This window comes from Azospirillum sp. HJ39 (assembly GCF_041507355.1).
Taxonomy (GTDB): Bacteria; Pseudomonadota; Alphaproteobacteria; order Azospirillales; family Azospirillaceae; genus Azospirillum; species Azospirillum thiophilum.
This window is the reverse complement of sequence record NZ_CP167913.1, coordinates 115,210-169,071: the sequence shown is the minus strand read 5'-3', so window position 1 is coordinate 169,071 and position 53,862 is coordinate 115,210. Positions and strand designations below refer to the sequence as shown.

The window sequence follows — 53,862 nt, the reverse complement described above, 5'->3', positions numbered from 1 at the left end:
CCCCCAGCACGGCGCAGGGCTGGGAGACGCCCATCCGCTCCGCCACGGCGGCCTCGACGCGGTCGAGGTTGGCGCCGTAGCGGGCCGACAGGACCAAGCTGACGGTGGCCTTGCCGTAGCCGATGACGGCGCCGGCGGCGGCCAGCCCGTCGCGGTCGGCCCGCTCGGCAAGCGCGATGACGAACGCGGGCGGGGCGCCATTCCAGGCGGCGCGGGCCTTGTCGAGGTGGCCGCTCATTCGGTCACCTCGTCGACCAGACGGCCGAGGTTCGGATCCCACAGACGGCCGCCGCGCAACGCCTGGGGAGCGTCGGGACCGGTGTTCTTTCCCTTCTTGAGCCTGTATCGGCCCTCGACCGGCTTGCTGCGACCGACTGGCGCAACCAGCGTTTCGAGATAGCCGTGACGCCGTAGCGCGGCGACATACTGCCAAGCTCCGCTCTCGCTACAGCGGGTCAGCGATGCCAACTCACGTACCGTGAACCCACCGCGCAACGGCTTGATGGCGGCCCATATCCGTTCGTTGGGCGCCGGGATCGGATCAAGGCGGCCGTCGGCAGTAAAGCGGGGGCAGCGGCGGCCGACATCGCGTTCCAATCGGTAGGTCGGGACAGAACCTTCTTTGTCGACAATCACCAACCCGGCCTTGATGCTCTTGAATAAGAAGGTCGCGACGATCTGCCGAGTGGTCCCAGGCACATGGAGGTCACGCGCCTTGAAGGATTTCAGCCGCCGCATCTCTGCCCAGACGATGCGCGATCCAGCCAATCGCTTGGTTTGGTTGACCCGCGGTTTGTCGGCCTCGACCAGGGTCATGCGAACCTCCGGACGGCGGGAGCGGCGCCCGTGTTGATCCGCTGCCCCGCATAGCCCGCGGCGTCGATCTCCTTCAGACCCTCGCCGGCGGCGAAGTCAGCGATGGCAACCAGATTGACCGCGACGCGACCGGTCGACCGGTAGGTCTGGTCGAGCAGCTGCTGCAACAGATCGTCGGCGACCGCGACGCGCGGGCAATACAGGGTCGCCAACTGGCGGGCGTCGTCCATGTCGCAGGGCTCGGCCTGCACGAAGTCGAGGATGCGGCGATGGAACCGCTCGTACCGCTGCAGCTTCTGCGGCAGCCCCTCCTCGCCGATCAGCACGATGGAGGCGGCGCCGGGCGAGGCCATGTCGTGCAGCGCCCGCACCTTGTCGATCATGTCCTTCTTCGCCAGATGGTCGGCTTCGTCGATGATCAGGGGGCGGCGGCTGGTTTCCAGCTCCTCGGCGATCTTGGCCGCCAGCTCGTTGTTCGTCGCATGGGGCGGCATGGCGATGCCCATGGCGTCGACGACGGCGCGGAGCATGGCGCGGGGCGTCCAGAAGTCGTTCGCCTCGACGTAATAGGCCATGTGGTCGCTGGCGCCGACCCATGCGGCGGCGCGGCTCTTGCCGTCGCCGGAGCGGCCATGGAAGACCCCAAGGCCGGGGACGTCGGGGCTGCGGCCCTTCAGCTTGATGACCAGCTCTTCCAGCAGCGTCAGGTTTCGCAACGGGGCGAACGATGCGGACTTGCGGGCTCGGTTCACTTTTGACATGGTACGGACTTCTCGTTCGTTGTGGTTTGAACGGCCCTGCGCGCCCCACGCGTGGGGCCGTTTCCTTTGGTGCCCGTCACTCGACGGCGCGGGCGAAGGCCGCCTTGCGGGCGGCGTCGTTCTTGCGGGCCAGGAACCACGGCGCGCTTTCGATCGATTGCAGCCATTCCAGTTCGTCCTCGCTGACCTCGGCATCGGCGGCGATCCGCGCCTCGATGTCCTGTGCCCGGCGCCACCAGCGGTCTTCGGGCTTCTCGGCCGCCTGCGCCGGGGCGGCGATGCGGCGGGCGATATCGGCCGTCCGTGCCTGCTCGCCGGCATTCCGTGGCCGTGGGGCGGCCGGCGTGGCGGCAGTGATCGCCCGCTGTGCCGCGATCAGACCGGCCGAAGGCTGCACCGCCGGGGCGGACGGTGCAGGCAGGGCCGGCGGCGGGGCGGCGGTCGGAAGGGCTGTGACGGTGGCGGCCGGCTTGCCGATCAGCGCGTCGGCCAGTTCGTGGGGCTTGAACTTCGTCTTGGCGGCGCGGATCGCCGCCTTGCCTGCCTGGATGAAGCGTTTCTGCAGCTCGGCCGCTTCGGCGGCCAGGGCGGCGCGGGACAGGCCGGCCCGCTCCGGGTTCTCGGCGATGCAGAGGAAGGCGAAGGGTTCGGAGTGGTAGACCCACACCCGGCCCATATCCTCCGGATCCAGACGGACGTCGAAGCGGTCCCCGGTCCCGATGTAGGGGATCAGGTCGACCGACCAGAAGTCGGCGTTCTCGACCCGGATGCCCTTCTTCGACACTGTGCGTGTGCCGCCATCGGCCGCCGGCATCAGCAACAGGTCGATCTGGCGTTCATCGGTCAGGCGGGCTTCCCGGCCGGCGCAGCTCTCCGCCAGAGCATGGGGCGTGCGGTCGCCCAACCCCTCATGCGGGTTGTGATGGTAGACGTTGTCGACCCACGCGTCGGCCAGCTGCTGCAGCTCGACGCCGGTCAGTGCCGCCTGGAAGATGTCGGCATCGCTTTCGCCCATGCGGGCCGCGAAGGTTTCGCGTGAGCGGATCGCCTGACGAGTGGCGACGTTGTGGCCGGTGTAACCCGGCAGCAGCGGCATGAAGCCATGCTGGACCGTGCCGATCGCGCGTTCGACGTGCGGCTTCTGTTCCGGTGAATAGGGGTCGCAGGTGGGATGCGCGGCATCGAGCAGGAAATAGGCGCGTTGGGCCTCGCGACTGACGAAGTCGCTGCCGTTGTCGGTCTTGATCGCTTCCGGCATTCCCCATGCCAGCACCGCCCGGCGGATCAGCAGCAGCACGGCCGACGTGCGCGGCACCTTGGTCACCAGGATCATCATCCGGCGGGTGTAGACGTCGACCACGACATAGATGCTGTGGCGGCCGTCGGTCAGCATGACGTCGGACGGCGACGCGTCGATCTCCCACAGCTGGTTCGGCCGCTCGATGCCCTCGCTGTAGGAGCCGACCGCCGCGCGGTGCTTGTTCTTCCAGTCGTCGGGGTTTGTCAGCGCAAGGTGCAGCTGCCGGTGCTTGTTCTTCCAGCACTGCCAAGCATCGAGCAGGCGGCGTTCCGACGGCATCGGACGGGTGGAGCCGTCGAACAGCTCGACGTCGGCGCCGAAGCGCTGCAGCAGCAGGGTGCGCACCTGGTGCATGGCGAGATGGGGGTTCTCGATCAGCACGGCGACCATGTAGCCCCTGACGTCCACGACCGCACTGTCGAGCACGCCCACGCCCTTGCGGTTGCCGTAGCGACCGGCAAGCGCTGCCGCATCACCAGTCGACCGCGCACGGGCCCAGCGCTCCAGCGACGACATGCTGATCGTGGGGGATGCCGACCGCACCCAATCGGGGACGTCGATCTGGCGGGCATTATAAAAGCCGATGAACTTGTGCCGAGCGGGCGTCAGGCTGTCGCCGCTGGCGGCGTGGAAGCTGTCGAAGGCGGTCAGGATCGCCAGCTTGTAGTCCTGGCGCAGCCGTGCCTGGACCGTTACCGGCAGTGCCGGGGTGGCGCCCTTTGGGGGCGCCGGCAAGGCCGGGGTCGATGGAACCACGGCGTCGGCAGCGGCGCGTCGCGCCAATTCAATGCGAGCGTCCTCCGGCAGCGAGGAAATGTGGTACTCCCGTCCGCCACCGCGGCCAGACCGCTCGCGATAAGACCAGCACTCATCAGTCGCGCGGAGATTTATCCCGCGCTTTGACGTCGGCAGCTTTGGCAAGGCTAGAGCTGCAATTTCCACTGCGGACAACCAGTCTCCCGCCATGACCGTCAGCCCCGCGTCAGGTCGGTCAACACCGGTCGCAGATGCATGTACTCGCGCAGCATGGCGTCACCTGCTGACAGCATTTTCCCGGCTTCACCCGCGTCAATGGCGCCATCGGAGTAAGCGGCGGCGAACTCCGCAAACAGCTTGCTCGCGTGTTGAGCGATCTCGGCCACGTTCTTGGGAATTGCCTCTGCGGCCGGCTCGACCGTCACAGCCAACAAGGTGCAACCGGCCTCAACGGCCAACCACTCAGTAACTGCCGGTTGACCGCAGTAGCGCTCCAAAGCCGCTGCGATATCGGCAGGCATATGACAGTTGGCGTCTTCTTCGCTGTCGTTGCTGTACCTGAACAACTGGGATCTGGACACCCGCGCTACTTCAGCAGCGCGCTGCAGACCGCCACAGTGTTCGATCAGGTCCGCGACAGCGGCTTTCAGGCTGCCGGGCCGGCGATGCTTGTAAGGAGATTTGGCCATATCTGTTCCCGTTGTGGATGCGCCTATTGCTCTGCGAGCGTCATCCGAGTTGAGAAATTGGGGCGAAAATGAAACTCTCTGAGGAACTCTTTAAGGACGCCGCTCTCCGTCATGTGACGGTGGCGTCTGCCGCCTTGGCTGTGGCCTTGGTCGACGTAAGCCGGCCGTTGTCTGCAGCCTTGATCGATGTCGCCGACGCCCACTTGGGCTGGGCCTCGTCCTCGCTGGCAGTCGGGCGGCTGTATCGCCGCCGCTATTAGGCCGCTTTGCGATCTGGCGGCCGGGTGCGACACAGCCGTGTTCCATCTGCCCGGTACCGCTCGGGAAAGAGATCCTGCACCGCGAGGTCGAGCTTTTGAGCCAGCGCGGCTTCGATACGGGCAGATGGCAGGTGCAAAGCCTGCGCGACAGCTTGAGGGCAGACGCCAATCTGAAAGGCGATCTGGCGCATGCTGCTGCCCCTACGACGTAACGCAGATACCACCCAGTCACGGCGATCAGCAGGGTCCAAGGGAACTACGGGTTTTGCCATTATCTCGCCTACGACTATCGATATTTCTACCGTAGTACCACGAGTTTTCGACGGACGACAACGAGAAAAATCAGAGTGGGAAGAGTTCCCAGTTCGCTTCACGCTAGAGGTCGTCCGCAATGGAGATTATTCGTGTGAATTCAATGGCTTCCAAGACACGAACCGGAGAGCGTGAAGTGGGAAGCCAGGATCCCACTTTGATCGATGAACTGGGATCTCGCATTTCTCTCGTGGTTGGCCTCTACAAAACGAAGACCCAGGCCGCCCGAAGCGCTGGTACCACACTCGAGATGCTGAACCGTTACATCCGCGGCGAGCACAAACTGCCACTAGAAAAAGCGACAGGGTTATGTGAGCCAGTGGGCGTCAGCATGAACTGGTTGGCTTGGGGCATAGGCCCAATGCTGCTCAACGATTGCACGCCAGCGGCTCCATCCGCCCTGGACAGGATGGATGAGGCATTGCTAGCCAATCTGGTGGAAGGCGTTGACGTCTTCTTGGCAGCAGAAGACCTGCAGTTGCCTCCGCGACACAAAGCGCGGGTTACCGTTTTGTTCTACCGATTGTTGGAACGGCGCCGTGCACGGCTGCAAACGGAAGGAAGCGATGTTCCTCCCGAACTCCGCATTGCAGGTCATCCGGTTGACATTTCAGCAGACCCGGACCTGTCAGACATTGTTCGCCTTGCTGAGTGAAGAGTCACATGCGATTGCAAGCGCGAAACATTGAATCAAATAGCCGCGCAAATCTTGCGCATAGCTATCCTCTGGTGGCACACTGCCTGTAACGCTGCAACCTCAGCGGCATACAATGGTATGCTGCCGAGCAGCGGGGGCCAGGGCTGGGAAACCCTGGTCACGGGATTGACACAACCCGTTTGAGGAGCACCATCGACCCGGTCTCAATGAGACCCCTCCCCCCACCGGCCACGCGGCTTGAGTGGGATAGCACGGAGTGTGCCAATGTGTCGTTACCCCGCGGTAGAGGATTTCCCTGAGGCCGCAGAACTTCGTCAGATTTTTGCAATGGCTTTGGCCAATCGTGAACGGCGGCAGAAACTGAAGATCATCACCAATGCGGGCAATACGCCCGATCATTTCTCTTCAAAAAGGCTATTTTTTTATGATACTCAAGCGATAGCTGCAATGAACGACAACGCCAGTCGATAATCACGGCGTTTCGTCAATCCCATTTTGGGACAGCATGTCGATATTGAGAGGCATAATGAAAGACCTGCGAGAAGACGCTCTACGCTACCCGTCAGCTTCTGCTACTTTTCTTCGGTTTGTTGGCACTGTAATCAGTGTTATTGGAATAATTCAGCTAGTCGCTTTTCCAGACGATTTTATCATTGGTACAATTACGGTTACCGGTGGAATGATCGTATTCGCTCTTGGAAGCCTTCGGAAGGCATTGGCCGATATCATCTACGAACTGCGCACTGCTGCCGACGTGCGCACGTCAAACCATCCAGCGAATACCGATGAGTAAGCAGGCGACGCATGGTTTGACGTTCGCGGCCTCTGGATCGTTTAGAACCCATGGAAATCCAAGATCTACGTCCCACGCGGTCCCGGAAAATCCCAGCAGATCCCAGGTTCCCACTACGTCAAACCATATGTCTCTTCACACTCGGTCGACCGCGCCCTGGTCGACCTGAAGGCCGGAGAAGTGTCCGTCGATGGAACCGCCGACGAATCCGCCATCCGCCAAACCATCGAAGAGGCCGGCTACAAGGTGCAGGGGCAGGCGTAAGAAACCTCAGGAAAGATGCGGCATTCAAAAACGGAATGGGCGCCGAGCCTTTACGGCCGGCGCCCATTCTCGATGGCGTTTTTCCCGGAAGGTTCTTTGAAGGTCTTTTATTTGGTCAAGATCAGCTTGTTGGCGCGGGTCACGCGCAGGCGGTAGCTCTGCCCGGCGTGCTGGATCACGATCTCGCGGCTGCCTGACATCAGGCGAGCGGATTCGACCACCGGCAGGGATGCGGCGACGAAGGAAGCGTGAGCGGAGACGGCGCTGTCGTGCATGGCGTGTCTTTCTTGCTGGACGGACGGTGCGGTCGGCGATGCCCGGGCGTGAACCCTGAAAAGGACGATAGCCGCAGCCGGTACCAATTGCAAGTCATTCTCATTCGCTTTCGATGCGAACTTCGAATCCGCCTGGTGGCGACAGATCCAGCACCCGGTCGGCCAGCGCCAGGGTAGCCGGGCGGTGGCTCGCCACCAGCACGGCGGCGCCGCGGGCGCGCAGGTCGGCGAACAGGGCGGCCTGGACCTCCTCGTCCAGCGCGGCGGTGGCCTCGTCCAACACAAGGATGTCGGGCACCGGGCCGTCGGAGCCGCGGGCCAGTGCGCGGGCGATCAGCAGCCGCTGCACCATCCCCGCCGGAAAGGCCCCCTCGGCCACCAGGGTCTGGATTCCCATCGGCAGTGCCGCGATGTCGGCATCGAGCCGGGCGAGCCGCGCCGCCTCCCACGCGCGTTCGGCCGGCAGCGGCGACATGCCCAGGATGACGGAACGGATCGTCTCCACCCCAATCTCCTCATCCTGCAGGACGGCGCCGATCCGGGCCCGGTAGGCGGCGGCATCCAGCGTGGCAAGGTCACGGCCGTTGACCCGCACCACGCCCGTTTCCGGCCGTAGCAAGCCGAGCGCCAGGGAAATCAGCGTCGATTTCCCGCTGCCCGACGGCCCGGCGACCGCAACCACCTCCCCCCGTGCAAGGCTGAGCGAGACAGCGCGCAGACAGGGCGAGGAAGCGCCGGGATGGGTGAAGCTGACACCGCACAGTTCCAGCCGCTCGACCGGACCGGGGTCGGGCGCGCCGGGCGGGCTGTCGGGCGGGCACTCCAGCAACGGGCGCAACGGCTCCAGGCGCTCCCCATCCGGCAAATGCCCGAAGGCTGTCGCCAGCCGCAGCACCGCCCACACCGCCGGCAATGCCGCCAGGGCCGCGCCGGCAGCATTGGGCATCCCCAGCCCCTCCCCCAGCGCCAGGTCGGCGACGAGCAGCGGCGCGCCCAACGCCAGCGCACGGCCCAGTGCATCGGCGTCGGCCTCGCGCTCCGCCGCCCGGCGTGCCTGCGCGGCGGTGCCGCACAGAGCCGAAACCGCGCGATCCGCCACCCAGGACGCCGCTCCCAGCAGCCGCAACTGCGGCAACCCGAACGCCGCCAGTTCCAGCCGGTGCCAGGATGCCGCCATCGCCATGGCCCCCGCCCGTCGTGCCCCGTCGGACCGGCGCAGCAGCCAGCCGCGCGCCAGCCCCCCCGCAGCCATCAGCCCGCCGCCAGCCAGCGCCGGCCCGGGCGCCGCCCACCCCATCACCGCAAGCGCCGGCCCCAGCGCCACCAGGGCCTGGACAGCCGACCGGCGCCGGGCAACGGCGCGCTGCATCGCGGTCACGCCGTCCCGCAGCCTCTCCGCCTGGACGGCAGCCGGCACCGACTGCACGAGTCCCAGCGGAACCGCGAGCAGCCGTTCCCACAGCACGGCATGCAGGCGGAGGTCGGCCGGCGCCGCCTCCCGTGCCAATGCCACCCGCCGCACCCGCTCGCACAAGCCGGCAGCCAGGGTTGCCAGCGGCAGGACCGCCGCCAGTACGCCGAGCGCCATCCCGTCGCCGGCCAGCGCCCGCTCCCCCACGATCAGCAGCGCAGCCCCCGGCATTGCCGTCGCGATCCCGCCGCCTAGCGCCGCCGGCAGCGCCAGCCCCTGGCTGGTCCCCCCTGCCCTGGCGCGACTGCGCCAGCCTGCCGGCGTCAGCGCCCCGGCTCCGCCGCCGACCACCGGTGCACAGGCGTCCGCGGACAGCGTAGCGGCCAGAGCGGCGTCCACCGGGTGGACCTCATCGCCGGCCCCCTCCAGGCGATAGCCGCCGCTGCCGTCGGGCAGCAGAAGCACCGGGCTGCCGTCGGCGCGCCGGAAGCCCAGCAACGGGCCATGGTCGCACCGCCACCATGGCTCGGTCCCCTGACGGCCAGGGCGCAAGCGGACACGGCGCAGGCGCAGCCCCAGGGCGGGAGCCACCGCACGCAACGCCGCTTCGCCGTCAGCCGCCTCGCGAATCAGGCGGCGCAGCGCAACGGCGAGATCGCCGCCCGTCACGATGCCGCCTCAGCCATGCCGAGCCACAGATGGCGCTCGCAACCCTCCAGCGTCGCCGCACGGCGCCCGGCCACCAGCAGGATGCGGTCCGGCCGTCTTAACCGGTCGAGAATCCTGCATGCCAGCGCCGGTTCCAGCGCATCGAGCGCTTCGTCGATCACCAGCAGCACCGGGTCGCGCAGCAGCGCCCGCGCCAGCGCCAGCCGGCGCCGCTGGCCGCCGCTCAGCTCAGCGCCACCGCGGCTCAGCGCAAGGGACAGGCCGCCACGCGGCTCCAGGTCCGCCCACAGCTCCACCAGTTCCAGTACCGCCACCAGCGCCGCATCCGACAAATCCTCGTCGCCTGCCCGCAAATTCCCGGCCACCGTGCCGCCGGTGACCGGGCTGGCACGGTCGACCAACGCCACCGCGCCGGGACAACGCTGCGCCACCGCCGCCACCGGTTCGCCGGCCAGCGATATGGAACCAGCCGAACACTCCAGCAGGCCGCAGGCGAGCTTGGCCAACACCGACTTGCCGGAACCGGAAGGGCCGAGGATCGCCAGCCGCTCGCCCGGTTCCAGCCGCAGCGTGATGCCGGACAACAGCGGCGGCGCCTGCGGTGAGGGTTGGAAACCGGCATCCTCGAAGGACAGGCCGGCGGCCGGCGGCCTCGCGGACTTCAAGACGACAGGCGATGGATCGGGCCCGGCCGTGGCCGACTCGGCGTCGTCCAGCCGGTACAGGGCGTCCTTTATCGATTGAAGTGCCGGCCCTGCCCGGTCCAGCCGGCCGAGCGGCCGGTGAACGGCCAGCGCCAAGGCGGCCAGCGTCAGCACCTCGCCCGGAAGAAGCCGTCCGGCAGCCAGACCGGCCAGCCCCAGCACCAACGCCAATCCAAATCCAAGACCGGCGAAACCGGCGCGCAGTCCGGTCAGGCCGGCATGGCCGGCGGCGGCCTTCTGCGCCACCACGGTGAGCCCGGCGTGGCGGCCGGCGAGCCGGGCGATCAACTCCCCTTCCCGCCCGCCGGCCTTGTGGCAGCCGAGCGCCGCGACCGTCCCCTCGTCCGGCACCAGCGGTACCGCAGCCGCGGCGCCCAGCCGTGCCACCACGCCGCCGCGCCGGCCATGCACCAGGCCGAGCGCCGCCAGCGCCGCCAGCAGCGTCAGGCCCACTGCCGCCCCGGCCTGGACGTCGATCCACAGCACCGCCGTCAATGGCAGGACCAGGAGGGGAAGTTCGGCCAAACCCGCGACCGCGCCGATCCGGCGCTGGAGCGTACCGCCAGCCAGGGGGGCCGCCAGCACCTGAGCGCCCGACCGGCGGGCGAACCAGCCGGGAGGCAGCCGTCGCAGACGGTCGAAAGCGGCGGCGGCGGTCGCATCCGCCAGCCGGCCGCCGAGCAGCGCCGTCGCCCGGTCGCGCGCCCAGCCGGCAAGGGCAGTGGCGGCGAGCGCCGAACCCAAGGGAAGGAAACCGGACCGGCCATCCACCCAGGCCCCCGCAGCAAATGCCGCCGCGACCGCCGCGACCCGCATCGTGATGGCAAGCCCGGCAATGGCGGCAACCAGCCGCCGCTGCGGCGCCAGCCTTTGCCCCAGCATCCGCACCGGCGTCGGCGGGCGCCGGCCGGAGGGTGCGGCCTGGACGTCGAAGGCCGGTGGCTGGACGGTGATGGCGATGCCGGTGAAGGAGTCCGCCACCTCGTCCCAGCCCATGACCAGCGGGCCGCAGGCCGGGTCGTTGACCAGAAGTCCTTCGGCGGTCGCCGCCTCGACGACCACGAAATGGATGAACCGGCAATGGATGATCAGCGGGAAACCGAGCGCCGCCAGCCCCTCCGGCTCCTTGCGGAAGGCGCGGGCCACCATGCCGTGCCGGCGGGCGATCTGGATGAGCGTGCGGGCGGTGACGCCCAGCCGGGTCGATCCGGCCTCGGCCCGCAACCGCTCCAGCGGGACCGGCCGGCCATGATGGGCCAGCACGATGGCGAGCGCGGCCAGCCCGCATTCGGTGGTCTCGCCCTGGCGCAGTTCGGGAGTCGCCGCCCGGCGGCACAGCACATCCCGCAGGTCGGAGACGCTGCGCCGGCGCCAGCGTTTCAGGATGGCCGGAATGGCTGTGGACTTTCCAGGGAAGGATACGCCGCTCCGGCCCTCGCTCGAAGGCTGCAAGGCTGCGGGCGGCGGCATCTGCCCGGATGCCGCCGCCTCGACGGTCGTTCGATGGCCGCACTCACTCGAAAGCGACGTGCCCACCGCTCTTCTTTGATTGCGGCATCATGGGAATGCCGCCGGCGACCAAATCCAGCTCCTCGTCGCTCAACTCGGCATGGGCGTCCTCGGCCGGGACCGCGGTGAATTCGCCATCCACCGCGGCCAGGCGAAGCGGGACCGGCAGATCCACATCGTAGTGACGCTTGATCGCGGCGTTCAGGTCGGTTTCAGCCTCGGCGCGGAAGGCGTCGTCGGTCTTCAGCCGCTCGGCCACCGCGGCGATGGCGTCAAGGCCGAACAGGCTCTTCAGGTCGGTGGTGCTCATCTCGGAAAGGCTCCCATGGTTGAAAAAGAGCTGCGGGTCATCTCGAAGGTTTCGTCCACCCGCAGCGAGATCGGGGCGAAGCGCCGCCGGACCAGCGCCATCATCCGGGGGAAAACGGTGGCGAACATGGCGATGGAGGCCGGCCCGAAGGCCTCGGCCTGCCGGGCATAGGCGTGCCAATAGGCGCCGACCAGCATGCCGGTGTGCCAGAGCCGCCGCGCCAGATAGGCGCTGCGGTAATGGATCGCCGGGCGGTCGCCGCAGCCGTCGAGCGGAACCCGCTCGGCCCGTTCGCCCAGCACCCAGCCGACCAGCGCGCCATGCCGCCGCACCGCGATGGAGCAGGCGGGCACGACATGGTCGGCGCGGATGTCGGGATGCATGTGGGGCAGATGCTCCGGCTCGGCGGCCAGCGCTGCGATGGCGGCGCAGTCGGCCGCGTCCGGCGTCCGCCACGGCTCGAAGGTGAAGCCGTCCGGATCGCGCAGCCGCCCGGCGACCGACGGCCAGCGCCCGACCGCCTCCACCATCGGCGCCGTCTCCCCGATAGCCCAGACCTGGGCCAGCCGCGGCGGCGTCCAGCCGGCGGCCGACAGGGTCGCGGCCAGCGCGGCGCGGCCCGGCAGACGTTCGGAGAATCCGGCGCGCAGGCGGACGGCGCCGGCGGCGACCGCAGCCTCCTCCCACCCCGCCGCCAGCGCCCGGCCGATGCCGCGGCGGCGCAGGCTGCGCACGACCGTCAGCGACAGCAGGGTCGCCTCGCCGTCGCGGACCTGTCCCAGCGCCAGCCCGGCCGGCACTCCGCCAACCCGGGCTCCGACCGCCAGCCAGGGCGGCGACAGCCGGTCCAGCACCGGGGCCAGCCGCGGGAATCCCAGCGGCGCGAAGGCGGCGGCGTTCCCGGCCAGCGCGGCGATTTCGAGACGAGCGACGGCCGATGGGGCGATGGCCAGCCCAACACGATCGATCCCGTCCATAAACTCTCCCGAAACAGGCGGTCGATCAGCTGCGGATGCTGGCAACGCGCTCCATACGGCAACTATTATGCGTATGCTCGAAAAGGTGGCAAGAAAGAACGCGTGTCGAAATGGACATAAACTTGTTTCAGGATGACAATTTAATTTCTTCCTCGTCAACGCCTGCCGGCGGAAGCAACAGGAAAAGCCGATGACATCGACTGCACCGGGGCCGAAGGGGAGCGACCGCCTGTTCCGGCGCGAGGCGCTGGACAGTCTCGGCACAACCGAGGATTTGGACCAGCCACCGACGCTGGCCAGCCCGCGCGGGCTGCGCCTGCAATTGGCGCTCGCGGCCCTGTGCCTCGCGGCCGCCGTCGCGATCCTCGTGGCCGCTGCGGGCGGCTGACGCTCCCGGTCAGCCCTCCACCGCGCGGTGAACCAGCCAGCGCAGGCTGGCCACCAGCAGCTTGTTGTACTCGTTGACCAGCAGGTTGGCGGTCCCCGGCCACAGCCACCAGTCGTCCAGATGGACGGTGGGGGCAACGACCGGATGGGGAACCAGTTCCATGTCCGGCATCGCCATCGACAGTTCCAGCAGGCTGCGGCGCATGTGGTAGTTGGCCGTCACCACCCGCAGCGACCGGAACCCCTGGTCTCGCATCCAGTCCGCCGTCTCATAGGCGTTGCCGATGGTGCTGTCGGCGGAATAGCCCAGCGTGATGCAGCATTCCATCTCGGTCGGGGAATGGCGCGACAGCTTCAGCAACTCCTGCACCTCCACCCCGTCATAGACGCCGGAGACGAACAGCTTGCGCGCCCGCCCGGCGGCCAGCAGTTCCAGACCGGTGCCCAGCCGGTTGCTGCCGCCGGTCAGCACGACGATGGCGTCGGTCGTCCGTCCCGCATCGGGGCCGGTTGCAGGGGAGATGCGCGGCACGTCGGCGGCATACCAGATCAGGCCGGCCAGCCACAGCACCGCCAGCACCACCGCTCCGGCCAGCAGATTCCCGACCGCCCGGGCCATCGTTCCGCCGTCGCGCCGCCGATGCACCGGTCTCATCGCGGCCTCCCTATGGCCCACGGAATCATGGCCCATGCTCTCATGGCATGGACTCCAGCGTCCGCAACACGGTCCAGCGCGCGGTCGCCAGCGCCAGCAGGGCCAGCGCCCCCGGCACCAGCAGCAGCACCGCCCATTGCCAGGGCATCAGCGCCAGATCCGGCAGCAGGCTGGCCCTGAGCCCCTGCGACGCGCGGTGCAGCCCGAACAGCGTGCCGCCGGCCAGCAGCAGCCCGATCCCGCCGCCGCGCAGGCTCAGGCCCACCACATGCCGCTCGAACTGGCGCGAGACATAGCGGTCGGTGGCTCCCATCAGGTGCAGCAACTCCACGACCGGCCGATGGATGGCGAGGCCGGTGCGCACGGCGAAGACCACGGTCATCACTGCCGCTCCGCCGATCATCACCACCACTCCCAGCGCCGCCAGCCGCACCGCCCCAGCGAAGGAGCGCAGGTCGGCGAGCCACACCGCATGGTCGTCCAGCGTCGCCCCCGGCGCAGCGGAGGTCAGCCGCAGCCTCAAGGCCGCGATGTCGACCGGCCCGTCGGTGGCGACGTCGACCAGCCGCGGCATCGGCAGCAGCGGATCCGCCGCCCCCACCCCCAGCCAGGGTTCCAGCAGCCGGGCGATCTCGCCGCCGCCCAGCACGCTCGCCGACCGGATGCCCGGGAAGGCACGCAGCACGGTCAGCGCCGCCTCCACCCGCTCGTCCAGCGGGGCGACGGGAGCACCCGGCATCGGCGCCACCTGGACGGTCAGCCCGCCGGCCAGCCCGCTGTCCCAGCGCCGCGCCATGTCCGACACCAGCATTGCGCCGGCCAGCGCCAGCACCGCCAGGAACACCATCAGCGCGGTGATCCAGCCGAGGAAGCGCGAGGAGGGATCGACCGCCAGCGGCAGGTCGGACCGGGGACGGACCGGGCGCAGCGCCATGCCGCTACTCCCCACCGGGGGGGCGCGTCTCGTGCGCCCGGCTGCCGCGCGACGGCAGCACCAGCAGCCGGCCGTTGTCGAGATGCAGGCGCGGGTGGTCGAAACGGCGGATCAGCGCCTCGTTGTGGGTGGCGATCACCACGGTCGTCCCCAGCTTGTACAACTCCTCGAACAGATAGAGCAGGCGCATGCCGATGCCGTCGTCGACATTGCCGGTCGGCTCGTCGGCCAACAGCAGCCGCGGCCGGTTGATCACCGACCGGGCGATGGCCACGCGCTGCTGCTGCCCGCCCGACAGGGTGGAGGGCAGGGCATGCAGGTGATTGCCCAGCCCCACCCAGCGCAGGATCTCGGTGCAGTGGGCAACGACGTCGGCCTCCGGCGTGCCGGCCATGCGCAGCGGCAGCGCCACATTGTCCAGCGCCGACAGATGGTCGAGCAGCGCGAAGTCCTGGAACACCACCCCGATCTGCCGCCGCAGTTCCGGCAGGTCGCGGCGGGTCGCCAGCGCCATGTCGCGGCCGAACAGGGTGACCAGACCGCGAGAGGGACGATGGGCGAGATACATCAGCTTCAGCAGCGACGACTTGCCCGCCCCGCTGGCGCCGGTCAGGAAATGGAAGGATCCGGGCAGCAGGGTGAAGCTGATGTCGCGCAGCACTTCCGCCTCGCTGCCGTACCGCAAGCCGACATTCTCGAAACGAATCACGGTCCCACCACAGCCTCGCCATCCCTCCACGCCGGGGACAATGCACCCGCGGCCGGACGGAGTCCACCCTGCCCCGCTGCCTATGCCTGTGCCGCCCCGCGGCCGCCGGTCACCTCCGGCCGCGCGGAATACTTGAGAAGTCGGCAAAGACCTGACAAGTTGCCGCCCATGATCTGGATCCGGTCCCTCGCCTTCAACATCGCGTTCCATCTCTGGACCGCGCTGATGTGCTTCGCCCTGCTGTGGATGCTGCTGCTGCCGCGGCCGCGGATGATAGCGGTCGTCGTGTGGTACCTGCGCAGCGTCGGCTGGCTGGAACGCACGCTCGCCGGCATCCGCTACGAGGTGCGCGGGCGCGAGCACCTGCCCGACGGGCCCTATCTGCTGGCAGCCAAGCACCAGTCGGCGTGGGAGACGATGAAGCTCCACCTGCTGGTCCAGGATCCGGCGATCATCCTGAAGCGCGAGCTGATGTGGATCCCGATCTGGGGCTGGTACGCCGCCAAGGCGAAGATGATCCCGGTAGACCGTGGCGCCGGCGGGGCGGCGATCAAGTCGCTGATCCGCAACTCCCGCCCGGTGCGGGACGAAGGGCGCCCCATCGTGATCTTCCCCCAGGGCACCCGTGTCGCCCCCGGCACCTACAAGCCCTACCGGATCGGCGTCGGCGTCCTCTATGAAAGCCTGAAAATTCCCATCGTGCCGATGGCTCTGAACGCCGGCCTCTACTGGCCGCGCCACAGCTTCCTGAAGCGCCCGGGCACCGTGGTGGTGGAGTTCCTGCCGCCGATCCCTCCCGGCCGTCCCCGCGCCGAGGCGATGCGCGAGTTGGAAGACCGGCTGGAGGCCGCAAGCGACCGCCTCGTCACCGCCGCCGGCGGCCCGCCGACCATCCGCCCAGCCGAAGCCGAAGCAGAACCGGCGCGCGCCAAGCAGCCGGCGACCGCGGCATCCTGAGGCTGCCGGCACACCGGCACATCAAGGACGGCGGGCACGGGAGGCCATGACCGCCCGCAAGCTCACACCTCGCAGCCGGCCCTGTAGCGGTCCATCGCGGCGCGGATGTCGTCGGGAATCGGCACGGCGGCGAAATCGTCCAGCGAGGTGGTGACCAGCGTCAGGCTGCCCGACAGCCGCACCTGCCCCTCATGCTCGCCGTTGATGCGCAGTTGCAGCGAGCTGCGGCCCAGCCGCTCCAGCAGCACCCCCAGCGTCAGGGTGTCGCCCATCCGGCTTGGGATCAGGAAGTCGCACTCGGCATGCACGATCGGCAGGCCCAGGCGCCGCTCCAGGATCATGCTGGCATAGTCGATATCCAGACCCTGGGTGAACCAGTCCTCCACCGCCCCGTTGAACATGTCGAAATACACCGGGAAATAGACGATTCCGGCCGGATCGCTGTGGGAAAAGCGAATGGGCCGCTGCACCCGGAAGCAACCCGGCGGCAGCGGCCGGTGGCTGGGATGGTCTTCCGGGCGGTGCGGCCGCTCGCTGTACTCGTGCATCTCTCGGTCAATCCTTGTTCCGCGCAGGGGCCGGACACCGCAAGGTGGCCGGTCGGAGCGGTCGCCGCGTTTCGCGCCGGCGGTCCATAGTTGTGGCTATTCCAAACAATCCGGGAAAAGCACCTTTCGTTCAACGGCTTCCTGCGGATATAGGGGGCGCCCCCGATTTTCGCACCTGCCGCTGTTGCGGAAATGCTGCACTGCAATCACGACAACGGCCTAAGCAGCCGTCCGGTCCGCTTGCCCGCAATTTGTCGCAGTTTCCGTGTTTTCGGCCGGAAACATCACACAAAGATCCCTCAAATCCCGGCCATCCTCCCGCACGCATCCGGGTTCAGGCCCAAAACGAACATCAGGCCCGAAGGCTCCCAGGGACCGAAGGGCACATCAGGCGAGGACACCGAACCGATGGCCACCTCCACCTCCAAGATCGTCGTGAACGCCCAGGGCAAGGCCGCAGGCGGAACGAACGCGCATTTCACCCTGCTGGTCGACGGCCAGAAGGTGGGTGAAGGCACCGCCGGCACCACGGCGAAGGATTTCGTCTTCACCCCCGTGCTGACGTCCGGCGTCGCGCACAAGGTGCAGATCCAGTACGACAACGATGCGGTGATCAACGGCCAGGACCGCAGCCTGACCGTCAACAGCATCAGCATCGGCGGCAAGACGATCGCGCCGACCGCCGGCATCGTCAGCTACGACAAGGGCGCGCTCGACGGCAAGGACGTCGTCGCCGGCCAGTCGAACCTGTGGTGGAACGGCACGCTGGTCGTCACTGCCGACAAGAGCTATTTCCCCGCCGCCTCGACCTCGACCCCGGTGGCAACGGGGGCCAAGGATACCATCGTGGTCAACGCCTCCGGCACCCCGGCGGGCGGCGTGAACGCCCACTTCAAGGTGCTGGTCGACGGCAAGCAGATCGGCGAGGCCACCGCCGGTACCACCGCCAAGAATTTCAGCTTCACCACCGACGCCGCCGACGGCGTGGCGCACAAGGTGCAGATCCAGTACGACAACGATGCGGTCGTCAACGGCCAGGACCGCAGCCTGACCGTCAACAGCATCTCGATCAACGGCCATAGCTACGCACCCACCAGCAGCGCCGTCACCTACGACAAGGGCGCGCTCGACGGCAAGGACGTCATCGCCGGGCAGAAGGGGATGTGGTGGAACGGCACGCTGGTGGTCAACGCCCCGGCCTCCGACTTCCCGGCCGGCACCACCACTCCCACGACACCGGCCACCCCCGAGACGCCGACCGGCCCGGCCTTCTTCGTCGCCACCAACGGCAAGGACAGCTGGTCGGGCAAGCTGGCCGCCCCCAACGCCGACGGCACCGACGGCCCCTTCGCCAGCCTGGCGAAGGCTCAGGCAGCGATGCGTGCCGACAGCAGCATCGACACCACCTATGTCCGTGGCGGCGACTATTACCTGAAGAACGGGCTGTGGCTGGACGGCCAGGATTCCGGCGTGACCTTCACCGGCTACGGCAGTGAGAAGGCGGTGATCCACGGCAGCGCGCAGGCTTCGGTATCGTTCGGCCTCGGCGGCGCCAAGAACGTGACCATCGAGGGCCTGACCTTCGCCGATGGCATCGTCGGCGGCCATTATGTCTACGCCGACAACGCCGCCGGCCTGACCTTCGCGAACAACGTGGTGAAGGGCGGCGGCTACGGGATCACGGTGCAGAACAGCGCCAACAGCCAGGTCGTCGGCAACCAGTTCGAGAGCACCGGCGCCGAATCCATCTTCGTGAAGGCCGGCTCCAACTTCACGGTGGTGTCCGACAACCTCATCAAGCATCCGAACGCAGCCGACCGCGGCGATGCCGGCATCTGGATCAACGGCAGCTCCGACGTCAAGGTCACGCACAACCAGATCGAGGATTCGCCGGAGAAGGCCATCGCCGTCGGCTCGGTCCAGACGGACGGCAGCGACGCGACCTACCGGGTGACCGTCGCCTACAACAAGGTGATCGATGCCAACCTGGAATCGAACGACGGCGGCGGCATCTACCTGATCAACCGTCAGCAGGATCTGGGCAATCATACCGTCATGAACAACGATGTGACCGGCACCACGGCGACCACCCCCACGGGCGACGTGTCGAGCTGGGGCATCTACCTCGACGACTGGACCAGCGGCGCCACGGTGAAGGGCAACTACGTCCATGGCAATGTCGGCGGCATCTTCCTGCATGGCGGCTGGAACAACACCGTCACCAACAACCTGGTCGCCGGCAACACCGGTGACGCCATCGGCCTGCAGCAGGACGTCGCCTGGAGCGGCTGGAAGGGCAAGGTGATGGCGAACAACCAGATCTTCAACAACGTGTTCGACACCTCGAAGGGCGACGCCGTCGAGATCTACGGCCCCGGCTCCTCCGGCAGCTTCCACGACAACGAGTATTCGGGGGCCAGCGCCAATGCCCAGCTGTTCCATGCCTGGCCGCAGCTGATGTCCAGCGGGTATGGCGGGACGCTGCAGAACTGGCAGGCTGCCGGCTACGACAAGGGGTCGGAGTGGATGAACCCCCACTTCACCAACCCGTCGGCCGGCGACTACACCCTCGCGTCGGATTCGCCGGCCTACGGCCAGGGCTTCGAGGCCCTGCCCTACGACCAGATGGGCCTGCTGCACGCGTAACATAAGCCCTCCGTCTTGCCCTGGCCGCCGGTCCCAAGACCGGCGGCCAGGGCAGGGACCGGCTGGAACCTTGGGATAGGCAAGACGTTATCGCCTTTGAAAAGCCGCTCGGCCTGAAGCCGGGGGATCTTGAAGACGAGAACAGCCACCCCAACCTGTCAGTTCGTCATGCTGCCCCGACCATGAAAGATGGAACGCGGAACTCGCCACATGAAGCACATGGGACGACCCGCCTGACTCCGGGGAGGCCTGTCGTGGGCTTGGTCGGCGTCCTGCCGACGGTCAGCCAATTCAAGAGGAAAACATGAATCTCCGCGAACAGTGGATGAAGGACCCGGAACTGAAAGCCGCCTACGAAGCGCTCGGCCCCAATTTCCGCCGCGAGGTTGAACTCGCGCAGCAGCGCCGCGGCCAGCGCACCTTGCAAGGTGCGGCCATTGCCTCACACAACGGTCGCACCACCGACCTCCCGCGCCGCTCCCACGCCGCTCCGGGCAATTCTGCCCGTCGCTGATGCCGATAATCGGCGAAACCTTGCCGGCCGATTCCCACCCGCCCGGCGGACGGTGACTGGACCCACGGAGAAAAACGGATTTAAACTCGGCGACTCGCCGTTTCGTCCACCCGTTTTTCCTCGCTTCCGGCCCATCACATGTCCTCTGCCGATCGTCCTCGCCACGCGCTGCCACACCGGCTGCGCCGTCCCCGCTTTGTCTGGATGTCCCCAAAAAGTTGGCGGCGACGCCTGCTGTTCTGGACGGGCGCCGGCATCGTCGGACTTGTCGCCGTACTGTTCGCCATCGGCGCCGATCATGCCCAACATCTGTTCCGATTGGCGGTCGCGGCATTTCCCTGGCTACCGTTCCTGCTGACGCCACTGGGGTTAGGCTTTTCGGCCTGGGTGGCTCTGCGCGTGGTGCCGGGATCGCAGGGGAGCGGCATTCCCCAGGCCATCGCCGCGCGCCATATCCAGGATCCGGCCGCCAAACACCGCCTGCTATCTCCGCGGATTGCCATTGGCAAGATCCTGCTGACCCTGGTCGGGCTTGCCTGCGGCGCTTCCATCGGGCGCGAGGGGCCGACGGTGCAGGTCGGCGCCTCCATCATGCTGATGGCCGGCTCCATCGCCGGATTGGGCAGGGAGCCGGGACTGATCCTGGCCGGCGGTGCGGCCGGCGTTGCCGCAGCCTTCAACACGCCGCTGGCCGGCATCGTCTTCGCCATTGAGGAGATGGCCCGCAGCTTTGAAAGGCGGACCAATGGCCTCGTGCTGATCGCCGTGGTGGCAGCTGGTCTGGTCGCCGTCGCCATGCTCGGCAACTACGCCTATTTCGGCCACACCGCCGCGTCGGCAGACTGGCATGATTGGAAGGCTGTTCTGGCGACCGGTATCGTGGGCGGAGTGGCAGGCGGCGGATTCAGTGCCTTGCTGCTCTGGCTGTCGGCCCGGATCCGAGGCAGCCGATTGAGCGGCTGGCCGGTGATGGTCTCCATGGGCTGCGGCCTGGCGCTCGCCACCATCGGTACCGTCTGCGGCGGGCTGACCTTCGGTACCGGGTATGAGGAAGCGCGCGCCGTTCTGGACGGGGTGGAGACGCTGCCCTGGTACTATGCCCCGGCGAAACTGCTGGCAACGGCGTTGTCAGGGGTCTGCGGCATTCCCGGCGGTATCTTCTCTCCCTCCTTGTCGGTGGGGGCAGGCATCGGCTCCGTCATCGGCGGACTGCTGCCGGACAGCCCGTTGGGTGCCGTGGTGCTGCTGTCGATGGTGTCCTATTTCGCCGGCGTGGTGCAGGCACCGCTGACCGCCGTCGTCATCGTGACGGAGATGAGCGCCTCGCCCGACATGCTGCTGCCGTTGATGCTGAGTGCGGCGATTGCCACCACCCTGTCCCGCCTGATCTGTCCACGGTCACTCTATCACACCATGGCCGACAGTTTTCTGGAGCTCTTGAAGGCGGATGCGGCCGGCACCGAACTGGCCACACGCAAGGCAGCGGCGCTTCCCTCGCCTTAATATGCGCTCGCCCGGTCTAGCCCTTCGATGTCACCGGCGTCCAGGCGCAGGGAGGCGGCTGCGATCAGGTCTCCCATCTGTTCCAGCCTGGACGCGCTCACGATGGGCGCTGTCAGGCCGGGACGGGCGATCAGCCAGGCGAGCGCCACCTGCGCCGGGGTAGCCCCATGACGGGCGGCGACCTCGTCCAGCGCCGCCAGGATCCCCCGGCCGCGGTCGTTCAGATACTTCGACACCGCTCCCTGCCCACGCGCACTCTTGCCGGCATCGGCGGTGGACCGGTACTTGCCGGTGAGGAAGCCGCTGGCCAGGGAATAGTAGCTGATGACGCCCAGCCCGTTCTCCCGGCACAGCCCCTCCAGTTCCGCCTCGTAGCCTTTGCGGTCGTGGAGGTTGTATTCCGGCTGCAGGGTCTCGTAGCGCGGCAGGCCGGTGCGGGCGCTGACCTCCAGCGCCTCGCGCAGGCGGGCGGCGGTCAGGTTGGAAGCGCCCACCGCCCGGACCTTGCCCTGGTCGATCAGTTCCTTGTAGGCGCCGAGCGTGTCCTCGAACGGGGTCGCCGGATCGTCCCAATGGGATTGGTAGAGATCGATGCGGTCGGTCTGGAGCCGCATCAGCGAATCCTCGACCGCGGTCCGGATCCAGGCCGGCGGCAGGCCCTTTTTGCCCGGTCCCATCTCCGACCCGACCTTGGTCGCCAGAACGATGCGGTCGCGGTTGCCGCGGCTCTTCATCCAGTTGCCGATGATGGTTTCGGATTCGCCGCCCTTGTTGCCCGGTGCCCAGGCCGAATAGACGTCGGCCGTGTCGATGAAGTTGAATCCGGCATCGACGAAGGCGTCGAGCAGCCGGAAGGAGGTCGCCTCGTCGGCGGTCCAGCCGAACACGTTGCCGCCGAAGCAGAGCGGGGACACTGTCAGGCCACTGCGGCCGAGCGGACGTCGATCCATTGCGTCGTCTCCTTGCAGTCGTTCAGGCGGGGTGCCGCCCGCGGAATTCGGTCAGGTAGAGCAGCAGGCCCAGCGCCGGAAAGGCGAAGCCGATCCAGGTCACCGGTTCCCATCCGCCAACGGCGAAGGCATAGCCGGCAAGCGCCGAGCCCGCCGCACCGCCCAGGAAGAAGATCGCCATATAGATGGCGTTCATCCGGCTGCGAGTCTCCGCCCCCAGCGAATAGATGGCCCGCTGCCCCAGCACCATGTTCATCTGCACGCCCATGTCCAACAGCAGCCCGGCCAGAACCAGCAGGGCGATCGAGCCTTCCCCGGCACGCGCGACGAAGAAGGACAGAGCCGCCATCGCCAGCGCGAACCCGGTGGCGGGCCGGGTCCAGCCCTGGTCGGCGATCCGCCCGGCGATGGGCGCCACCAGCGCACCCGCCGCTCCCGATAGCGCGAACAGCGCGATGCCCCGCTGGGTCAGGTGAAAGGGCGCGCCGGCCAGCAACAGCGGCACGGCGGTCCAGTAGAGGCTGAAGGCCGCGAACATCATGGTCTGGTACGCCGTGCGGCGCTGGAGCACCGGTGTGCACACCAGCAGCCGCCCGAGCGATCCCAGCAGGGCGGCATAGCCGGATCCGCCCCCTGGCGGCCGCTGTGGCCGGCGCTGCGGCAGCACCCGCCACAGCAGGACCGCGAAACCGACCATCACCACCGCCGACAGACCGAAGACCGCGCGCCAGCCAAGGCTGTCGGCGATGAGGCTCGACACCGGCCGGGCCAGCAGGATGCCCAGCAGCAGGCCGCTCATCACAGTGCCGACCACCTGCCCGCGCGACGCCTCCGGCGCCATATGGGCGGCGAGCGGCACCAGCATCTGCACTGCGACCGACGTGACGCCGATCAGGAAGGCCGCGGCCAGGAACAGCGATGCGGTGGGAGCGACGGCGGCCACCAGCAGCGCCGCCACCGTGCTGCCGAGGGTGACGACCACCAGCCGCCGGTTCTCCAACAGATCGCCCAGCGGCACCAGCAGGATAAGTCCGGCGCCATAGCCGATCTGGGTCAGGGTGACGACCAAGCTGGCGGTCTCCGGCGACAGGCCGACCGCCGGACCGATCAGCCCGACCAGCGGCTGCGCGTAATAGATGTTGGCGACCACCGCCCCGCAGGCCAATGCCATCAGCAGGATCAGTGTGCGGGACAGGGCCGGGTGCGCGGCCTCCCCGGCGAGAGGGGAAGCACCAGGGTGAGCGGTGGGCGGCATCGCAGGGGTCCTGTCGGGTCGCAAATGTTCGAGGCGGCTCCTGAACAGCCGCCACCCTACGTCGGCACCCGCACGCCACACACCACCGATTTGTGCACCGGTGATTTGCGCCATGGGGCAGCATTCACCCGGCTTCCCCGCTCACGGCCCCACACATGGCATAGAGCCAACTGCGGAAGGAGGCGAAGCCGGCATCCTCGCGGCGCGAGGCACGGCAGACCAGATACCAGGAATGCGTCATGGGAACCGCCAGCCCGAAGGGGGCAGCCAGACGGCCGGCGGCAATGTCGTCCAGGATGTAGAGTCGCGGTGCCAAAGCCACCCCGACACCGTCGATCGCCGCCTGCAGGGTCATGGCATAGCTGCCGAAGGAAAGCCCCTTGGAGGCCACCTCCGGCACGCCGGCGGCACCGAGCCAGCGCGGCCAATCCTGGCCCCAGTGGGAGACGTGCAGCAGCGTCACGCCGGCCAGATCCGCCGGCTCCCGCAGTTCGGCCGCCAGTCGCGGCGCACAGACCGGCTGCAGGGTGGAGGAGAACAGCCGCTCCGCTTCATAGCCCGGCCATTGGCCGTCGCCCAACAGAACCGCACAGGTCCAATCGTCGCTCATCGGTGCGCCTGCCCCACCGGTGGCGATCCGCACCTCGATTTCGGGATGATCGCGATGGAAACCCGACAGGCGCGGAATCAGCCAGCGTACCGCCACCGTCGCCCCCATCCCAACCGTCAGCACCGGACCGGCCCGCATCGCCGACACCTGTTCCACCCGCCGGGCGATGGCGTCGAAGCTGTCGGTCAACGTCGGCTGCAAGGCCCGGCCGCGCTCGGACAGCACCAGCGCGTTGGCGCGGCGGTCGAACAGGGCGAATCCCAGCCGTTCCTCCAGCAGCTTCACCATGCGGCTGACCGCGGCCTGCGAGACGTGCAGCTCGGCTGCCGCAGCGGTGAAACTGCCATGGCGGGCCGCTGCCTCGAAGGCGCGCAGTCCGTTCAGGGAAGGCAGGCGCCGTATGTTTCCCATCCTTACCAGACCCCAACTTTTCCTGGGGGTGAGCATCGGACAATGCTGTTTGCGGCACAAGCGCGGGCATGTGAGTTTTTCAGCCTGATCACTGATATTCGGGCTTTTTCATGCTGACGCTGCCGCTGATGGTGGGTCTTGGCCTCACCGTGCTCGTGACCTCGTTCCTGTCGGGCCTCTTCGGTATGGCCGGAGGCATGGTGCTGATGGGTCTGTTGCTGATTCTTCTGCCGGTTCCGTCCGCCATGCTCCTGCATGGGGTGACCCAATTCGCCTCCAACGGCTGGCGGGCCTGGCTGTGGCGGCGCCATGTTGTCTGGCCGGTGATCCTGCGATTCGCGCTGGGCGGATCCGGAGCCGGCTTGCTGTTCGCCCTGGCCGGCGCCATACCGGATCGGGCGGTATCGCTGCTGATTCTGGGGCTGACGCCCTTCCTGGCGCTCGCCGTGCCCGCAGGCTGGGCATTGAATGCACAAAAGCCGTTGCATGGTTTCCTGGGCGGCTTCCTGTGCATGGGGGTGCAATTGATCGCCGGCATTTCCGGCCCGCTGCTCGACGTCTTTTTCATTCGCAGCGCCATGAGCCGTCAGAGCATCGTCGCCACCAAGGCGACCATCCAGGTGGTCGGGCATGCGGTCAAGGTCGCCTACTTCGCCCCGCTGGTTGCCGGCGGCCCCGACGAGACGGTGGAACTCACCGTGATTCTGATGTCGATCGCCATGGCGCTGCTCGGCACGAATCTCTCCCGCCGCGTGCTCGACCGCATGAGCGACGCCCAGTTCCGCCTGTGGAGCCGCTATCTGGTGATGGGAACCGCTGGAATCTATCTGGGACAGGGGCTTTTCCTGCTGGCAGCACACTGAAAACGGACAGGATAATCCGTTATGTTTCAGTAAGATAAGCCATCCCCTCCCGTCTTCCTTACGGCTTGGGGGCCAGATCCGGCTCCAGCCCCATCCATCGGCCCGCCCTCCGATCCTTACGGCTTGGGGGGAGGGCTTCCTTACATCCCGGGGGCATTCAAGCCCTTGGAGATCCTTACCTGACGGTATCGGAAACTCGATAAAGCCGTTGAATTGGCCCATCCTTACTCCTTGGGGGCCTGGATCCGGTATGGACTGCCCCCGAGCCGTAAGGAAGGCGCTTATGCAGACCCTCTCGAATAGCAGAAACAGCGGACTGCCCCCACGGAGTAAGGATGGCGCTGTGTGGGTGGAAGCCGTCGACGGGACTCGAGTTGGACCGATTCGTCCTATGTAAGGACGCGCAGAGGCTGAGGGAGGGTGGATTCTCACCGCGAAACTCGTTGCGGATCCGGCACTTGGCTGGTGTCGGCGACTCCCTTTCCCTTTTAAGAGGATTCGTCGGTCCGAAAAGCCAAGAGAGTCCGCGAGTCGCATCGAATCTTCCTTACAGCATGGGGGAAACGGCCTTACCGGGTGGGGGCGAGTCGCACACGCCCCGGGGCGTAAGGGTTTTTCCCCCAGGATGTAAGGATGAACAGGAATTTGCGGCGCGACCCTTTCCTTACTTGTTTTTCTGGTAAGGATTGATTTAGCCTCCCTCGATTTCGGCGGAGGACGGCGATGGCGGTTGTGGGGCGCAGGAAGGCGCGTGGTGCGGTGGCGGAGGAGTCCGTCCCGTCGGACGCGGCTGCGCCCTTGCAGGCGGAAGCAGCGAAGACTGGTTCGGGTCTGGTCGTGCTGGGGCCGGAGGATCTGGCCGGCGGTGCGGTCATCGACGGCGACGGCGCTGCCGCCAGCCTGCCGGCCGTCGGGCCGGAAGCCGCGGCTCCGGCCGCCGGGCTGACCGCCCGCGTCGCCAGCGCGACCTTCGAGCGGGACGGCTACAAGCATCTGATCAAGGCGGCGGAGGCCGTCTACAGCTATCCGGCCAACGGCACGCGGCTGTCGCTGCCGGCCCAGAAGATGCTGAACTTCATGATCCATCTCGCCGGCAGCCAGAATTTCGCCAACAAGCTCTACCGCCTGCCCAAGCGGGTGGTGCGCGGCAACCACAAGGGCAACGAGCGCATCTTCGACGCGCTGAAGGAAATCTTCGATTCCAGTTTGGTGGTCATCGGCCCCTTCCGCGGCCGGCGGTCGCGCGCCGAACTCCGCATCCTGTCCAGCTATGTCCGGCCGGAGGAGGAGGAGGACAGCGACGCCGCCGACATCCATTTCCAGTTCACCGACGCCTTCCTGGAAATCCAGCGCTCGTCCCAGCTCTGGGCCAAGCTGTCGGGGCCGGCAATGGTCAAGGTCACCAGCACCTATGCGCTGAAGCTCTACGAGATCGGCATGCAGCGCTACCAGATGGATTATCCGTCGCTGGAGCTGGACATCGACACGCTGCGCAAACTGATGAACGTGCCGGAGGGCGCCTACAAGGATTTCGGCATCCTGCGCACCCGCACCATCGACCGCGCCATCGCCGAGGTGAACCAGCTCGCGCCCTTCCGGGTCAGCATGCCGGAAGAGAAGATGAAGCGGAAAGGCCGCAAGATCGAGGCGGTGACCCTCGACTTCAACGCCAAGGACGAGGAGGAGGCGGCCGAAACCTATCTGGAGCGCGAACGCCACAGCGCCGGCCGCCGGGCGCGGCGCATCGGCAAGGTCGACACCGTCGCCCCGGCCGATCCGGTGGAGGCCGGCCTCGCCGATCTCGGCCCGCTGCCCGATGCCGACGACGTCACCGCGCTGTGGGCCGCCGTCCTGCATGCCCTGAAGGGCAAGGTTCCTGCCCCGCTGCTGGCCGAGCTGGAGCCGGACCGGGTCGAGGAGGCGCCCCAGGGCGGCCGCCGCCTGGTGCTGAAGGCCAGGAATCCGGCGGTGGCCGACACCGCCCGCATGAACCACTGGCCGAGCCTGAAGTCCGCGCTGTCGTCGCTGACCGGCGGGATGATCGAGGACGTGACCTTCGAGGTGCCGGCCCGCAAGGGGAAGGCCGCCAAGGCGACCTCCCCCGGGACGTAAGGATCGGCTCATCCTCCCCCGAGCGGTAAGGATCAGCCCTGCTTGGACTTCAGCGCCGCCAGACGGTCCGCCAGGCTGGAGGCCGCCGGCTTGCCGGAGGCCGCGGCGAGCGCGGCGGCGATGTTGGGATCCTCCTTTTCCGGCGAGGACGGGTGCAGCAGCTTGGCCTTGGCCTTGGCGGCCTCGGCGGCGGCCAGATCCTTGGCGGCGGTGTCCTGCATCGCCTTGAGGGCGACGGTCAGGCCGCTGGTGGCTCCGGCGAGGCCGGCGGCCTGGCGGGCGGCCTCGGCCTGGCGCTCGGCCATGGCACGCTGCTGGTCGGCGCGGCCCATGTCGCGCTGGGCGCGGGTCAGCTCGGCGCGGGCGGCCTTCAGCTTGGCGCCGGCCTCGGCGTAGTTCTTCTCCAGCATCTCCAGGAACTCGCGTGCTTCGACGGCGTCCTGGACCTCGCGCTCGATCTCGGGAGCCATCTCCTCCAGCATGGCGACGATGGTCTCCAGGCTCTTTTCCAGGCCGGCCTTGCGGGACGGGTCGGTCTCGGCGTCGATCTGGCGCTGGAGATGCTCGGCCGCGGCCATGCGCTGGCCCGACAGGGCCCTGATCGCGTCGGCCTCGCGCTGCTCGCGGTCATGGATGGCGCGGGCTTCCGCCACCTGCCGGCCCAGACCGTCGAGATGCTGTTCCATGGTGCGCAACTCGGCCTCCGTCGCCGACTTCGGATCCCAGCGCACCAGCGCCTCCATGGCGCCCTGGACGGCCTGGTCGGTCTTGACACCCATAAGGTTGCGGATGAAGGCAAGCATGGCTGATTCCTGTCGAAGGAGGGTTGTTGGAGGCGCCCCGGAAGATGCCCCGGAAGCACAGATGGGGAGGCGCCGCGGCGCTGACCAGCCCCCCATCCTTACCGCTCGGGGGCGGTTTATCCGGCCAGGGCGGCGGCGTTGATCAGCGCGACGCCCAGCTGCACCCCGACCAGGGTGGCGGCGGAGGCGACGTTGCCGGATTCGATCTGGCCACGCAGGTCGCGGATCAGCAGAGCCGCGACGGCGAAGGCGACCAGCTGCAGGATCAGCGCCACCACGCCCCACAGCAGGATGTCCAGCACATAGGCGCTGGTCGCCAGCGTCGCCGCCAGCGGGATGGCGAGCGCCACGATGGAGCCGCCCAGCGTCAGGCCGCCGGCGGCGTTGCCGCGCGCGACCAGATCGCGTTCGTGGAAGGGGGTGATGCGGGTGTAGATGGCGACGCCGACCGCCAGCAGCGCCAGCGTGACGGCGAGCTGGACCAGCAGCACCGGAAGCCCGGTGCCGAGCGCGGTGAGGATGGAACCGAAGGTGCTTTCCATGGGGCCGGCACTCTTGTCGTGTGGGGTTGGGTCAGGACAGCGAGAGGGAGGCGGGATTGACGTCGATGCCGGCCGAGATCTCGACCGAGGCACGGCCGGACCGCTCCACCGCCTCCACCAGGATGTATTCGGTGGCGGGAGCCGGGTCCGCCGCGCCGGTGGGAGCGCCGTAGAGCATGGCCTGGCTGGTCACCGTCTCGGTGCCGCGCAGGGTCTGGCGCGCCTCGCTGAGGGTGAAGGGCTGGATCCGGCCGGTGCCCGGCTGCCAGACGCGGGGATAGAGCTTGCCGTCCTTGGTCTGGAATTCCGGCCAGCCGATCATCCCCTCGGCATCGTCCAGCCAGAAGCCCCATTCGTCCTCGTCGGCCGGGGTCACGCTGTCGATCGGGGTGAAGTAGCGGCATTCGTCCGGCTGGCCGTCGGGGCCGAGATGGATCTGGAAGAAGCCGCCGGGGGTTCCGGAAGCGCTTCCGGAGCCGGCCGGCAGATGCAGCCGGTAGACGGTGGCCGGGCCGGAGGTGACGGTGCCGACCGCCTCGATCGACACCAGCCGGTCGCTGCCGGTGTCCGGCGCCTTGACCTTGGTGGCGCCCTCCGCCAGCAGGAAGGGGGCGGGGTCGATGGTGACCGCCATGCCCAGCCGGAACAGCGACGGGCTGTAGCCCTTGCCGCCGAGCTTCTGGTTGACGTAGTTGCCGAGCGTTCCGAACAGGGGCACGTCCGATCCTCCCTTTGAAACTGGACCCGATTTGGCGGCGGGCGCATCCATCCGGCGCCGCGCCCGCCACAGCAGGAACAGCACCGCGACGCCGAGCAGCAGGATGCCCCACCACCAGAAGCCGCCGAGGCCGGATCCGCCCGAGCCTGACGCCTGGGCCTGGGCCGCGTTCGCGCTGTCGACGGAACTGGCCGAACTGGAGGACCCGGCGCGGGCCAGATCCGCCGGGATGTCGGGCGGCAGCCGCCCGGCCTCGCGCGGGGTGCCGGCCTGGGCGGCCACCGACTGGTCGAGCTGGTCCAGCTTCGCGCGCAGGTCCGCGTTGTCGCCGGCCAGCCGGTCGGCCTCCTGCCGCCATTGGCGATAGCCGGGGTCGTCGGCATTGTCGTGGAAGAAGGAGGCATGGCCCGGCCGGGTCAGCGTGTCGAGCATGAACCACAGGAACAGCCCGTCCCAGATGCCGAAGCGGCGCGGGGTGTTGTAGGCGTAGGACGGCGGGCTCCAGCCATAGCGTCCGTAGGGGTTCGCCGGGGCCGGCCGGGTCGAGGGGGTGCGGTAGGATCCGCCGCCCGATCCCCAGTTCCATCCCCATCCGGAGCTTGAGTTGCCGGAACCGGAGCTGCTGCCGGTGCGGCCCTGGCCGGATGCCGCGGCGGGTGGCGTGCCCGGCTGGGCCGGCGGGGTGCGGTCGGCGTCCTGGCGGTTGCGGTAGCGGTTCAGCGCATCGGCCGAACCCTGCTGGCTGAAGGCGCGGTCGCCGGCAGACGCGGGCGGCGCGGCGACCGACGGGGCGCTGTTGCCCGGCCGGGCATAGCCGCCGCTGGAATTGGAGCCGGAACTGGACGGGCCGCTGGAGAACCAGCCTCCGCTCGACGAGCCGCTCCCGGTCGAGGGGGTGCGCGGGGCGGAGGGGCGGGCATAGCCGCCGCTGCTGCCGACCGACGGGGTGCGCGACGGCCGGGAATAGCCGCCCGATGACCGCCCGCCGCCGCTGCGCGAGCCGGCGCGGGCCTCGGCCTCGGCCGCGGTGAAGGCGACCGCCGTGGCGGCGGCGACCGCCAGGGACGGCGGCGATATCGGGGCCGTGAGGATGGAGCCGGCGGGCGCCGCCAGCGGCTGCACCGCCATCAGAAGGGCGACGGCGGCGGCGCGCAGGCGTTGGGGCCACCGGGGGTTCGCGGTCTGCGTCATCCGTCCTCTCGCGTCATCCGGAGCCGGCGCAACCGGCCCTCCCGACGATCCGTTGCCGGGAGCCTAGGCAGGTACGCAACACTTCTCAAGCGCTTAACCGCCCCGGCTCGCGCCGGTCGGCGAAGGGGGCGTCTGGAACATGGTGGAACAGGATCCGGCGCCCTGTTCACCGGTCCATCCCTCTCCACGCCGTCGGCGGAAGCCGGTATCGGACCGGCCGGTATCGGATCGGCCGGTGCCGGTGCATCGCTGCGGTCGGGACAAACGACGGTCTCCGTGATCGGGAACGGGCCGCTCCTTCCTATCATGGCGGGGGCGGACGGGTAAGCGCCGGGTGAAAATCCCCCAGCCCCCTTGTCCGCGGCCGGGGGCGGCGGCTATCACAGCGGGACCGGGGCCTTGCCTGCCCTTGTCTTGCGTGACGGACCCCCATGGACGACATCGACCGGCGCCTGATCGATCTGCTGACGGTGAATGCGCGCACCAGCACCGCGGCGCTCGGGCGGGCGCTGGGGCTGTCGCGCTCCACCGTCCAGGACCGCATCGCCCGGCTGGAGCGGCTGGGGGCGATCGCCGGCTATACGGTGAGGCTGGGCGATCCGGCGCCGCGGCGCGGCGTGTCGGCGCTGGTGATGATCAGCGTCAACGCCAAGCTGGCCGACCGCGCCGTCCATGCGCTGCGCAGGATGCCGGAGGTGATCCGCCTGCACAGCATCAGCGGCCAGTACGACCTGTGCGCCACCGTCGGCACCGAGACGCATGACGCGATGGATGCGGCGCTCGACGCCATCGGCCGCCTGCCGGGGGTGGAGCGGACGATGTCGTCGATCGTGCTGTCGACCAAGATGGAACGATAGGCAGGGTGGAACGATAGGCCGGTTGGAGCGGCAGCCGGGGCGCCGCTCCGCTTTGGCCGTCAGGGCTTGGCGTCCATCTGGATGACGCGCAGGTTGTTGGTGGTGCCGGCCTGGGCGAAGGGGATGCCGGCGACGACGACCATGGTGCCGGTCGCCCCGGCGAACCCCTCGGCGCGGGCGGTGGCGATGGCGCGGTCGACCATCTCCTCGTAGGTGCCGATGTCGTCCGACAGGATGCTGTGGGCGCCCCACATCAGGCAGAGCCGGCGCGAAACCGCGGTGTCGGGGGTGATCGCCAGGATCGGCACCTCCGGCCGCTTGCGGGCGATGCGCGCCGCGGTGGTGCCGCTGGAGGTGAAGGCGACGATGGCCGAGGAATGGATGGTCTGGGCCAGGTCGGCGGCGGCGGCGGCCACCGCGTGCGGCGGGCTCTGCTCCTCGCCCGGCTGGGTCGCCTGGACCAGCGAGTGATAGAGCTTGTGCTGCTCGGTCGAGCGGATGATGCGGTCCATCATCGTCACCGCTTCCACCGGATATTGGCCGGAGGCGGATTCGGCCGACAGCATCACCGCGTCGGCGCCGTCATAGATGGCGGTCGCCACGTCCGACGCCTCGGCCCGCGTCGGGGTGGGGGCGGAAACCATGGAGTCCAGCATCTGGGTCGCCACGATCACCGGCTTCACCGCCAGCCGGCAGGCCCGCACCAGTTCCTTCTGGCGGCCGGGCACGTCCTCGTGCGGGATTTCCACGCCAAGGTCGCCGCGCGCCACCATCACCGCGTCGGACAGGCGGATGATGTCGTCGATGCGGTCGAGCGCCTGCGGCTTCTCGATCTTCGCCATGATGCCGGCGCGGTCGCCGATCAGGCCGCGGCCCTCGATGATGTCGCCCGGCTTCTGCACGAAGGACATGGCGACCCAGTCGACGCCCAGTTCCAGCCCGAAGGCGAGGTCGGCGCGGTCCTTGGATGTGAGCGGCGACAGGTCGAGCACGGTGCCCGGCAGGTTGACGCCCTTGCGGTTGGAGATGGTGCCGCCGACGACGACCTTCGCCTCCATCCAGTCGTCGCCCAGCTCGACGACCTCGACGCGCACCCGGCCGTCGTCGATCAGCAGGTGATGGCCCGGCAGGATGGCGGCGAAGATTTCCGGATGCGGCAGCGGGATCGAGCGCTTGTCGCCCTCGGTGCCGGTCAGGACGAAGCGGATCGCCTCGCCGGTGGCGACCTGGATCTTGCCGTCGCGGATGGTGCCGACGCGGATCTTCGGCCCCTGGAGATCCTGCAGGATGCCGATGGGACGGCCGACCTCGGCCTCCAGCTCGCGGATGGCGCGGTGGACCTTGGCGTGGTCGTCGTGGGTGCCGTGGCTGAAGTTCAGCCGGAAGGTGTCGACACCGGCCAGGAACAGGGTCTTCAGCATCTCGGGCGAGTTGCTGGCCGGTCCGACGGTGGCGACGATCTTGGCGCGGCGATGACGGCGCATATGGTTCCGGCCGGGGGGCCGTCCTCTGTTGGCTTGGCCGTCCGATGGGCCGGCAGGGCGGCGGCCACCATGGAAGGACGGCGCGGGTGACTGGTCAGCAGCGGAACGGCCGGCACGGGCGCCCATCGGGGCGGCCTGGCTGCCGTCCGCGTGCCCGCACTAAGGTGTCGCCATCGCGTCCGGAATGCAAGGCGGCTCGCGGAGCGGCGGTTGAATCGGCGGCTGGAACGGCGTGAAACAGTCCCCGGCCCGGTGTTCCATCCCGCCGCCTGCCCTCCCTCCGTCCTTCCTCCGCCCTGCCCTGCCCTGCCGCCCTGCCCTGCCGCCTACAGGCGCCGGGAGAAGGCGCCCGAGCCGCGGCGGCTCACCGGGCCGGGCGCGAGGTTGGGAAACGGATCCTCCGGGGTGAGGGTCCAGGGATAGACCCCCTTCGGGCCGTCCGATTCCGGCCGATTGAGGATGGCGGCGACGATGGCGGGATGGGGCGGGGTGCGCTCGCGCAGCAGGCCGGGGCCGTCATCGTCGAGTTCGGGCACGATGGCGGGGGCTGGGGCGGGGGCCGGGGCGGGTTCGGGCTGCCGGGCCTGGTGCTGGTTGAGGCCGGCGGCGGCGTCGAGGCCGGCGAACAGGCCGAGCCGCTCGGCCAGCCAGCGCACCGTCGCCGGATCGCCGGAGGACACCAGCCGCTCGATCTGTTCGGCCACCAGGGCGCGCAGCGAGGAGAGGCGCAGCTCGGCCTCGCGGTTCAGCGCCTCGCGCTCCCACCAGACGCGGACGCGGAAATCCTTCGAGCCGTAATAGGCCCGCCACAGGGTGGTGCGGCCGCATCCCATGGCGCGGGCGACCTGGAGGAAGGAATTCCCGCGCGCCAGCATGCCGGCGGCCATGATCCACTGCTCCTCATGGAACTGCGAGCCGGGGACCAGCGAGCCGCCAGCCGGAACCGGGGGCTCCTCCGCCCAGCTAGGGAGGCGGTCGTCTTTGAGGGTACGGGTGTCGACGGGCATGGCGGGGCTCCGCAGGTGAGAGGGTCTGCGGGGAGTTTATGGGAATAATATCCTTTGTGGGAATTTTTGTTCAAGGACGGCCGCCGCCGTCCCGTCCGGGATCCAGGCCCCCGGGCGGCGGCCTTGCCGCTCGACATCTCCGGCTTCCGGCCTTTGCCGCGCGCGTCCGCTCCACCCTGGACATCAGCCGGTGGCGCAGTCCGGCGCTCCGGCGTCCACGACGGGGAGGTGAAGCGTGCCGGCAAGCCGGTTGACAGATCCGCGACCTGGCGCCTGCCGCCCGTCAGGGGCGCGCGGCACGATGTCCGAATGCCCGGCGCCGTGCCTCACTCATACACGGCGTCGCGCGGGCCGGTATCTCCCAACGCCATCTTGACGAAGGCGTCGGCCGTCAGGTCCGCGTCGAGCAGCGCGCCATGGCGGGCGAAGCGATCGCTCCGGTCGAGCCACAGCCGATCGCACAGCGCATCGAGCGAGCCGGAAGCGCCGGGGAAGGCCGCGTGCGACATCTCCTTGGTGCAGATGAACCGGTCCGCCGGGAAGGTGTCGGCCCCCCATGCGGCGCGTCCGCAACGCGCGAACTCGTAGTTCAGGAAGTCCATCTCGTTCTCGTAGGCATGCGCGACCAGAAGATCCTCGCCCAGGAAGGCGAGAAGCGCGTCGGCCACCTCGGGAAAGCGGGGCGCCGCCTTCAGGTCGGCGGGCTTGATGCCATGCACCTTGATGGCGTCGGGATGGAGAGGGGCGTCGGGGTTGACCCGGGACTCCCAGGTGCGCGCTTTCCTCCAGGCCTCGCCCTCACGGACGATCTCAAGACACCCGAGCTCGATGATGATGCCGGGCTGGCGCAGGCCCTTGGGCGCCTTGCGGATGTCCTGGAGGCTCGGCAGGCGCCGTCCGGTCGTCTCGATGTCGATCGCGACCAGCCGGTCACGTCCTTCCCATGGCTGCATGCTCATTGAGATCCAATCTTTCATCGGTGGAGCCGCCTGTGGCACGGATATGACACAAGGACAAGGCTCCGTCACGCCGCCCAGAGTAGCATGGCGAAAGCGCCATGACCGACGCGAGCACCGGTGAGCAAGGAGCATCGCTGTGAAAATCCCCGGCCCCGAGCATCCCATAACGATCGCCCCCAACCCGAATCGGGTCCGTGTCGTCTTCGCCGGCCGGGTCGTCGCCGAAACCGCAAGCGCCCTGACGCTGGCGGAGGCGACGTTGCCCGCGGTCCACTATATTCCCCGCGCGGATGCCGACATGACGGCCTTCGAGCGCACGGCGCACACGACGCATTGCCCGTACAAGGGCGATGCCACTTACTACAGCCTGCGTGTGGGGGATCGCATCGCGATCGACGCTGTCTGGACCTACGAGACTCCCTATCCCGCCGTGGCCGCCATCCGCGACCATCTGGCGTTCTATCCGGAAGGCGTCGATTGCATCGAAGAGCACGCGGCCACATAGCGGCAGCCGGCGGAAGGGTCCGCATGCGGTGCGGTTCCCATCGCAATGCCGGCTTCGCCGGCGAGCGTGCCGCCTCTGGCGAGGGGATGGCCCGGGAGGCCGGAAGCCCGGCGGTGGCGCGAGGGCGGTCCGGCATGACGGCGGGAGCGCGCCCGACGTCTGGACCATACGCTGCGCGCCGTCACGCGCGCCGCATCGTCACGACCAGCACGTCGCGGAAAGCCGGACGCGCCGGATCGACGGGGTCGACCGGCGTCACGCCGTGAAACACCCGGGCGTCGTCCACGACCGCCGATTCCAGCGGATGGCGCAGGGTGAAGCTGCCCAGCGGCCGGCCGGCGAGATCATGGATGCTCGTCGTGCCGCTGGAGACGTTCTCGCGCCGGACCAGCATGACCAGGACCCAGTCGACGCCGTCGCGATGCATTCCTTCCGGGGTGGGCCGTCCGGTCTCGCCGGCGCTGGCTTCGATCCGGAACTGGTGGGCTTCCGTGTGCCAGACTTCCGGCCTCGTGCCGGCGGGGGTGAGCGGATCGAACAGGGCGAAACAGGTTTTCAGGACCGCCTCCAGGGCGGGATGGGTTCCGGTCGCCTCCGTGATCGGCTCGAACCAGCGCTCCAGCCCGCCGTTCAGCGGGTTGTAGTCCCGGCTCTGGTAATGGGGCTGGTGCGGCTTGCGCCGGATGCCCCCGGCCGACAGCGCGAAGGCGGCATGGCGCCGCCGCCGGTAGCGCCCGCCGTCCGCCATGTAGCTGTCCAGGCCCAGATCGTTCCAGCTGGCGCTGAACCCCTCCCAATCCCGCAAGCCGGCCGCGTCGAGCAGGGCCTGCATGGGGACGGCCTCGACGAAGGAGAAGCCGTCCGCCGCCACCGCGTCGCCGACCTTGCGCAGAATCGTCGTCATGTCGCCTGTCCGATCCCAAAAGCGATACCGTTTTCCTGACTCTGCGATGCGACGGCCGCCTTGTCGATGACCGGGATGCCGAACAGGAGACCGGTCGGCGTGTATACGGCTCGTCGGGGTGGAAATACTCCTTGCCGCCATTCTCCTGGCGGCCGCGGTCCCGGCGCACCCAAGCCATCGACCTGCTCCCGATCCTGGATCACGGTATCTCACAGCTCCCCAAGCTGGTCGTGCAGATCCTCGATGGCGCGGATGCGGGCGCGGCCGGCCTCGCCGGTCAGCGGGATCAGCTCGGCGGCGAGCGCGTGGATCACCGCCATCGCCGCGACATGGGTGTCCAGCGCGGCAAGGCTGCGCGTCTCGCAGCGGAAGGTCAGCGGCGGCGCCGGGCCTTCCAATGCCGAGTGGCTGTCGGCGATCAGCAGGGTCGGAATGCCGCGCTCCCGCACCGCATGCAGCAGCCGGACGATGGCCGGCGGGCGGCGGCGGATGCCGACCAGCACCAGCAGGTCGCCGGGGCCGAGGTCTGCCAGCGTCTCCGCCATCGTCTCGCCGACCGCCGCCAGCTGATGGACCTCGCCGCGCACCTGGATGAACTGCCAGCGGGCATAACCGGCCAGGAAGGCGCTGTTGCGCGCGCCGCAGACCCAGACCCGCCGGGCGTCGGCAAGCGCCCGCGCCGCCTGGGCCAGCAACGCCGGGTCGGTCTGGCGCGCGGTGGCGGCGAGCGCCTCCGCGCTGCGCTGGAAATGGGCCTCCAGCGGCGGCAGGGCGGCTGCGGGCGGCATGCCGGCTTCGACCGAGGGAGGACCGCCGGGAGGCAGCAGGAACAAGGGCGAGCCCCAGTCGCCGCCATGCCGGGCGGCAAGCCGCGCCTCCTCGAAGCCGGCATAGCCGATGCGGCGGACCAGCCGCGACACCGTCATCTTCGACACCCCGGCCCGCCCCGCCAGCTCGGTCGCCGAATAGCCCGACAGTTCGCCCGGACAGGCCAGGATGACGTCGGCAAGCTGCCGCTCCATCCGGCTGAGGTCGCCGTAGCGGTCGCGGATGCGCGCGGTCAGGGACGGATCCGCCGGGTCGGTGGCGACGGATGCGGCGGCGGATGCGGTCGATGAGCTGATTGCCTGTTTCATGGGCGGTTCGCCTCGCAATGCCGGTATTTGCGCAAATTCGGTGCAGCGTGGTCCTGGCCGTTTTGGTGTTACATCTGTAACGGACGCTGCTCATGTTGGGATAAACGTAACATTTCCGCCCTTTGGCGCACAGCCGAATTCGTATGACCGAAGTGGCACGCCGTTTGAAGTGGAGAGATCCATCGTCCTTCGGTTTGGAGATCAGGTGCCATGCGGTTTGCTAAGATTCTCGGTGTTCTCGGCCTTGCCTCGGCGGTCCTGGCGGGCGGCCTGTCCGCCACCGTCCCCACGGCGGCGAAGGCCGACGCGCTGGAGCGCATCGCCAAGGAGAAGGTGCTGCGCGTCGCCGTTCCGCAGGACTTCCCGCCCTTCGGCTCGGTCGGCACCGACCTGAAGCCGGTCGGCTACGACATCGACACCGCCGCGCTGATCGCCAAGGAGATGGGCGCCAAGGTCGAGCTGGTGCCGGTCACCAGCACCAACCGCATCCCCTACCTGACCACCGGCAAGGTCGATCTGGTCATCTCCAGCCTGGGCAAGAACGCCGAGCGCGAGAAGGTCATCGATTTCACCACCGCCTACGCCCCCTTCTTCAACGGCGTCTTCGGCCCCGACGACATCAAGGCCGAGAAGGTCGAGGATCTGGAGGGCAAGACCGTCGGCGTCACCCGCGGCTCGGTCGAGGATATCGAGCTGTCGAAGATCGTGTCGGACAAGGTGACCGTCCGCCGCTACGAGGACAACAACGGCACCATCTCCGCCTTCCTGTCGGGGCAGGTGCAGCTGGTCGCGACCGGCAACGTGGTGGCCGCCGCCATCTTCGAGCGCAACCCGCCGCGCCAGCCGATCATGAAGTTCCTGATCAAGAACTCGCCCTGCTTCGTCGGCCTCAACAAGAACGAGGGGCCGCTGCTGGAGAAGGTCAACGCCATCATCGCCAAGGCGAAGACCGACGGCTCGCTGGACGCCATCGCCAAGAAGTGGCTGCACGCGCCGCTGCCGAAGGATCTGTGACGGAAAGCCGCCCTCTCCCGCCCCGGGAGAGGGAGGGGACCCGCCGCAGGCGGGGAGGGTGAGGGGTGATCCGGACATGGATCGCTGATCCTTAGCCTTACCCCTCACCCTTCCCATGGCGATGCCATGGGCCCCTTCCCTCTCCCGGGGCGGGAGAGGGAGATTCTTCGCTACGGACGCCCCCGATGGCCTACAGTTTCGATTTCTCGTCCCTGCTGGACTATACGCCCGTGCTGGTGGACGGGGTGGCGACCACGGTCGGGCTGACCGCCGTCAGCACGGTGCTGGGCGTCGCGCTCGGCATCGGCGGGGCGGCGGCGCGCACCTCGACCGTCAGGCCGCTGGCGCTCGTCGTCGGCGCCTATGTCGAGCTGATCCGCAACACCCCCTTCCTGGTGCAGCTGTTCTTCATCTTCTTCGGGCTGCCGTCGCTCGGCATCCGGCTGGCCGAATGGCAGGCGGCGGTGCTGGCGATGGTGATCAATCTCGGCGCCTATTCGACCGAGATCATCCGCGCCGGCATCGAGGCGACGCCCAAGGGCCAGATCGAGGCCGGCGCCAGCCTGGGCATGACCGGGCCGCAGATCTTCCGCTACGTCGTGCTGGGTCCGGCGCTGGGCAAGATCTGGCCGGCGCTGACCAGCCAGGTGGTGATCGTCATGCTGGGCTCGTCGGTCTGCTCGCAGATCGCGGCGGAGGAGCTGAGCTTCGCCGCCAACTTCATCCAGTCCCGCAACTTCCGGCCCTTCGAGGTCTATTTCCTGGCGACCGCACTGTATCTGCTGCTGGCGGTGGCCTTGCGCTGGATCCTGAGCCGGCTCGGCGAGCGGATGTTCGCCAAGGGGGTGTCGCGTGCTTGAGTTCACCCTGTGGGACATCCTGTCCAACCTGCTGCTGGCGGCGCGCTGGACGGTGCTGCTGTCGGCGATCGCCTTCGTCTCGGGCGGGATCGCCGGGCTGCTGCTGCTGGTCGCCCGCGTGTCGCCGCTGCCGCCGCTGCGCGTCGCCGCCAAGCTGTTCATCGAGCTGTTCCAGGGCACGCCGCTGCTGATGCAGCTGTTCATCGTCTTCTTCGCCCTGCCGCTGATCGGCATCGAGACCTCGGCCTGGACCTCGGCCGCGGTCGCGCTGACCCTGTTCACCGCGGCCTATCTCGCCGAGATCTGGCGCGGCTGCGTCGAGGCGGTGCCGAAGGGCCAGTGGGAGGCCTCGGCCAGCCTCGCGATGAATTTCGGCGAGCAGATGCGCCATGTCATCCTGCCCCAGGCCCTGCGCATCGCCGTGCCGCCGACCGTCGGGTTCTCGGTCCAGGTGGTGAAGGGGACCGCGGTGACGTCGATCATCGGCTTCGTCGAGGTGACCAAGGCCGGCACCATGATCACCAACGCCACCTTCCAGCCCTTCCTGGTCTACGGGCTGGTCGGGCTGATCTATTTCGCCCTGTGCTACCCGCTGTCGCTGTCGGCCAAGGCGCTGGAAAGGAAACTCAATGTCGCCCGATAAGAAGCCCGCCGCCGGCAGGCCCCTGGTGAAGCTCTCCGGCATCCGCAAGTCCTTCGGCCCGGTCGAGGTGCTGAAGGGCGTCGACATGACGGTCGGGGAGGGGCAGGTCGTCGCCATGATCGGCCGCAGCGGCTCGGGCAAGAGCACGCTGCTGCGCAGCATCAACGGGCTGGAGCGCATCGACGGTGGCGTCATCGAGGTGGACGGCGAATGCGTCGACCCCGGCCAGATCGACCTGCGGGCGCTGCGGCTCAAGGTCGGCATGGTGTTCCAGCAGTTCAACCTGTTCCCCCACCTGAGCGCCGGCGAGAATGTCATGCTGGCGCTGAAGGTGGTGAAGAAGCAGGACAAGGCCGCCACCCGCGCCGCGGCGGAGGCGGCGCTGGCCAAGGTCGGGCTGGGCAACAAGTTCGACGCCTACCCCTCGCAGCTGTCGGGCGGCCAGCAGCAGCGCGTCGCCATCGCGCGGTCGCTGGCGATGGCGCCCAAGGTGCTGCTGTGCGACGAGATCACCTCGGCCCTCGATCCCGAGCTGGTCGCCGAGGTGCTGTCGGTCGTCCGCAAGCTGGCCGAGGAGGGCATGACGCTGATCCTGGTGACGCACGAGATGCGCTTCGCCCGCGAGGTCTGCGACAGCCTGGTCTTCATGCATGGCGGCCGCATCATCGAGCAGGGGCCGCCGGCCGAGCTGTTCGACCGGCCGGGCACGCCGGAGCTGGCGCAGTTCGTCGGCATGGTGGAGGCGCGCTGAAACCGGGACGGGGCGGGGCTGGCGTCTCCGCCCCGCCTCCCGGCTTTCGGCTGGCCGCATTATAGGAATATAGTCTATAAAGAATGGTGTCTCATCGGGGGCTGGAGAGCAAGGGGCAATCGCGCTTCTTAACCTTTTTGCAGGCGCATAGGGGGAAAAGCCGCTCTCTGGCACCCCATTCGGCGTAACACCGATCGATGAGCATGTGTTCGGATTCGGTCCGGAAATTTCAAATATCTTCGGCATGAATCCATCGCTTTCAGCGGTATTTTGGAAACTATCTGCCGATGATATGGGGTGTACATTAAGAATAACCCTTTTGATATTTTCATGATTTTCTTTTGTATGGATAGATAAGGCAAATGAAGATTGTTTCGTTCATTGAAAGACTGGATAGAGTTCGGCGAATCCTGTGACCAAGATGGGATATAGTGCCGTGTCCTGATCCGAACCCCTTGACGGACCCTGTGAGCCACCGCGCCAAATTTGCCACAAGCTTCGGGAAAAGTTAACCGAGCCTGGAAAGGTTTCGTTAACCATTGGGCCGCCAGCATGGGATCAACGAAACGAAATTAGGATCAAAGTCATGAGCACGACCACCATGTCGAGCAGGATCGTCGTCAACGCCTACGGCCAGTCCCAGGACGGCGTCGCGCCGAATTTCAAGCTGCTGGTGGATGGGCAGGAGATCGGGACGGCCGATGCGGACAGCGCCACCTCGAAGGCCTACGGCTTCACCGCCGACCTCGCGGCGAACACGGCGCACAGGATCCAGGTCGTCTTCGACAATGACACGGTGAACAGCGCCGCCCGCGATCTCTATGTCCAGTCGATCGAAGTGAACGGCCACAGGCTGGCGCCGACCGACGCCATCTATGAACGCCATGACGATGCCGCCCCGGCGCCGACCCAGGCCGGGCAGGAAAACATGTGGTGGGACGGCGCGCTGACCTTCAGCACTCCGGCCGACTATTACGCCGCGGCCACCGCTCCCGCCGCCGCGCCGGCCGCTCCCGCCGCTCCGGCCGCCGGGACCGCGCAGAACGTCATCACCGTGAATGCCGCCGCCAATGCGGCGGGCGGCGAGGGCGCGCATTTCACCGTCCTGGTCGACGGCAAGCAGATCGGCGAAGGCACCGCCACCAGCACCGACGCCAAGGATTTCAGCTTCGCCGCCAACCTGACCCAGGACGCCGCCCATTCGGTGCAGGTGAAGTTCGACAACGACGCCATCGTCGACGGTGCCGACCGCAACCTCTATGTCCACAGCGTCGCCGTCGACGGCAAGAGCGTGGCGGCGACCGATGACGCCGTGTCGGTCCACCGCGACGACACCGGCACCGACATCGGCGCGACCACCGATCTCTACTGGAACGCCACGCTGACCGCCAGGCTGGATGCCGGCCACTTCAACGCCTCGACCGGCAATAGCGGCGGCGGCACGACCGACACCCCTGCCACCCCCCCCGCCAACACTCCCTCCGGCGGCTCCACTGGCGGCTCCACCGGCGGCAGCACCCCGGCCGTCACCGTCGGCAACATCACCGTCACCGACCCCGGCATGGTGCAGAGCAGCGGCTCGATCAACGGCTTCCTGCACACCGAAGGAAACCAGATCGTCGACGAGAGCGGCAACAATGTCCGGCTGACCGGCGTCAACTGGTTCGGCGGCGAGGGCTACAACTATGTGCCCTCCGGCCTGTGGGCCGACAGCTACCAGAACCATGTCGACAGCATGAAGGAGCTGGGCTTCAACGTCATCCGCCTGACCTGGTCGGACGACATGTTCGAGAGCGACGCCGTCACCAACGGCATCGACTATTCCAAGAATCCGGACCTGAAGGGGCTGACCCGGCTGGAGGTCTACGACAAGGTCATCGACTATGCCGGCAAGACCGGGATGAAGGTGATCCTCGACCACCACCGCAACGACGGCGGCGCCGGCACCAACGAGCATGGGCTGTGGTACACCGACAAGAACCCGGAATCGACGGTGATCGACCATTGGCAGACGCTGGCCAAGCGCTATGCCGGCAACGACGCGGTGATCGGCGCCGACCTGCACAACGAGCCGAGCGTCAGCGCCACCTGGGGCGACGGCAACCAGGCCACCGACTGGGCCGCGGCGGCCGAGCGCATCGGCAACGCCATCCAGTCGGTCAACAAGGACTGGCTGATGCTGGTCGAGGGCACGGAGTGGAGCAGCACGCTGGCCGGCGTGAAGGACCATCCCGTCGAGTTCGACGTGCCCAACAAGCTGGTCTATTCGCCGCACGCCTACGGCCAGAGCGTCTTCGACTTCTCCTGGCTGCAGGACGCGAACTTCCCGAACAACCTGCCGGCCCAGTACGACAGCATGTGGGGCTACATCTACAAGAACAACATCGCCCCCGTCCTGCTGGGCGAGTTCGGCGGCCACATGACCAGCAGCGCCGAGCAGAGCTGGGGCAACGCGCTGATCAAGTACATGAACGGCGACTGGAACCTGGACGGCACCAGCGACATCGCCGCGGGCGACCAGGGCATGAGCTGGACCTACTGGGCCTGGACGCCGGAATCGGGTGACGTCGGCGGCCTGCTGCAGGACGATTACAAGACGGTCGACCCGACCAAGATGAACGTCATCAAGGCCGGTCTGGCCGCCGATTCCGGCAGTTCCGGCACGGTGGCGGGCAGCGATCAGGCGGTCTTCACCGTCCAGCTGGCGAACGCGGTGACCACCGCCACCACCATCGACTACGCCACCGCGGACGGCACCGCCAAGGCCGGGTCGGACTACACCGCCGCCAGCGGCAGCGTGACCTTCCAGCCGGGCGAGACGACCAAGACGGTCACCGTGCAGGTCACCGGCGACGGCGCCACCGAAGGCACCGAGACCTTCCTGCTGCACCTGAGCCACGACAACACGGAGATCGGCACCGCCACCGGGACGATCCTCGACCTCGCGGCGTAACGCGCCGAAATCCGCGCACGATAACCGGCGACGGTGCCGGCGACGGGGCCGGTCCGCACCTCACGGGAGCGGGCCGGCCCCTTGCGTCTGCCGGGCCAGCAGCGCGTCGGCATCGGCGACCGACAGGGGGCGGGCGAACAGGTAGCCCTGCGCATAGTCGCAGCCGATCCGGGTGACGACCGCCCGCTCGGCCTCGGTCTCCACCCCCTCGGCCACCACGTCCAGGCCGATGGTGTGGGCCAGCTCGACGATGCCGCGCAGAAGCGATTCCTGCCGCGGATCGCCGCCAAGCGCGCCGATGAAGCTCCTGTCGATCTTCAGCACGTCGAAGGGCAGCCGGCTGAGATGCGACAGCGAGGAATAGCCGGTGCCGAAATCATCCATGCACAGCGGCACCCCCAGCGCATGGAAGCGCTCCAGCGTGGCGCGGGCCTGGTCATGGTCGGTGATGGTCATGCTTTCCGTCACCTCGATCTTCAGCCCGGCCGCCCGGCCATCGGCCAGGATGGCCAGCAACTCCTCGATATGACGCTCGTCCCACATCTGGCGGGCCGACAGGTTGACGTTGACGGTCAGCCCGCCGCCGCCCGCCGCCGCCCGCCAGCGGGCGAGCTGCGCCACCGCCTGTTCCAGCACATGCCGGCCGAGCGGCAGGATCTGGCCGGTTTCCTCGGCGATGGGGATGAATTGCGCCGGACTGATCGGGCCGAGGTCGGGATGGCGCCAGCGCACCAGCGCCTCGAACCCGACCAGACGCCCTTCGGGCAGCGCGACGATCGGCTGGTAGACCAGGAAGATGTCGCCGTCGTCGATCGACCGCACCAGATCCTGCTGCAGGCGGTTGCGGATCAGGATCGCCTCGCGCAGGGAGGCGTCGAACAGGACGGTCTGCCGCCGGCCGCGCTCCTTGGCGCGATAAAGCGCGATGTCGGCGTCCCGCAACAGCCGGTCGGGATCGCCGCCGGTCCCGTCATCCACCGCCAGCCCGATGCTGAGCCCGACCCGCAATTCCATGTTGCCGGCGCAGACCGGATGCTGGAAGGCGGCCTCCAGCGCCTGCGCGCGGGCCATCGCCTCCTCCTGCCCGGCCGGAACGGTCAGGACGAACTCGTCGCCGCCCAGCCGGGCGACGAACTCCCCGGGGGCCAGCAGGGCCGAGATGCGCTCCGCCGTGGCGATCAGCACCATGTCGCCGACGGCATGGCCCAGGCTGTCGTTGATCGTCTTGAAGCCGTCGAGGTCGAGGAACAGCAGCGCCAGCCCGGCCCGGCTCTCCGGCTGCTCTTCCGACTGGCGGTCATGCAGCCAGCGCACCAGGAAGGCGCGGTTGGGCAGGCCGGTCAGGAAATCATGGGTGGCCTGGTGGACCAGCCGCGCCTCGTAGTCCTTGCGGTCGCTGACGTCGGCGGCGGAGCCGGCCAGCCGGATCAGCCGGCCGTCCGTCCCGCGGGCGACGATGCCGCGCAGATGGATCCAGGCTTCCTCCTCGCGCGGCGATGCCATTTGCTCGCCGCCCTGCTGCTGCTGCTGCTGCGGGGGCGGGGGCACCCGGAACTCGATCTCGAAGACGGTGCCGTCGCCTCCCCGTTCGCCCTGGCGCAGGGCGGCGAGGAAGGCGTGGCGGTCGCCGGGATGGATGCGCGCCAGCAGCGGCTCCAGGCAGGGGGCCACGCCCGGCCCCAGTTCGGCGTCCAGATCGAATCCGGGCGCTGGCGGCGGCGCATCCTCCGCATCGTCCGCGCTGCCCTCCGGCAGATGCAGCATCCGGCGCAGCCGGGGCGACAGGTACAGCGAATCGGTGAGGACATTCCAGTCCCACAGCCCGTCATTGGCGGCGGCGGCGGCCATGGCATAGCGGCGCTCGCTCTCGCCCAGGCGGCGGGACTTCTCCTCGATGGCGAAGAACAGGTTGCGCAAGGCCGCCCGGCTGCCTTCCAGGCTGCGGCCGAGCAGCCCCAGCTCGTCATGCCGGGTCCACAGGAAGGGATGGTCGAGGTCGCGGCGGGCCAGCCGGCGGGCATCCTCCATCAGCCGGCCGAGCGGACGGAGGATGCGGCTGCGGGTGAACCACACCGCCGCGCCCGCCAGCCCCAGCACCAGCACGCCGATGATGCCGCCGCCCATCGTCATCATCCGCTGAAGCTGTTCGATTCCCGTCAGGTTGGCGGCGGTCAGCCGGGCGCGCTGCAGGCTGAGATGGCTGTTGAGCGCGGCCAGCCCCTTGACCGCGTCGCGGCGGCAGGCGTCGAAGGCCTCGGCGGAGATGGCGCCGGCCGGATCGGTGAGCTGCACCTCGATGGCGTCGAGGAAGGCGGCGATGGCGGCGATCGCCTTCGCCTCGTCCTCCGTCGGCGTGGCGATGTCGCGGTAGATGCCCAGGTTGGCGCGCGCCAGATCCAGCGACCGTTCCAGCTCCGCCCGCACCGCCGGATCGGTGGCGGCACGGCCCTCCTGGAACCGGTCGATGACGCCGCCGAGACCGAGATGCCCGCGGACCTCCGACAGGGCGTCGGACCGGGTGGCGGCCTGGAGATCGTAGTCGCGCCAGCCGTCGGCCACCGACCCCATGCCGCGCACCAGCTGGACGCCGACCGCCAGCATCACCGCCAGGCAGACAACCAGCGCCGTCGTCAGCAGCAGCGACGACCGCGCGATGGTCAGGTTGAAGCGCCGGCCCCGCGCTGCCGGACGCGACTCCGGAGGGGCCTGCGGACGCCCCTCCTGCCTGCCGGACGGCCCATGCGCATCTGGGAGCGAGGCGTGCGGCGAAGTGGGCGGTGACGTGGGCGGTGACGTGGCGGGCGGGGGTCCGGCCACGGCCGCGATGGCGTCGTCCCTGGTGATGTCGGTCACGCTGCCGTTTCCTTCCTCAACCCCGCAGGGTGTCCGATAGGCGGTGCGTGGCGGCCTCCAGCCGCTGCGTCTCGCCGCCCAGCGATTGTGCCGCGGCAAGCATGCCGTCCGCAACCGTGCCGGCCTGTTCGGCGGCCTGCGCCACCCCGGCGATGGCGACGCTGACCGCACCGGCGGTGCCGGCCGTCTCCTGGATGTTGCGGGCGATCTCGCGCGTCGCCGCGTCCTGCTGGGTCACGGCGTCGGCGATCTCGCGGGCAATGCGGCAGACCTGATCCAGGCTGCCGCCGATCCCCTGGATGGCGCCGACCGCGCCGTCGGTGGCGCTGCGGATCGTCTCGATCTGGCCGGTGATGTCCTCGGTCGCCTTCGCCGTCTGGCTGGCGAGGTTCTTGACCTCCTGCGCGACGACGGCGAAGCCCTTGCCGGCCTCCCCCGCCCTTGCCGCCTCGATGGTGGCGTTGAGCGCCAGCAGGTTGGTCTGGCTGGCGATGGCGTTGATCAGCCCGACCACCTCGCCGATCCGCTGCACCGCCTCCGCCAGGCTGGCGACGGTGGCGGACGAGCGTTCGGCCTGCCCGGCGGCGGCGGTCGCCATGTCGACCGAGCCATGCACCCGCTGGCCGATCGCGGCGATGGAGGCCGACAGCTCCTCGGTCGCGGCGGCGATGGCCTGGACGGTGTCGGCGGTGCGGGCGGCGGCGGCGGACACCTCCTGCGTGCCGGCGATGGTCCGGCCGGAGGAGTGCGCCAGCGTCTCCCCCGTCTGCCGCAGGGTGCCGGCCCGTCCGGTCAGCGCCCCGGCCAGCGTGCCGATCTCCGTCTCGAAGGCGCGCAGGCCGCGCTCCAGCTCCTCCTGGCGGCGGCGGTCGCGCTCGGCCTCGGCGCGCTCGCGCTCGCCCGCCGCGCGCAGCTGCACCAGCCCGTCGCGGAACACCTGGACGGTGCCGGCCATGGCGCCGATCTCGTCGCGGCGGCCGGCCAGCGGCACCTCCCCCTCCAGGTCGCCGCCGGCAAGCCGCTGCATCGCCGCGGCCAGCCGGGCCAGCGGGCGCACGATGCGGTGATGGGTGAACCAGAGGAACAGGCCGGCGATGGTCAGCAGCAGCGCCAGCGCCACCCCGCCGCCGCTGAGCACGGTGAGGTTCAGCGCGGCGATGCCGTCGCGGTTGGCCTCGCCGAGAGCGGCCCGGCCGCGCGTCAGCTCGCCGTTCAGCGTCCGCATGGCGGCGACCGCCGGGGCGGTGTCGAGCGCCGCGTCGCGGGCCAGCCGGTCGAGCGGCACATGGGCGGCCAGCGCCTTCTCCGCTCCCGACAGCCTGGCCTCCACCTGCATCAGCGTCGCGGCGACGGTGTCGAGCGCGGCGCCTTCCGCCTGGGTCAGGTCGCCGGCATAGCGGTAGACGTCGAGGTTGGCCGAGGCCGACCGCAGGCTCTGCCGCACCTCGGCGGCGCGGGCCGGGTCGCCGGTCAGCAGGAAATCGCCGAAGCGGTGGATCACCCCGCCGAAGCCGAGCGCGCCGCGCAGGTCGGACAGCGCATCCGCCTTGGCGGCGGCGCCGAGGTCGTAGGCGTTCCAGCGCTCGTCGACCTGGGCGATCCCGCGCACGGTGACGACGCTGACCGCCAGCACCAGCAGCAGCACCGCGATGAGGCCGGCGGACAGCAGCCAGCCGAGCCGGGCGATCTGCCGGTGCCCGGCTGGCCGGGCGGGCTGCCGGTGCCCGGCGGCGGTCGAAACGGATGGGGTCACAGGCCGCCTCCCTTGCGATGGATCCAATGGTCGAGCGACAGCCGGCCGCCGCCGCGGACGACCAGGCTGGCGAGCAGGAGCATCCAGAAGTAATGTTGCGGATTGTTGAAGGCCGGGTTCTGCGCGCCGAGCACGAACTGGATCACCATCGCCATCGCCAGCAGCGGCAGCGCCGCCAGCCGGGTGGCCAGCCCGAGCACCAGCAGCACCGGCATGGTCAGCTCGGTCGCCGTGGCCAGCAGCGCGGCGATGTCCGCGGGCAGGACCGGCACCCGGTATTCCTCCTGGAACAGAAAGACCGTCGACGGCCAGTCGCCGATCTTCTGGAGGCCCGAGCGGAAGAAGATCGGCGCCATCGCCAGCCGGACCGCGAGGTCGAGCAGCGGGGCGGCATGGCGCTCGAGCCAGCCGGCGATCCGTCCGCCGGCATGCAGGGCGGCATGCAGGGCCGGCGTGGGCCATGCGGCGGCCGGCCCGGAAGGGGGAGCAGCGGGCCGGGTTGGCGGCAGGGACATCATGGCTCGTCTCCTCCGGCCGGGCCGGCATCCGGGCTCCCGTGGTCGAGAGCGAAGCCGGCCAGCAATCGGTTGTGCAGCAGCAGCGCCAGCAGGGACTGGAGGCCGGTGCCGGCCTCCTCGCCGTCCGGCATTTCCCCGTCAGCCATCTCCCCGGCCGCCATCTCCCCGGCCGCCGATGCTGCTTCGGCGAGCGCCTCGTCCAGGGTGGCGCCGGACAGGAGGTGCGCGGCCAGCACGCCGTCTTCGGCGGAAAGCCGGGCGCAGCGCACCTCGCCGTCGGTCCGGCCGACCAGCACGGCCTCCGGTTCGGTCCGGGCAACCGCGGCCTCGTCCCGCCACAGCGCGTGGACAGTCCAGTCCGAGCGCAGCAGGCGGACCGACGGATGCGGCATCAGCCGCAGCGCCCCGGCCCGTTCGGCCGGGACCGCGGCGAGACGGCCGGGATCGAGCGGTTCGGCATCGGCGGCGAACAGCGCCTCGTGCATCGCCCAGTCCAGCCGGGCGAGGTCGGGCAGCCAGGGTGGCACCCCCTCCCCTCCCCTCCGCTCCAGCCAGTCGGCGAAGCCGCCGCCGTAGCTCCACAGCATCGGTTGCCGCGGCGGATGCTCCACCACGAAGCGGGTGGCCAGCGCGGTGAAGCGGTCGCAACCGATGGCACGCCGCGCGGCGGGATGGGCATTGCCCAGCACCTCGGCCAGCGACCCGACGACGGTGTTGCGGTAGACCGCGAGCCGGCCCGGCGGCAGGTCCGGGCGCAGGGCGCCGGCGACGGCCGGGTCGCCCCGCAGCAGGAAGGCGGTGAAGTCCCGTTGCAGCGTGGCCAGCGTCTCAGTGGGCCTGTCAGCGGGCCTGTCAGCGGGCATGACGGCCGCTCCGCGCTGCGGGGTCGAGCAGCCTCTGGGCCCGTGCCGCCTCGGCCAGCAGCCCGTCCAGCTCCGGCAGGTCGGTGTCCCACTCGATCAGCGTCGGGCGCGGACCGATGCGCTCCAGCGCCACGGCGAACAGCGCCATGACGGCGTCGCCGACGGCGCTGCCATGGTCGTCGATCAGCAGCTCCTCGCCGCCGACGGTCAGGCGGGCATGGCCGGCGAGATGATACTCGCCCACCGCGTCGGCGGGGATGGCGTCCAGCCAGCCGGCCCGGTCGAAGCCGAGATTGACCGACGAGACATAGAGGTTGTTGATGTCGAGCAGCAGGCCGCAGCCGGTGCGGGTCACCAGCTCCGCCAGGAATTCGGCTTCGGGAATCGCGCTGCCGGCGAAGGCGATATAGGCCGACGGGTTCTCCACCAGGATGCGGTGGCCCAGCGCGTCCTGGGCATGGTCGAGGTTGCGGCAGACCCGGTCCAGGCACTCCTCGCTGTAGGGCAGCGGCAGCAGGTCGTTCAGATAGGCGTCTCCCATGGCCCCCGGGCCGGTGCCGGTCCCGATGCTCCAGGAGAGATGTTCGGAAACCAGCCCCGGCTCCAGCCGGGCATAGAGGGCGCGCAGCCGCAGGAGATGGTCCGGATCCAGCCCGCCGGCACTGCCCAGCGACAGGCCGACGCCGTGGCAGCCGATCGGCCGGTCGCGGCGCACCCGCTCGATCCCGGCCAGCCGGGGGCCGCCCGGCACCAGGTAGTTTTCCGAATGGATCTCCACCCAGGGGGCGGGGAGGCCGGCCGCGACGAACGCCTCCCGATGCGGCTCGCGCAGGCCGATGCCGGCCGCGGCCGGAACCGGGGCCGGAACCGGGGTTGCCCGGTCCAGCACGGGGCCGGCGGAGCGGGCCGCAGCGGGGGAAGGCGTCGTCGCGGCCATGGCGTCAGGCCTTCTTCTTCGGGTTGGCGCCCTCGAACGGCTTCAGCTGGCCGTTCTCCGCGGCGCAGGTGCCGGCCTTGACCAGCTTCCAGTCGCCGCCGTCATAGGTCAGGCTGGTGTTGCCGGCGCAGGAATGCAGGCCCTTGGCGTGGGCGCAGCCGTTCTCGCCGGCCTTGGAGATGCCGTAGCACTTCTCCATGTTGGCCTGCTGCGCCGCGGCCGGGCCGGCCAGCAGGGTCAGGGCGCCGGCAAGCGCGCCGGCGACGGGGAGCAGGGCCAGGGTCTTGGTGCGCGTGGCGGTCATGGGTCGACGATCCTCTCTGTCGGGTGGGGATGCGGCGCTGTCGCGCCGCGGGTGGCCGGCGCTAGTGCGCCGGGACGCGGTCGTGCAGCAGGTCGACGAGCGACTGCGGCTCCGGGCGTTGGGTGTAGTCGGCGTCGATGCTGGCGAAGCGCACGATGCCGCTGGGCGCCAGCAGGTAGGTCGCCGGAATGGAGAGGTGCCAGGGCTGTCCGGGCGGGCAGCCGTGCCGGATGCCGAGATCGACGCCGCGGTCGCGATAGAAGTCCCGCATCGCGTCCGGCACCCGGTAGACGAGGCCGTAGCTGCGCGCCACCATCGCCCCGCGGTCGGACAGGATGTCGAAGTCGAGCGCGTTGCGCTCCGCCATCGACAGGCTGTGGTCCGGCAACTCGGGCGACACCGCGACCAGCCGCGCACCGGCGGCGGTCAGTTGCGGCAATGCCAGCTGCATGGCCCTGAGCTGGGCGCAACAATAGGGACACCATTCGCCGCGGTAGAACAGCAGCACCACCGGCCCGCGCGCCAGCGTCTCGTACAGCGAGAGGGTGCGACCCTGCTGGTCGGGCAGCGCGAAGTCGGGGGCCTGCAATCCGGGGCGAAGCGCCCCCAGTTCCGCCCCGCGCGCCTTCAGGTCGGCGACGACCCGGTCCAGCATCGCCACCGCTTCCGGCGACATGACCTTTCCGGCCTGCGCACGAATATTGCGGAGTTGTCGTTGCAGGCGCATCTCGCAGTTCCCGTCGGCTTGGTCAACGCCCTCATCCTGTCGGAGAGCGGGCTTGCAAAACATGGGGGTGTGCGCACAAGATCTTTGCAAGAAATGCAATAATATGCCCGGCGATAACCGGCGGAGGGGAAGAATGGACCGGCTGGACGACCTGACGGTGCTGGTGGAGGTGGTGGATGGCGGCAGCCTGTCGGCGGCGGCGGAACGGCTTGGGCTGTCGGCCTCGGCGATCAGCCGGCGCATCGCGCAGATGGAGAACCGGCTGGGCACGCGCCTGCTGGCGCGGACGACGCGGCGCGTCGCGCTGACCGATGCCGGCGCCACCTTCTGCCTGCGCGCCCGCGCCATCCTGGCGGCGCTGGACGAGGCGGAACAGGCGCTGACCGAAATGAACGAGGAGCCGCGCGGGACGTTGCGCATCACCTTGCCGGTGATGTTCGGCCAGATGCTGGTGGCGCCGCTGCTGCCCTCCTACCTGAAGCGCCATCCCGGCGTCACGCTGGAGGCGAGCCTGAGCGACCGCAACGTCCGGCTGGTGGACGAAGGCTTCGATCTGGCGGTCCGCATCGGCCGGCTGGCCGATTCGTCGCTGATCGCCCGGCGGCTGCGGCCGATGCGGCGCCGGGTGGTGGCGAGCCCTGCCTATCTGGAGCGCCACGGCACGCCGCAGGTGCCGGCCGACCTCGCCCGCCACGACTGCCTGACGCTGATGACCGGCAGCGGCCGGCCGGAATGGGAGTTCCTGGTCGACGGCGCCCGCGAAACCCTGCGCCCCAACGGCAGCTTCCAGGCCGACAATCTGTGGATGCTGCGGCATGCCGCCGTCGGCGGGCTGGGGCTGGCGAGGCTGGCCGACTTCATCGTCGAGGACGATATCGAGGCTGGCCGGCTGGTGCCGGTGCTGACCGCGCAGGAGTTGACGGACGAGGCCATCCATGCCGTCTATCCCGCCACCCGCCACGTCTCGCCGAAGATCCGGTCCTTCATCGAGCATCTGCTGGCCGGGCTGGCGGACGGGAAGGCCTGATCGCCCCCTGGTCGTTACCGGGGGCGGGAGGCCGGGTGGCGGCGGACCGGAAAGTCCGGTTGCGCCGTGCTGGCTGGGTGGAGAGCTTCACGAACGGCGTTTCCGTGGAACCCTCCCTTTCGCGACAATACCGGGGCAACAGAGCCACCCCGTTTCACGATACGTTGCTGGCACACTCCGAACAGGGTGGGGTTGGATCGAGTAGTCTGTCGCGCAGAGGCCCCAACATTCGCGGTAGCACCCGTTGCATGTAGCGCCATTTCTCAGCTATGTGCTCATTGTCTGCGCAGTCCCGAAGCTCCTGAGCCAGACGCTTACGGATCTCCCCTATACGCCAAACCTCAGAACGCCAACTGCGGACACCTTTTAGAGTGTGATGGCTGGGACCATCGAACAGATTGACCACTTTGCGGCCGAGATGGTCGATAATCACCGGCCGGCTGCCACCGAGCGGCCATCCCTTCCCACGCTTGGAGATCTCTGCATCAACCACAATACGTGGAAACACCGCGGTCTTTTCCAACTCTACAGCTCGCACCAGCGCTGGGCCGAACACCATGCCGTTTCGGTGATGCAACTTCCCCACCGTCACGGCGCCGCGGGTCAGGAATCCCAACTGGAGTAGGTCTCGGCATAAACCGCCGATACCGCAGATGCGCCATCCAAACGAAGCCGGCATCGAGAGCACGATGCTATCGGAAAACGCGCTGCACTCAACCGCTTGATGTAGTGGATTGGGTAGAATGCCGGGTGTGGCCCTCACTTTTTCCTTGGTGTATGCAGAATACAGGTCTCGGTTCCGGTCCATCATCTCCGTCGCTATGACTTGCCGCTGCAGAAGATCGGCGACGGCTACGACGTCAGCCTCGGCTGATCGCTTGCAGTAACTTGACCAACCAAGGATATCAACGAAGGCGACCAACCGTTCGGTATAGATCTCGGTCATTCCTTTGCCCCGTCATGATAACCTACCAGCCACTCCCTTCCGCGACAGCCGTTCAGTGGCGGACCAGCAGGTCCAGCGGCACCTGGAGC

52 protein-coding genes and 1 pseudogene (2 of these 53 cut by a window edge) are annotated in these 53,862 nt (G+C 68.7%); 17 read left to right on the top strand and 36 right to left on the bottom strand.

Features of this window, described 5'->3' with window-relative positions:
* The 7 genes and pseudogenes from ABMY26_RS32150 to ABMY26_RS32120 form a co-directional block, all read right to left on the bottom strand.
* A protein-coding gene (locus ABMY26_RS32150) for a hypothetical protein (RefSeq protein WP_052710339.1) crosses the window boundary here: on the bottom strand, positions 1–238 show its 5' portion. Its footprint begins 116 nt before the window's first position; 238 of the gene's 354 nt are visible here — the first part of the coding sequence; it begins with the start codon at positions 236–238; its stop codon lies beyond the left edge, outside the window.
* The gene (locus ABMY26_RS32145; RefSeq protein WP_372400254.1) at positions 235–816 is read right to left on the bottom strand and encodes a hypothetical protein; all 582 of its coding nucleotides are present in this window, start codon (positions 814–816) and stop codon (positions 235–237) included. The genes ABMY26_RS32150 and ABMY26_RS32145 overlap by 4 nt, the downstream gene beginning before the upstream one ends.
* Positions 813–1,577: an AAA family ATPase gene (locus ABMY26_RS32140; RefSeq protein WP_372400253.1), complete on the bottom strand. Its 765-nt coding sequence runs from the start codon at positions 1,575–1,577 to the stop codon at positions 813–815. The genes ABMY26_RS32145 and ABMY26_RS32140 overlap by 4 nt, the downstream gene beginning before the upstream one ends.
* A 76-nt stretch (positions 1,578–1,653) precedes the next feature.
* Entirely contained in the window at positions 1,654–3,612 is a 1,959-nt protein-coding gene (locus ABMY26_RS32135; protein WP_372400512.1) for a Mu transposase C-terminal domain-containing protein, read from the bottom strand.
* 36 nt (positions 3,613–3,648) lie between these two features.
* A pseudogene (locus tag ABMY26_RS32130) lies at positions 3,649–3,843 on the bottom strand (DNA-binding protein); the annotation flags it as partial.
* 5 nt (positions 3,844–3,848) lie between these two features.
* The gene (locus tag ABMY26_RS32125; protein WP_372400252.1) at positions 3,849–4,322 is read right to left on the bottom strand and encodes a phage regulatory CII family protein; all 474 of its coding nucleotides are present in this window, start codon (positions 4,320–4,322) and stop codon (positions 3,849–3,851) included.
* A 256-nt stretch (positions 4,323–4,578) separates the two neighbouring features.
* Positions 4,579–4,854 carry a helix-turn-helix domain-containing protein gene (locus tag ABMY26_RS32120; RefSeq protein ID WP_082109273.1) on the bottom strand — a complete coding sequence of 92 codons (276 nt, stop codon included), beginning with the start codon at positions 4,852–4,854 and terminating at the stop codon, positions 4,579–4,581.
* 197 nt (positions 4,855–5,051) lie between these two features.
* Here ABMY26_RS32120 and ABMY26_RS32115 point away from each other — a divergent pair, with 197 nt between their 5' ends.
* Positions 5,052–5,549, top strand: coding sequence for a hypothetical protein (locus ABMY26_RS32115; protein ID WP_372400251.1), 498 nt, complete (start codon positions 5,052–5,054; stop codon positions 5,547–5,549).
* 267 nt (positions 5,550–5,816) lie between these two features.
* On the top strand, positions 5,817–6,023 hold the full coding sequence (locus tag ABMY26_RS32110) for a hypothetical protein (protein WP_372400250.1): 207 nt from the start codon (positions 5,817–5,819) through the stop codon (positions 6,021–6,023).
* A 693-nt stretch (positions 6,024–6,716) separates the two neighbouring features.
* Here the strand turns inward: ABMY26_RS32110 and hemP are convergent.
* From hemP to ABMY26_RS32085, 5 genes are all read right to left on the bottom strand, one after another.
* Entirely contained in the window at positions 6,717–6,884 is a 168-nt protein-coding gene (gene hemP / locus ABMY26_RS32105; RefSeq protein WP_082109112.1) for a hemin uptake protein HemP, read from the bottom strand.
* A gap of 100 nt (positions 6,885–6,984) precedes the next feature.
* On the bottom strand, positions 6,985–8,964 hold the full coding sequence (locus ABMY26_RS32100; RefSeq protein WP_372400249.1) for an ATP-binding cassette domain-containing protein: 1,980 nt from the start codon (positions 8,962–8,964) through the stop codon (positions 6,985–6,987).
* The gene (locus tag ABMY26_RS32095; protein WP_372400248.1) at positions 8,961–11,138 is read right to left on the bottom strand and encodes a cysteine peptidase family C39 domain-containing protein; all 2,178 of its coding nucleotides are present in this window, start codon (positions 11,136–11,138) and stop codon (positions 8,961–8,963) included. The genes ABMY26_RS32100 and ABMY26_RS32095 overlap by 4 nt, the downstream gene beginning before the upstream one ends.
* A gap of 43 nt (positions 11,139–11,181) precedes the next feature.
* Positions 11,182–11,487: a hypothetical protein gene (locus ABMY26_RS32090; protein WP_372400247.1), complete on the bottom strand. Its 306-nt coding sequence runs from the start codon at positions 11,485–11,487 to the stop codon at positions 11,182–11,184.
* Positions 11,484–12,464: a GNAT family N-acetyltransferase gene (locus tag ABMY26_RS32085; RefSeq protein WP_372400246.1), complete on the bottom strand. Its 981-nt coding sequence runs from the start codon at positions 12,462–12,464 to the stop codon at positions 11,484–11,486. Before ABMY26_RS32085 ends, ABMY26_RS32090 begins: the two co-directional genes overlap by 4 nt.
* A 190-nt stretch (positions 12,465–12,654) precedes the next feature.
* Between ABMY26_RS32085 and ABMY26_RS32080 the strand changes: the two genes are divergently transcribed.
* Positions 12,655–12,852 (top strand): hypothetical protein, encoded by a 198-nt coding sequence (locus ABMY26_RS32080; RefSeq protein WP_372400245.1) that lies wholly within the window; start codon positions 12,655–12,657, stop codon positions 12,850–12,852.
* Positions 12,853–12,861: 9 nt separating this feature from the next.
* Here the strand turns inward: ABMY26_RS32080 and ABMY26_RS32075 are convergent, their stop codons facing one another.
* Genes ABMY26_RS32075 through ftsE form a run of 3 tightly spaced genes read right to left on the bottom strand, consistent with a single transcriptional unit; the run spans position 12,862 to position 15,149 of the window.
* Positions 12,862–13,506 carry a YdcF family protein gene (locus ABMY26_RS32075; protein ID WP_372400244.1) on the bottom strand — a complete coding sequence of 215 codons (645 nt, stop codon included), beginning with the start codon at positions 13,504–13,506 and terminating at the stop codon, positions 12,862–12,864.
* A 40-nt stretch (positions 13,507–13,546) separates the two neighbouring features.
* Positions 13,547–14,440 (bottom strand): cell division protein FtsX, encoded by an 894-nt coding sequence (locus ABMY26_RS32070; RefSeq protein WP_372400243.1) that lies wholly within the window; start codon positions 14,438–14,440, stop codon positions 13,547–13,549.
* A 4-nt stretch (positions 14,441–14,444) separates the two neighbouring features.
* On the bottom strand, positions 14,445–15,149 hold the full coding sequence (ftsE, locus tag ABMY26_RS32065; protein WP_045583711.1) for a cell division ATP-binding protein FtsE: 705 nt from the start codon (positions 15,147–15,149) through the stop codon (positions 14,445–14,447).
* 168 nt (positions 15,150–15,317) lie between these two features.
* Here ftsE and ABMY26_RS32060 point away from each other — a divergent pair, with 168 nt between their 5' ends.
* On the top strand, positions 15,318–16,106 hold the full coding sequence (locus tag ABMY26_RS32060; RefSeq protein WP_045583712.1) for a 1-acyl-sn-glycerol-3-phosphate acyltransferase: 789 nt from the start codon (positions 15,318–15,320) through the stop codon (positions 16,104–16,106).
* Between the two features lie 62 nt (positions 16,107–16,168).
* Here the strand turns inward: ABMY26_RS32060 and ABMY26_RS32055 are convergent, their stop codons facing one another.
* The gene (locus ABMY26_RS32055) at positions 16,169–16,654 is read right to left on the bottom strand and encodes a thioesterase family protein (protein WP_245636991.1); all 486 of its coding nucleotides are present in this window, start codon (positions 16,652–16,654) and stop codon (positions 16,169–16,171) included.
* A 408-nt stretch (positions 16,655–17,062) separates the two neighbouring features.
* Here ABMY26_RS32055 and ABMY26_RS32050 point away from each other — a divergent pair, with 408 nt between their 5' ends.
* The 3 genes from ABMY26_RS32050 (at position 17,063) to ABMY26_RS32040 (ending at position 21,317) form a co-directional block, all read left to right on the top strand.
* Positions 17,063–19,300, top strand: coding sequence for a carbohydrate-binding domain-containing protein (locus tag ABMY26_RS32050; protein WP_372400242.1), 2,238 nt, complete (start codon positions 17,063–17,065; stop codon positions 19,298–19,300).
* A gap of 304 nt (positions 19,301–19,604) precedes the next feature.
* Positions 19,605–19,814: a hypothetical protein gene (locus ABMY26_RS32045; RefSeq protein ID WP_372400241.1), complete on the top strand. Its 210-nt coding sequence runs from the start codon at positions 19,605–19,607 to the stop codon at positions 19,812–19,814.
* Positions 19,815–20,018: 204 nt separating this feature from the next.
* Positions 20,019–21,317: a chloride channel protein gene (locus tag ABMY26_RS32040; RefSeq protein WP_372400240.1), complete on the top strand. Its 1,299-nt coding sequence runs from the start codon at positions 20,019–20,021 to the stop codon at positions 21,315–21,317.
* On the opposite strand, the gene ABMY26_RS32035 is transcribed toward ABMY26_RS32040, so the two are convergent.
* The 3 genes from ABMY26_RS32035 to gcvA form a co-directional block, all read right to left on the bottom strand.
* Positions 21,314–22,267, bottom strand: a complete 954-nt coding sequence (locus tag ABMY26_RS32035; protein WP_372400239.1) for an aldo/keto reductase — start codon at positions 22,265–22,267, stop codon at positions 21,314–21,316. The two genes, ABMY26_RS32040 and ABMY26_RS32035, sit on opposite strands and share 4 nt — an antisense overlap.
* A gap of 22 nt (positions 22,268–22,289) precedes the next feature.
* Positions 22,290–23,522 (bottom strand): MFS transporter, encoded by a 1,233-nt coding sequence (locus tag ABMY26_RS32030; RefSeq protein ID WP_372400237.1) that lies wholly within the window; start codon positions 23,520–23,522, stop codon positions 22,290–22,292.
* Between the two features lie 124 nt (positions 23,523–23,646).
* The gene (gene gcvA / locus ABMY26_RS32025) at positions 23,647–24,543 is read right to left on the bottom strand and encodes a transcriptional regulator GcvA (protein WP_372400235.1); all 897 of its coding nucleotides are present in this window, start codon (positions 24,541–24,543) and stop codon (positions 23,647–23,649) included.
* A gap of 110 nt (positions 24,544–24,653) precedes the next feature.
* Here gcvA and ABMY26_RS32020 point away from each other — a divergent pair, with 110 nt between their 5' ends.
* Both ABMY26_RS32020 and ABMY26_RS32015 read left to right on the top strand, forming a co-directional pair.
* The gene (locus tag ABMY26_RS32020) at positions 24,654–25,406 is read left to right on the top strand and encodes a TSUP family transporter (protein ID WP_372400234.1); all 753 of its coding nucleotides are present in this window, start codon (positions 24,654–24,656) and stop codon (positions 25,404–25,406) included.
* A gap of 723 nt (positions 25,407–26,129) precedes the next feature.
* Complete coding sequence (locus tag ABMY26_RS32015) at positions 26,130–27,518, top strand: replication initiation protein (RefSeq protein WP_372400233.1); 1,389 nt, start codon at positions 26,130–26,132, stop codon at positions 27,516–27,518.
* 32 nt (positions 27,519–27,550) lie between these two features.
* Here the strand turns inward: ABMY26_RS32015 and ABMY26_RS32010 are convergent, their stop codons facing one another.
* The 3 genes from ABMY26_RS32010 to ABMY26_RS32000 form a co-directional block, all read right to left on the bottom strand.
* Positions 27,551–28,321: a hypothetical protein gene (locus ABMY26_RS32010; protein WP_372400232.1), complete on the bottom strand. Its 771-nt coding sequence runs from the start codon at positions 28,319–28,321 to the stop codon at positions 27,551–27,553.
* A 116-nt stretch (positions 28,322–28,437) separates the two neighbouring features.
* Positions 28,438–28,863, bottom strand: a complete 426-nt coding sequence (locus ABMY26_RS32005) for a DUF350 domain-containing protein (RefSeq protein WP_045583722.1) — start codon at positions 28,861–28,863, stop codon at positions 28,438–28,440.
* A gap of 31 nt (positions 28,864–28,894) precedes the next feature.
* Positions 28,895–30,772, bottom strand: coding sequence for a DUF2491 family protein (locus ABMY26_RS32000; protein ID WP_372400231.1), 1,878 nt, complete (start codon positions 30,770–30,772; stop codon positions 28,895–28,897).
* Between the two features lie 431 nt (positions 30,773–31,203).
* Between ABMY26_RS32000 and ABMY26_RS31995 the strand changes: the two genes are divergently transcribed.
* Positions 31,204–31,629: an Lrp/AsnC family transcriptional regulator gene (locus ABMY26_RS31995; protein WP_372400230.1), complete on the top strand. Its 426-nt coding sequence runs from the start codon at positions 31,204–31,206 to the stop codon at positions 31,627–31,629.
* 59 nt (positions 31,630–31,688) lie between these two features.
* Here the strand turns inward: ABMY26_RS31995 and pyk are convergent, their stop codons facing one another.
* The 3 genes from pyk to ABMY26_RS31980 form a co-directional block, all read right to left on the bottom strand.
* Positions 31,689–33,113, bottom strand: coding sequence for a pyruvate kinase (gene pyk, locus ABMY26_RS31990; RefSeq protein ID WP_372400229.1), 1,425 nt, complete (start codon positions 33,111–33,113; stop codon positions 31,689–31,691).
* 326 nt (positions 33,114–33,439) lie between these two features.
* A complete protein-coding gene (locus ABMY26_RS31985; RefSeq protein WP_372400228.1) occupies positions 33,440–34,120 on the bottom strand; it encodes a hypothetical protein in 681 nt (226 codons plus the stop codon).
* 326 nt (positions 34,121–34,446) lie between these two features.
* On the bottom strand, positions 34,447–35,079 hold the full coding sequence (locus tag ABMY26_RS31980) for an exonuclease domain-containing protein (RefSeq protein ID WP_372400227.1): 633 nt from the start codon (positions 35,077–35,079) through the stop codon (positions 34,447–34,449).
* A 136-nt stretch (positions 35,080–35,215) separates the two neighbouring features.
* Between ABMY26_RS31980 and ABMY26_RS31975 the strand changes: the two genes are divergently transcribed.
* Positions 35,216–35,584, top strand: coding sequence for a DUF427 domain-containing protein (locus tag ABMY26_RS31975; RefSeq protein WP_372400226.1), 369 nt, complete (start codon positions 35,216–35,218; stop codon positions 35,582–35,584).
* A gap of 181 nt (positions 35,585–35,765) precedes the next feature.
* On the opposite strand, the gene ABMY26_RS31970 is transcribed toward ABMY26_RS31975, so the two are convergent.
* Positions 35,766–36,488, bottom strand: coding sequence for a 2OG-Fe dioxygenase family protein (locus ABMY26_RS31970; RefSeq protein ID WP_372400225.1), 723 nt, complete (start codon positions 36,486–36,488; stop codon positions 35,766–35,768).
* Positions 36,489–36,697: 209 nt separating this feature from the next.
* Positions 36,698–37,624: a MurR/RpiR family transcriptional regulator gene (locus ABMY26_RS31965; protein ID WP_372400224.1), complete on the bottom strand. Its 927-nt coding sequence runs from the start codon at positions 37,622–37,624 to the stop codon at positions 36,698–36,700.
* 210 nt (positions 37,625–37,834) lie between these two features.
* Between ABMY26_RS31965 and ABMY26_RS31960 the strand changes: the two genes are divergently transcribed.
* From ABMY26_RS31960 to ABMY26_RS31940, 5 genes are all read left to right on the top strand, one after another.
* A complete protein-coding gene (locus ABMY26_RS31960; RefSeq protein WP_372400223.1) occupies positions 37,835–38,638 on the top strand; it encodes a transporter substrate-binding domain-containing protein in 804 nt (267 codons plus the stop codon).
* 185 nt (positions 38,639–38,823) lie between these two features.
* Positions 38,824–39,498 carry an amino acid ABC transporter permease gene (locus ABMY26_RS31955; RefSeq protein WP_372400222.1) on the top strand — a complete coding sequence of 225 codons (675 nt, stop codon included), beginning with the start codon at positions 38,824–38,826 and terminating at the stop codon, positions 39,496–39,498.
* Positions 39,491–40,141, top strand: a complete 651-nt coding sequence (locus tag ABMY26_RS31950) for an amino acid ABC transporter permease (RefSeq protein ID WP_045583736.1) — start codon at positions 39,491–39,493, stop codon at positions 40,139–40,141. The genes ABMY26_RS31955 and ABMY26_RS31950 overlap by 8 nt, the downstream gene beginning before the upstream one ends.
* A complete protein-coding gene (locus ABMY26_RS31945) occupies positions 40,128–40,892 on the top strand; it encodes an amino acid ABC transporter ATP-binding protein (protein ID WP_372400221.1) in 765 nt (254 codons plus the stop codon). Before ABMY26_RS31950 ends, ABMY26_RS31945 begins: the two co-directional genes overlap by 14 nt.
* A gap of 586 nt (positions 40,893–41,478) precedes the next feature.
* Positions 41,479–43,845, top strand: coding sequence for a cellulase family glycosylhydrolase (locus tag ABMY26_RS31940; RefSeq protein WP_372400220.1), 2,367 nt, complete (start codon positions 41,479–41,481; stop codon positions 43,843–43,845).
* A 60-nt stretch (positions 43,846–43,905) separates the two neighbouring features.
* Here ABMY26_RS31940 and ABMY26_RS31935 read toward each other — a convergent pair whose 3' ends face one another.
* The 7 genes from ABMY26_RS31935 to ABMY26_RS31905 all read right to left on the bottom strand — a co-directional run bounded on the left by ABMY26_RS31935 (position 43,906) and on the right by ABMY26_RS31905 (position 51,749).
* On the bottom strand, positions 43,906–46,698 hold the full coding sequence (locus ABMY26_RS31935) for an EAL domain-containing protein (RefSeq protein ID WP_372400219.1): 2,793 nt from the start codon (positions 46,696–46,698) through the stop codon (positions 43,906–43,908).
* Between the two features lie 16 nt (positions 46,699–46,714).
* Positions 46,715–48,451 carry a methyl-accepting chemotaxis protein gene (locus tag ABMY26_RS31930; RefSeq protein ID WP_372400218.1) on the bottom strand — a complete coding sequence of 579 codons (1,737 nt, stop codon included), beginning with the start codon at positions 48,449–48,451 and terminating at the stop codon, positions 46,715–46,717.
* Positions 48,448–48,969 carry a DoxX family protein gene (locus ABMY26_RS31925; protein ID WP_372400217.1) on the bottom strand — a complete coding sequence of 174 codons (522 nt, stop codon included), beginning with the start codon at positions 48,967–48,969 and terminating at the stop codon, positions 48,448–48,450. The genes ABMY26_RS31930 and ABMY26_RS31925 overlap by 4 nt, the downstream gene beginning before the upstream one ends.
* Complete coding sequence (locus ABMY26_RS31920) at positions 48,966–49,832, bottom strand: DUF2063 domain-containing protein (protein ID WP_372400216.1); 867 nt, start codon at positions 49,830–49,832, stop codon at positions 48,966–48,968. The genes ABMY26_RS31925 and ABMY26_RS31920 overlap by 4 nt, the downstream gene beginning before the upstream one ends.
* Positions 49,822–50,769, bottom strand: coding sequence for a DUF692 domain-containing protein (locus ABMY26_RS31915; RefSeq protein ID WP_372400215.1), 948 nt, complete (start codon positions 50,767–50,769; stop codon positions 49,822–49,824). The genes ABMY26_RS31920 and ABMY26_RS31915 overlap by 11 nt, the downstream gene beginning before the upstream one ends.
* A gap of 4 nt (positions 50,770–50,773) precedes the next feature.
* The gene (locus tag ABMY26_RS31910; RefSeq protein WP_045583739.1) at positions 50,774–51,073 is read right to left on the bottom strand and encodes a DUF2282 domain-containing protein; all 300 of its coding nucleotides are present in this window, start codon (positions 51,071–51,073) and stop codon (positions 50,774–50,776) included.
* A 61-nt stretch (positions 51,074–51,134) separates the two neighbouring features.
* Positions 51,135–51,749: a peroxiredoxin-like family protein gene (locus ABMY26_RS31905; RefSeq protein ID WP_372400214.1), complete on the bottom strand. Its 615-nt coding sequence runs from the start codon at positions 51,747–51,749 to the stop codon at positions 51,135–51,137.
* Between the two features lie 184 nt (positions 51,750–51,933).
* Here ABMY26_RS31905 and ABMY26_RS31900 point away from each other — a divergent pair, with 184 nt between their 5' ends.
* Positions 51,934–52,827: a LysR family transcriptional regulator gene (locus ABMY26_RS31900; protein WP_372400213.1), complete on the top strand. Its 894-nt coding sequence runs from the start codon at positions 51,934–51,936 to the stop codon at positions 52,825–52,827.
* 154 nt (positions 52,828–52,981) lie between these two features.
* Here ABMY26_RS31900 and ABMY26_RS31895 read toward each other — a convergent pair whose 3' ends face one another.
* Positions 52,982–53,773, bottom strand: coding sequence for a hypothetical protein (locus tag ABMY26_RS31895; RefSeq protein WP_372400212.1), 792 nt, complete (start codon positions 53,771–53,773; stop codon positions 52,982–52,984).
* Between the two features lie 52 nt (positions 53,774–53,825).
* Positions 53,826–53,862, bottom strand: the 3' end of a protein-coding gene (locus ABMY26_RS31890; protein WP_372400211.1) for a helix-turn-helix domain-containing protein. 344 nt of this gene lie beyond the right edge of the window; only the last 37 of its 381 coding nucleotides appear in the window; the start codon falls outside the window, past its right edge; it ends in the stop codon at positions 53,826–53,828.

Excerpts from the sequence above, each read along its gene's own strand:
- ABMY26_RS32125 (WP_372400252.1), bottom strand. The coding sequence starts at position 4,322 with ATGGCCAAATCTCCTTACAAGCATCGCCGGCCCGGCAGCCTGAAAGCC.
- ABMY26_RS31910 (WP_045583739.1), bottom strand. The coding sequence starts at position 51,073 with ATGACCGCCACGCGCACCAAGACCCTGGCCCTGCTCCCCGTCGCCGGC.
- ABMY26_RS32080 (WP_372400245.1), top strand. The coding sequence starts at position 12,655 with ATGACATCGACTGCACCGGGGCCGAAGGGGAGCGACCGCCTGTTCCGG.
- ABMY26_RS31905 (WP_372400214.1), bottom strand. The coding sequence starts at position 51,749 with ATGTCGCCGGAAGCGGTGGCGATGCTGGACCGGGTCGTCGCCGACCTG.
- ABMY26_RS32050 (WP_372400242.1), top strand. The coding sequence starts at position 17,063 with ATGGCCACCTCCACCTCCAAGATCGTCGTGAACGCCCAGGGCAAGGCC.
- ABMY26_RS31965 (WP_372400224.1), bottom strand. The coding sequence starts at position 37,624 with ATGAAACAGGCAATCAGCTCATCGACCGCATCCGCCGCCGCATCCGTC.
- ABMY26_RS32010 (WP_372400232.1), bottom strand. The coding sequence starts at position 28,321 with ATGCTTGCCTTCATCCGCAACCTTATGGGTGTCAAGACCGACCAGGCC.
- ABMY26_RS32085 (WP_372400246.1), bottom strand. The coding sequence starts at position 12,464 with ATGGACGGGATCGATCGTGTTGGGCTGGCCATCGCCCCATCGGCCGTC.
- ABMY26_RS31970 (WP_372400225.1), bottom strand. The coding sequence starts at position 36,488 with ATGACGACGATTCTGCGCAAGGTCGGCGACGCGGTGGCGGCGGACGGC.
- ABMY26_RS31915 (WP_372400215.1), bottom strand. The coding sequence starts at position 50,769 with ATGGCCGCGACGACGCCTTCCCCCGCTGCGGCCCGCTCCGCCGGCCCC.
- ABMY26_RS32000 (WP_372400231.1), bottom strand. The coding sequence starts at position 30,772 with ATGACGCAGACCGCGAACCCCCGGTGGCCCCAACGCCTGCGCGCCGCC.
- gcvA (WP_372400235.1), bottom strand. The coding sequence starts at position 24,543 with ATGGGAAACATACGGCGCCTGCCTTCCCTGAACGGACTGCGCGCCTTC.
- ABMY26_RS32075 (WP_372400244.1), bottom strand. The coding sequence starts at position 13,506 with ATGAGACCGGTGCATCGGCGGCGCGACGGCGGAACGATGGCCCGGGCG.
- ABMY26_RS31900 (WP_372400213.1), top strand. The coding sequence starts at position 51,934 with ATGGACCGGCTGGACGACCTGACGGTGCTGGTGGAGGTGGTGGATGGC.
- ABMY26_RS32045 (WP_372400241.1), top strand. The coding sequence starts at position 19,605 with ATGAATCTCCGCGAACAGTGGATGAAGGACCCGGAACTGAAAGCCGCC.
- ABMY26_RS31895 (WP_372400212.1), bottom strand. The coding sequence starts at position 53,773 with ATGACCGAGATCTATACCGAACGGTTGGTCGCCTTCGTTGATATCCTT.
- ABMY26_RS32145 (WP_372400254.1), bottom strand. The coding sequence starts at position 816 with ATGACCCTGGTCGAGGCCGACAAACCGCGGGTCAACCAAACCAAGCGA.
- ABMY26_RS32110 (WP_372400250.1), top strand. The coding sequence starts at position 5,817 with ATGTGTCGTTACCCCGCGGTAGAGGATTTCCCTGAGGCCGCAGAACTT.
- ABMY26_RS32030 (WP_372400237.1), bottom strand. The coding sequence starts at position 23,522 with ATGCCGCCCACCGCTCACCCTGGTGCTTCCCCTCTCGCCGGGGAGGCC.
- ABMY26_RS31955 (WP_372400222.1), top strand. The coding sequence starts at position 38,824 with ATGGCCTACAGTTTCGATTTCTCGTCCCTGCTGGACTATACGCCCGTG.
- ABMY26_RS31985 (WP_372400228.1), bottom strand. The coding sequence starts at position 34,120 with ATGCCCGTCGACACCCGTACCCTCAAAGACGACCGCCTCCCTAGCTGG.
- ABMY26_RS32005 (WP_045583722.1), bottom strand. The coding sequence starts at position 28,863 with ATGGAAAGCACCTTCGGTTCCATCCTCACCGCGCTCGGCACCGGGCTT.
- pyk (WP_372400229.1), bottom strand. The coding sequence starts at position 33,113 with ATGCGCCGTCATCGCCGCGCCAAGATCGTCGCCACCGTCGGACCGGCC.
- ABMY26_RS31980 (WP_372400227.1), bottom strand. The coding sequence starts at position 35,079 with ATGAGCATGCAGCCATGGGAAGGACGTGACCGGCTGGTCGCGATCGAC.
- ABMY26_RS32095 (WP_372400248.1), bottom strand. The coding sequence starts at position 11,138 with ATGCCGCCGCCCGCAGCCTTGCAGCCTTCGAGCGAGGGCCGGAGCGGC.
- ABMY26_RS32070 (WP_372400243.1), bottom strand. The coding sequence starts at position 14,440 with ATGGCGCTGCGCCCGGTCCGTCCCCGGTCCGACCTGCCGCTGGCGGTC.
- hemP (WP_082109112.1), bottom strand. The coding sequence starts at position 6,884 with ATGCACGACAGCGCCGTCTCCGCTCACGCTTCCTTCGTCGCCGCATCC.
- ABMY26_RS32120 (WP_082109273.1), bottom strand. The coding sequence starts at position 4,854 with ATGGCAAAACCCGTAGTTCCCTTGGACCCTGCTGATCGCCGTGACTGG.
- ABMY26_RS31940 (WP_372400220.1), top strand. The coding sequence starts at position 41,479 with ATGAGCACGACCACCATGTCGAGCAGGATCGTCGTCAACGCCTACGGC.
- ABMY26_RS31920 (WP_372400216.1), bottom strand. The coding sequence starts at position 49,832 with ATGCCCGCTGACAGGCCCGCTGACAGGCCCACTGAGACGCTGGCCACG.
- ABMY26_RS31945 (WP_372400221.1), top strand. The coding sequence starts at position 40,128 with ATGTCGCCCGATAAGAAGCCCGCCGCCGGCAGGCCCCTGGTGAAGCTC.
- ABMY26_RS31925 (WP_372400217.1), bottom strand. The coding sequence starts at position 48,969 with ATGATGTCCCTGCCGCCAACCCGGCCCGCTGCTCCCCCTTCCGGGCCG.
- ABMY26_RS32055 (WP_245636991.1), bottom strand. The coding sequence starts at position 16,654 with ATGCACGAGTACAGCGAGCGGCCGCACCGCCCGGAAGACCATCCCAGC.
- ABMY26_RS31960 (WP_372400223.1), top strand. The coding sequence starts at position 37,835 with ATGCGGTTTGCTAAGATTCTCGGTGTTCTCGGCCTTGCCTCGGCGGTC.
- ABMY26_RS32040 (WP_372400240.1), top strand. The coding sequence starts at position 20,019 with ATGTCCCCAAAAAGTTGGCGGCGACGCCTGCTGTTCTGGACGGGCGCC.
- ABMY26_RS32090 (WP_372400247.1), bottom strand. The coding sequence starts at position 11,487 with ATGAGCACCACCGACCTGAAGAGCCTGTTCGGCCTTGACGCCATCGCC.
- ABMY26_RS32060 (WP_045583712.1), top strand. The coding sequence starts at position 15,318 with ATGATCTGGATCCGGTCCCTCGCCTTCAACATCGCGTTCCATCTCTGG.
- ABMY26_RS32015 (WP_372400233.1), top strand. The coding sequence starts at position 26,130 with ATGGCGGTTGTGGGGCGCAGGAAGGCGCGTGGTGCGGTGGCGGAGGAG.
- ABMY26_RS32035 (WP_372400239.1), bottom strand. The coding sequence starts at position 22,267 with ATGGATCGACGTCCGCTCGGCCGCAGTGGCCTGACAGTGTCCCCGCTC.
- ABMY26_RS32020 (WP_372400234.1), top strand. The coding sequence starts at position 24,654 with ATGCTGACGCTGCCGCTGATGGTGGGTCTTGGCCTCACCGTGCTCGTG.
- ABMY26_RS32140 (WP_372400253.1), bottom strand. The coding sequence starts at position 1,577 with ATGTCAAAAGTGAACCGAGCCCGCAAGTCCGCATCGTTCGCCCCGTTG.
- ABMY26_RS31995 (WP_372400230.1), top strand. The coding sequence starts at position 31,204 with ATGGACGACATCGACCGGCGCCTGATCGATCTGCTGACGGTGAATGCG.